Raw genomic sequence first — 56,311 nt, 5'->3', positions numbered from 1 at the left:
CGAGGCCGAGCGCCTCGGTGCGCTGCGGGACGAGGTGATCGCCGCCGTCGACGCGGTGGGGGGCGTGACGCTCACCGGGCCGCGCGATGTGGACCCGGCCACGGGGGAGCGGCTGCCCGCCGGGACACGGCGGCTGCCGGGGAACGTGCATGTCACCGTGCCGGGGAAGAGCGCGGATGCGCTGCTGTTCGGCTTCGACATGGCCGGGCTGGACACGTCCTCCGGCTCGGCGTGCACGGCCGGCGTCGCCGAGCCGTCCCACGTGGTGCTCGCGCTGCCGGGGCGGACCGAGGCGGATGCGCGGGCGACGCAGCGGTTCACGCTGGGGCACACGAGCACGGCGGAGGACGTGGCGGCGCTCGTGGGGGCGCTGGGGCGGCTGCGTCCTTCCGGACGGTGAGCAGTCGATGAAGCCCCTCGTCCTGGGGGCGCTGAGGTGATCGTCTGCCCTGGGGTCGCGTGAGCGCGCGGCAGATGGAGGGGACATGCCGACGGGGACGGCGTCGAGTGCAGAGGCGTGCCTGTCGTCACCGAGCGGCCGGGACGCTCTTCTGGTGGGGGTTGGGCCTCTCTGCGGTGCTGGCGGCTGCGCTCCTGATCCCCCCCCGCGCCTTCGCGGCAGGAGGACCCATCGGGCGGCGGCGACCATGCACGGTCTTGGGGCCGGCTCGGTAGACTGTCCAGCCCTGCTCCCCGTCGAAAGGCATCCCCATGAAGGTCCTCGCCGCCATGTCCGGGGGAGTGGACTCGGCCGTGGCCGCCGCGCGGGCGGTGGACGCCGGTCACGACGTCGTCGGGGTGCACCTGGCGCTGTCTCGCATGCCGGGCCTGCTGCGGACCGGCTCGCGGGGCTGCTGCACCATCGAGGACGCGCAGGACGCGTGGCGTGCGTGCGAGCGGCTCGGCATCCCCTTCTACACGTGGGACTTCTCCGAGCGGTTCCAGGAGGACGTGGTGGACGACTTCGTGGCCGAGTACGCCGCGGGCCGCACGCCCAACCCGTGCCTGCGCTGCAACGAGAAGATCAAGTTCGCGGCCCTGCTCGAGCGTGCCCTCGAGCTCGGCTTCGACGCCGTCTGCACGGGCCACTACGCCGCCGTGCGCCCCGGCGCGGACGGGGCGCTCGAGCTCCACCGCGCCGCCGACGACGCGAAGGACCAGTCGTATGTCCTCGGCGTGCTGACCGCGGACCAGGTGGCCCACTGCCTCTTCCCGCTGGCGGACACCCCGTCCAAGGCGCTCGTGCGCGCCGAGGCGGCCGAGCGCGGCCTCACGGTCGCCCAGAAGCCGGACTCCCACGACATCTGCTTCATCCCTGACGGGGACACGCGCGGCTGGCTCGCCGAGCGCATCGAGCTCGAGCCCGGCCCCATCGTCGGCCCCGACGGCGAGCGCCTCGGCACCCACGCCGGCGCCCAGGCCTACACCGTGGGCCAGCGCAAGGGGCTGGCCATCGGCCGCCCGGCCGCCGACGGCCGGCCCCGCTTCGTCCTGGAGGTGCGCCCGAAGGACAACACGGTGGTGGTCGGCGGCCGCGACCTGCTGGACGTGGACCGCATCACCGGCATCCGCCCGACGTGGGCGGGGTCGCCGCTGCCGGAGGCCGCCGCCGGGCACTGGTTCGACTGCGAGCTGCAGTTCCGCGCCCACGGCGAGATCGTCCCGGCCCGCGCCCGCCAGGCCGCCGGCGACGACGGCGCCCCCCGTTGGGAGATCGAGCCCGCCGCGGCACTGCGCGGGGTCGCCCCCGGACAGTCCGCCGTGCTCTACCGGGGCACGCGCGTGCTCGGCCAGGCCACCATCGACGCCGCGCGCAACGCCCGCCTCGCCGCTCCCGCGGGTGCGTAGTCTTCCCGTCATGAGCGCCGACTACGACCCGCATGCCAGCTCCCTCGACGCGTCCACCGACCCGGCCGTCCTCGACGAGCTCTTCGCGATCCGCGGAAGCATCGACAACATCGACGCCTCGCTCGTCTACCTCCTCGCCGAGCGCTTCAAGTTCACGCAGCGCGTCGGCCGGCTGAAGGCCGAGCACGACCTCCCTCCCTCGGATCCGGGACGAGAGGCCGCGCAGATCGAGCGCCTCCAGCGCCTCGCCCACGACGCCGAGCTCGAGCCCGCGTTCGCCCAGAAGTTCCTGAACTTCGTCATCGCCGAGGTCATCCGCCACCACCGCGCCATCGCGGCGGGCGAGGACGTCGGCCCCCGCACCGGAACGGTCCCCGTGGTCCGGCAGGACGCCGCCCGTGATGCTGACGGAGGGGCCCGTGCCTGAGCCGGTCGCCACTGAGCCACCGTCGGCGACGTCGGTGCGCGCCCTCGGCGGGTCCCCGTGGTCCGGGTCCGATGCCGCGGAGGCCCACCGCGCGACCCACGGGGAGCTCGAGGGCCAGCACTGGCCCGTGCTCCCCGAGCTGCCGGACCGCGGCCCCGGCGCGGACGACGTGGGACGCTCGGCCGCCCTCCTGCACGAGCTCCCCGTGGACCTGCAGCCCCACGGCTGGCGGGTGAGCCCGCCCGGTGTCGTCGGCTCCGGCATGGACCGGCGGCGGGCGGTGTCCTTCTGGCGCGAGGACGCCCACCGCTGGGCAGACACGGCCGGCGCCGAGGGGGTCTCCACCGAGCGCCTCGCGGTGCGCGTGCGCGGGCCGCTGAGTCTGCTCGGGGCGCTGTGGCTGCCCGGCGGTGAACGCGTGCTCATCGACGCCGGTGCACGCCGCGACGTCGCCGAGTCCTACCGGGAAGGGCTCATCGAGGCGCTCGGGCGCCTGCGGGAGACCACCGGGGCGCGCCGCCTCGGCGTCGTGCTGGACGAGCCGTGGGCCGCCGCGGTGCTCGCCGGAGCCCTGCCCACCGCGAGCGGATACCGCACCGTGCGCTCGATGCCCCGAGACGAGGCGCGGCACGTGTGGCGCGAGCTGCTCACCGGGCTCATGGCGCGCGGGGGGATCGAGGATGCGTGGCTCGCTCCGGGCCGGGCGGGCGTGGGGTCCGAGGACGGCGCGCCGGACCACGCCGCGCTGGCTGCGCTCGCGGCCGAGGCGCTCCCGGACGCGCCGCCCCCGTCGGAGTCGGGGACGACGCGGCAGCCGGTGTCCCTCGTGCTCCCCGTGGGCGCGCTCGAGGGGCCGGGCGCCACGCCTGAGGAGTGGGGCGTCGTCGCGGGCTGGGCCGACGCCGGCCGCCGCGTCACCCTGCGCACCGCCGAGCGGCCCGCGACGATCGTCCGGACGTGGGACCGGATGGGCATGGACCCCGCCCTGCTGCGCCGCGTGACGCTGACGGTCGGCGGGCGGCACGACGCAGCCGTGCTGCGCCGGCTGCGCACCGACGCCGAGGAGCTCGACGCGCGGGTCGGCGAGCTCCTCGGCTGAGACGACGGGTGTCCCGGGGTTCAGGGGAGGTGGGTGATGTCCTCCCCGTTCGGTCCCCTGTGGTCGTCGATGTGCACCTGGGCCCTCGGGGCCTCGTCGACGATCGAGAGCCGGGTGGTCGACTCCGAGACGACCTCCGTCGTCCCGAACTCCCCGACGCCGAATCCGACGAGATCGCGCTCGCCGATCACCTGCCCCGTGGTCGGGTCCAGCACCATCTGCTCGACGGCGCCCATCCGCAGGACTTCGGCGCGGCTCACGCCGACGCCCGTGCGCCCATCGGACAGCGTGACCGCCTCCTCCACCCGGACCCCGGGTGCCTGGGCCAGGGCCGCGACGAGGCCTCGACGCAGGTCGGCGGGGAGGCCGGGCTCGCGCAGCGTGTCGGTCAGCTGCACGAACAGGTTCTCGTCCCTCGAGGCGGAGCCGCCGTGATACCGGTCCCGGAAGAACCGGATCAGCTGGTCGGGATCCCGGGGCACCTCCTCGAGACTGTCGACCTCGAGCCTCTGCGGCAGGCTGCCCGGCCCCATCGCGTCCGCCCGGTAGGAGGTCGAGGGCTCCTGGGAGAGCACGCTGCCGTCCGCCGCGAGCGTCGGATCGGGCACGTCGACGGCGTCGCGGCCGTGTCGGCGAGGACCTGGCTCGCCTCCGCCTCCGCGACGTCACCCGGCACCACGCCGAGGCCCGTGACGACGACGGCGCCGACGGCGGCCGCGGCGAGCCACCGCTGAGCGCGGGGACGGCGCGAGGAGTCGGTCTCCGAGGCCGGGAGGACCGCCTCCGACGAGGCGTCCTCCAGGATGCGATCCCGCAGCGCCGCGACCCGATCGGGGGAGGGGGAGCGGTCTGCGCGGCCGAGCAGTGCGGAGTCGAGGGCGGGGCCGAGCGCGTCGGCAGGGGGCTGGTGACGGGTGCTCACGGACATGAGGCGGTCCTCTCGGTGAGGGTGGGCGACGCGGGGCGGGTGACGATGCGAGGCGTGTCGGAATGGCGGGCAGGGACGGGGCCGGCGGCCGGCACCGAGGGGAGGGCGGTGACGGGGGCGTCCGGTGCGGTGTCCTCGAGGGCCCGGCGCAGGCTGCGCCGGGCCCGGTTCAGCCGTGACTTCACGGTGCCGACGGGACAGCCGAGCACCTCGGCCGCAGCGGCCATCGGGTGGTCCTCCAGCACGCAGAGGGTCAGGACGTCCTGGGCGATCGGGTCGAGCCGCGCGAACGCCCGCCGGACGGTGTCGGCGCGCCGCTCGGCGTCGACGAGCTCGGCGACGTCGTCCGCGTGGTCGGGGGCCGACATCGCGCTGCGGCGGCGCAGCCGCTCCATGGCACGGCTGCCGCGCACGGCGGAGCGGGCACGATTGCGCTGGACGTTGTTGGCGGCGGCGAGGAGCCAGGGGAGGACGGATCCGTCCACGACGCTCACGTCCTCCCGGCGGCGCCATGCCTCCAGGACCACTGCGGCCACGAGGTCGTCGGCGTCGTGCGGCGTGACCGTCCAGCGCCGGGCGTGACGGTGCACTCGCGCCTGATGGCGATCGAAGACGGCGGCGAAGGCGCCGGCGTCGTCGCCCCGCACGCGGGCCCAGAGGGCGTCGTCGCCGAGGTCCGTCAGCGGCGGAGTCGAGGAGGTGTCCATGCCCCATCATGTCCGCGGGCGGCGCAGGGTTCCCACCGGGGTCGGCCGTCGTCACGAATCGGTGACGTTCCGGGCGGCGGTGACGGCCGAGGGCGCCCGGCGTCCGCCCGGGGCGCTACGATCCGAAGTGTCGGGGACGCCCGGACGTGAAGCGGACGAGGAGGAACGATGAGCAGGGCCAAGATCCTGGTGGTGGACGACGACGAGGCGCTCGCGGAGATGATCGGCATCGTCCTGACCAACGACGGCTTCGAGCCCGCGTTCGCCGCCGACGGCACGTCCGCTCTGCCGACGTTCCGCGCCGAGCGCCCGGACCTCGTGCTGCTGGACCTCATGCTGCCCGGCATCGACGGGATCGAGGTCTGCAAGCTGATCCGCGCCGAGTCGGACGTGCCGATCGTGATGCTCACGGCCAAGTCCGACACCGCGGACGTGGTCCGCGGGCTGGAGTCCGGCGCGGACGACTACGTGCCCAAGCCCTTCAAGCCGGCCGAGCTCGTGGCCCGGGTGCGCGCGCGCCTGCGCGAGGGCGAGACCCGCCCCGCGGAGCTGCTGCGCATCGGGGACGTGGAGATCGACGTGGCCGGCCACCAGGTCACCCGCGGCGGCACCGCCCTCTCGCTCACGCCCCTTGAGTTCGACCTCCTCGTGGCGCTGGCCCGCAAGCCGCGTCAGGCCTTCACGCGCGAGATGCTGCTCGAGGAGGTCTGGGGCTACCGTCATCAGGCGGACACCCGCCTCGTCAACGTCCACGTCCAGCGCCTGCGCTCGAAGGTGGAGCGTGACCCCGAGAACCCGTCCGTGGTGCTGACCGTCCGCGGCGTGGGGTACAAGGCGGGCCAGTCCTGACGCGCGCGTGGACGGCACTGCGCCACCGCTGGGCCCAGTCCCTCCGGCTGCGCAGCGCTGTGCTCGCCGCCCTGCTGACACTCGTGGCCGGCCTGGCCCTCTCCGGGCTCCTCACGCAGCAGATCACCCAGGCCCTCTTCCAGTCCCGGTACCAGCAGGTGGAGGCCGAGGCCCGGCGCGGTCTGAGCCGGGTGCACGAGACCTTCGCGGGCTCCACCGCCTCGGACGACCAGAGCACGGACGCGCTCGTGAGCCAGACGCTGCGTGCGCTCGAGGGGGACACCGGCACCACGATCCGCCGTCGCTTCCACCTGACGCCGCTGCCCGAGTCCGAGTCCGCCTATGTCGGCACCATCTCCTCCGCGCAGTTCGATCCGTCCGTGATCCCGGAGGACCTGCAACGGGCCGTGGCCCAGGGCCCCGGGGTGTACGACGCGAGCATCTCCCTGCCCGACGCCGCCGGCGTCCCGCGGCCCGCGCTCGCCTTCGGCACCCAGGTGGTGCTGCCCCCGGGGGCCGGCTACGCGCTGTACCTCGTCTACGACCTCTCCGACGTCCAGGAGTCCCTCGACTCCGTGCTGCGGGTCCTGCTCGTGTTCGGCGCGGGCTTCATCGTCCTCAACGTGGTGCTGTCCACGTGGGCGGCGGGCCGTCTCGTTCGCCCGGTCCAGGAGGCCGCCAGCGCCGCCGAGGCGATCTCCGGCGGGAACCTGGCCGTGCGGATGCCCGTGCGCGGCGAGGACGAGCTGGCGCGTCTGGGGACCTCGTTCAACCGGATGGCGGACAGCATCCAGGATCAGATCACCCAGCTGGCCCAGCTCTCCCAGACGCAGCAGCGGTTCGTCTCCGACGTCTCCCACGAGCTGCGCACCCCGCTCACCACGGTGCGGATGGCCGCCGACGTGCTCTACGGCTCCCGCGAGGACTTCGACCCCGTGAACCGACGCTCCACCGAGCTGCTGCACCACCAGGTGGACCGCTTCCAGGCCATGCTCGCGGACCTGCTGGAGATCACCCGCTTCGACGCCGGCGCGGCCTCGCTCGCGCTCGAGCGCACCGATCTGCTGGAGCTGGCGCGTGACGTGGTGCTCACCGCCCAGCCCCTCGCCGAGCAGGCGGAGGTGCCCGTCTACCTCGTGCCGCTCGGCCGGGCGGAGGGGCAGACCTTCGAGGCCCAGGTGGACCCTCGACGCATCGAGCGGATCCTGCGCAACCTCGTCAACAACGCGATCGAGCACGCGGACGGCGCGCCCGTCGACGTCGTGGTGGGCGCCGACGTCAAAGTGGTCACGGTGGCGGTCGTGGACCACGGCGTCGGGATGAGCCCCGAGCAGGTCCAGCGCGTGTTCGACCGCTTCTGGCGGGCCGACCCGTCGCGCAAGCGCACGACGGGCGGCTCCGGTCTGGGCCTCTCCATCGCGACGGAGGACACCCGGCTGCACGGCGGCCGCCTCGAGGCGTGGGGCGAGCTGGGCGTGGGATCATGCTTCATGCTCTCCCTGCCCCGCCGGCGGTCCGCCACCCCGGCCGGGATGGAGGCGCCCGAGCCGCTCGTGCGCGCCGCGATGAGCACCCCGCCCCAGTACTCCGAGTCCGGCCGGCGGCGCGCCGACGACCTGGACCGCCCGCTGCCCGAGACGCGCTGGAACGCCGTGATCGCCGCGGCGGCCGCGGACGGCCGGAGTCCGGGGGGCGACCCCTCGGGGGCCGGATCCCACCCGATCCCCGCCCCGCCCCTGTCCGAGGAGGAATCGTGAGCGATCCACATCGAGCCGAGCCGCGCCGCCGAGCCCCGCTCCGCCCGCCCACCTCCCGCGGGCGACACACGGCCGCCCTGTCCGCGACCCTCGCGGCCTGCCTGGTGCTGGCGGGCTGCACGCAGATCCCCCAGTCCTCCCCGGTGCGCACCGGAGAGCCCCTCGCGGACAACCGTGCCTCCGCCGACACCCCGCAGTTCCGTCCGCCCGGCCCCGCCGACGGGGCGGACGCCGAGGAGGTGATCCGCGGGTTCATCCTGGCGGGCACGAGCCCGCAGGACGACTACGAGATCGCCCGCGAGCACCTCACCGGTCCCGCCACGCGGCAGTGGAACCCGGCCCAGCGCACGGTCGTCTACTCGGCGCAGCCCACCATCACGCGGGTGGCCGAGGACTCCTACCAGATCCAGGTGGAGGTGGACTCCGAGGTGGACGAGTACGGGCTGCGCACCATGGCCCCGCCCGGCAGCACACGCGCCTGGGAGATCACCCTCGACGAGACCGAGCAGGGCCCGCGGATCTCGGCGGTCGACGACGGCACACTGCTCTCCCTCTCCCAGTTCACCCAGGTCTACGCTCCGCACGACCTGGTGTTCTTCGACCAGACCATGACCTACGCCGTCGCGGACGTGCGGTGGTTCGTCAATCGCGGGACCACGGTGACGGCCGCGACGCGCGCGCTGCTCCACGGCCCCGCGCCCTACCTCACGGGGGCCACGGTGTCCGCGTTCCCCGTGCGCTCCGGGACCGACCTGACCCACCCCGCGGTCCCCGTGGACGAAGCCGGCGTGGCCCGCGTGGACCTCGTGGACGCCGCCGTCGAGGGCGCGGACGCGGAGGCGCGCTACCGCATGGAGGAGCAGCTGCGGCTCACGCTCACGGGCCTGGCCTCCGTGAACCGGGTGGAGGTCTCGGTGGAGGGCGCCCCCCTGGCCTCGAGCGGCGGCGACGCCACCCCCGTCCCGGTCCAGGTCGACCCGCCCGCCGAGTCGGTGCAGGTGGGCGTCGCCCCCTCCACCGGCGGACTCGCGTTCTTCCAGGGTCTGAGCGTGACGCCCGTGGGCGGGGTCCCGAACGTCGCCGACCTGCACCCCGCGGTCCCCGCGATGAGCCGTGACCGCACCCGGTTCGCGTTCCTCACTCAGGACCGGACCTCCCTCTACCTCGCCACCGCGGAGGGCAGGCTGGAGCAGGCCGTGAGGGGCACCGGCCTGACCCCGCCGAGCATCGACGCGCTCGGCTGGGCCTGGACGGTCGACGCCGGCGGGTCCGCGCGGATCCAGGCGAGCCCCCTCGAGCCAGGAGGAGACGGCTCCGGGCGCGTGGTCACCGCCCCGTGGCTGGAGGACGGCGAGCGCATCGTCGCCCTGCGGATCTCCCGCGGCGGCGCCCGGGCCGCGCTCGTGGTGGACGACGGCGAGCGGCGCACCGTGCGGGTGGCCGGCGTCGTGCGAGGCTCCGACGGCGTGCCCGCCTCCCTGACCGAGCCGCTGCTGCTGCCGAGCCAGGAGGATCCGGACCTGGTGGAGTGGGTGGGGGACACCAGCCTGATCGCCAGCGCGACAGCCAGGGACGAGGACGACCGGGTGACCCCGGAGATCATCGACCTCGACGGCACGACGCGTCAGCTCAACCCGCTCTCCGGGCTCACCGGCGTCTCGGCCGGGGACCGCGGCACACTGTACGCCGAGACGCAGGACACCGTGTTCATGCTGGTCGGGTCCTCGTGGCGGGCACAGGAGCTCAGCCGGCCCGTGCGCGATCTGGCCTTCCCCGGCTGAGCCGCGAGGCCCCTGCACAGGAGTCACCGGGGGCGCCCTCGTCCCCAGCGGGGGCACGCGCGGGGGCGGGCCGTCCACGGCGGTGCTTGCCTGGTCCCATGCGGGGGAGTGAGAGCCGGCACGGGGGCGGTGCCGGAGGAGTCGGCGCGATCGTCGAGGGGCTGGTGGACCTGGTCCTGCCCGCGGAGTGCGTCGTGTGCGGGGAGCCGGCCACCCGGCTGTGCCCGGTGTGCCGCCGTGACCTGGAGGCGGCGCTCGCACGGCCGCGGCGCGTGGAGGAGGGGGCGCTGGCGCTCCCGCTCGGCCCCGGCGGCGCACCCCTGCCCGTGATGGCCGCCGGGGTGTACGAGCCGCCGTTGTCCACCGCGCTCCTGGCCTTCAAGGACCACCACGCCCTGCACCTGCGTGCGCCGCTGGGGGAGGCCCTCGCCCTGGCCGCGGCGGCCCTGCGGTGCGACCCCGGCGTGCCGGACGCCGCTGCCGCCCTCCTCCTCCCCGTGCCGGGCAGCGCGGCCGGATTCCGCCGGCGCGGCTACGACCCGGTGGCGGAGCTCGCCCGTGGTCTCCCGCCGGAGTGGGTGCGCTCCGACCTCGTGATGGCGCCCCGGGGCGCGCTCACGGCCCTGCCGAGCTGGGCGGGCGGTGCGCCGCAGCATGCGGGATCCGGCGCCACGCAGCGCCGCCGCCGTTCCCGCCGCTGGCGGCCGATGCCCGGTCGCGTGCCCGCGGGGACGCCGGTGCTCCTGGTGGACGACGTGGTCACCACCGGAGCCACCCTCAGGGCGCTCGCCGCGGCCGCGTGGGAGGCCGGCGCCCGGCCCGTGGGAGCGGTGGTGGTGGCCGGGGTGGAGCCGGGGCGGCGGGAGACCACGACGAGACCTGGACCGTGAGGCGCGTCACGAATCCACTGGAATGCGGGAGCCCCGCGGCGTAGGGTGGCGGGCAAGGAACCGGTTCCCCGGTTCCCGTCCCGCCGGCGGCTGGAAGGAGGTCTCCCCTCTGACCGGTCGCCGACCTGCAGGGTCGGGAGGCGGTCCGAGAGGTCGTCCACCCCTTCTGCGCGGCGGGGCGTCTGTGACCGTCGGACCAGGAGGACGCCATGACCATGGATGTCAGCTACATCGCCCACGACCTCAAGCTCACGGACGGGTTCCGCGAGCATGTGGCGGAGCGAGCGGCACGGCTGGAGCCGCTGGCCGGCGACGCCACCCAGCTCGAGGTGAAGGTCACCAAGTCCTCGCACCACCGACACTCCGAGGAGTCCGTGACCGTGGAGCTCACCGTGCGCGGGCCGCGGGACGTGATCCGGGCCGAGTCCTCGGCGGACGACAAGCTGGCCGCCTTTGACCTGGCCTGCGGGCGACTCGCCGAGCGCCTGCGCCGCCTGCGCGACCGTCGCAAGGACCGCCGGACGGGCCGCGGCGCGGCGTCCTCCCGCGGTGCCGGGGAGGTGGCCTTCGTCCCGCCGCTGCCCGCGACCGGAGCGGACCTTCCGGCCGCCGGCGCGGACGCCGCCGACGACGGCGAGCCCCAGCCCGGCACGCCCGTGCGGATCCGCGAGAAGGCGTTCCCCGCCACCCCGATGGGCGTGGACGAGGCGGTGGACGCCATGGAGCTGGTGGGCCACGACTTCTACCTCTTCCAGAACGCGGAGACCGGCGTCCCCTCCGTGGTCTACCGCCGCCGCGGGTGGAGCTACGGCGTCATCCGCCTCGACGAGTCCCTGCCGGCCGACCACGTGGCCGGCCAGAGGGTCCAGGAGCGGGAGTACCAGGCCTCCGCCGACTGAGCACGGGCACCCCGGCGGCAGGCACGTCGTCGCCGGGGTGCTCCGCGGACTGCCCCGTGCGCCGCGGCACTCGCGCCACCGAGCGGGCGCCGCGGCGCGTCCGGGCTCGGACCGTAGACTGTCGCAGAAGACCGCGCATCGGCCGGCCGAGGGGGCGCTCCCCGCGTGCTCGGCCACACCGCTAGGGAGCAGAGGAACCAGTGCCTTCGATCATCGACCGCGTCCTGAAGATCTCCGACAACCGTGTGCTCTCGCGCATGAGGGGGACGGTGGACGCCGTGAACCTGCTCGAGGAGGACTTCCGAGCGCTCAGCGATGCCGAGCTCCGCGCCGAGACGGACGCGCTCAAGGCCCGGCACGCGGACGGCGAGTCCCTGGACCTGCTGCTGCCGGAGGCGTTCGCCGCCGTCCGGGAGGCCTCGGGACGCACCCTCGGCCAGCGGCACTACGACGTGCAGCTCCTCGGCGGCGTCGCCCTGCACCGTGGCAACATCGCGGAGATGAAGACCGGCGAGGGCAAGACCCTCGTGGCCACCGCGCCGGCCTTCCTGAACGCCCTGACCGGCAAGGGCGTCCACGTCATCACCGTGAACGACTTCCTGGCGTCCTACCAGGCGGACCTCATGGGCCGCGTGTTCCGCTTCCTCGGCATGGAGACCGGCGTGATCCTCTCCGGCCAGGACCCGGCCACGCGCCGCGCGCAGTACAACGCAGACATCACGTACGGCACGAACAACGAGTTCGGGTTCGACTACCTGCGGGACAACATGGCCTGGTCCCTCGACGAGCTGGTCCAGCGCGGCCACCACTACGCGATCGTGGACGAGGTGGACTCGATCCTCATCGACGAGGCCCGCACGCCGCTGATCATCTCCGGGCCCGCCCAGGGCGAGGCCAACCGGTGGTACGCGGAGTTCGCCCGCGTGGTGCGGCGCCTCGAGGAGGGCACCCACTACGAGGTGGACCACAAGAAGAAGACGGTGGGCATCCTCGAGCCGGGCATCGAGGCCGTGGAAGACCACCTCGGCATCGCGAACCTCTACGAGTCCCAGAACACCACCCTCATCCAGTTCCTGAACAACGCCGTGAAGGCCAAGGAGCTGTTCAAGCGGGACAAGGACTACGTGGTGCTGGACGGCGAGGTCCAGATCGTGGACGAGCACACCGGCCGCGTGCTCGCGGGCCGACGCTACAACGAGGGCGTCCACCAGGCGATCGAGGCCAAGGAGGGCGTGGAGGTCAAGCCCGAGAACCAGACGCTGGCCACCGTGACGCTGCAGAACTACTTCCGCGGCTACGACAAGCTCTCCGGCATGACCGGCACCGCGGAGACCGAGGCCGCCGAGTTCACGTCCACCTACGGCCTGGGCGTCGTGGTGATCCCCCCGAACAGGCCGAAGCAGCGCGTTGACCGCAACGATCTCGTGTACAAGAACGAGAAGGTCAAGTTCGACGCCGTCGTCAAGGACATCGTCGACCGCCACGCCGCCCGGCAGCCCGTGCTCGTGGGCACCACGTCCGTGGAGAAGTCCGAGTACCTCTCCACGCTCCTGGCCAAGGAGGGCATCCGCCATGAGGTGCTCAACGCGAAGAACCACGCGCGCGAGGCCGCGATCGTCGCGCAGGCCGGCCGCCCGGGCGCGGTCACCGTGGCCACCAACATGGCCGGCCGCGGCACCGACATCATGCTCGGCGGCAACGCCGAGTTCGCGGCCGTGGCCCGCATGCAGGAGCTCGGCCTCGACGCCACCGAGCATCCGGAGGAGTACGAGGCCCGCTGGCCCGCCGTGCTCGAGGAGGCGACGGCGGCCGTCCGGGAGGACCACGACGCCGTGATCGAGGCCGGGGGCCTCTACGTGCTCGGCACCGAGCGCCACGACTCCCGCCGCATCGACAACCAGCTGCGCGGCCGCTCCGGCCGTCAGGGCGACCCGGGCGAGTCCCGCTTCTACCTGTCCCTGACGGACGAGCTGATGCGCAACTTCAACCCGGGCGCGGCGCAGCGGATCATGAACAGCTCCTCCATCCCGGACGACATGGCCCTCGAGTTCAAGATGGTCTCCGCGGCCATCCAGAACGCGCAGACCCAGGTGGAGGGCCGCAACGCGGAGCAGCGCAAGAACGTCCTCAAGTACGACGACGTGATGAACCGCCAGCGTGAGGCCATCTACGCGGACCGCCGCTCCATCCTCGAGGGCGAGGACCTCGCGGCGCGGGTGCGCCAGTTCGTGGAGGACGCCGTCGGCGGCATCGTGGACGCCGCCACCCAGCACGGCCACCCCACGGAGTGGGACCTGGACGCCCTGTGGGCGGACCTCGCCCAGCTCTACCCGGTGGGCATCAGCCAGGAGGACGTGCTCGCCGAGACCGGCGGACGGGGCCGCCTCAAGGCCACGACCCTGCGCCGCGAGCTGGTCTCCGACGCCCTGCTGGCCTACGAGGATCGCGAGGCGCAGGTGGGCTCCGAGGCGCTGCGCGAGGCCGAGCGGCGCGTCGTGCTCTCCGTGATCGGGCGCAAGTGGCAGGAGCACCTCTACGAGATGGACTACCTCAAGGAGGGCATCGGCCTGCGCGCGATGGCCCAGCGAGAGCCGCTGGTGGAGTACCAGCGCGAGGGCTACACCCTGTTCCAGGCGATGCTCGCCGCGATCCGCGAGGAGTCCGTCCGCACCCTCTTCCAGGCGCAGATCTCCGCCGCCCCGGCCCCGACGAGCCTGCCGGGGATCAAGGACGCCCGCGCGGCCACCATGACGCCGCAGATCAGCGTGGAGGGCGTGGACGCCCCGCGGCAGCCCGCGCAGCTGCGCCTGAGCGGTCCCTCGGAGGACGGCACGGCCACGGCCACCCAGGTGACCACGGAGTCCGGGGCCACTGTGGAGGCCGGCACGAACCGCCGGTCCCGCCGCGCCGCCCAGCGACGCCAACGCCGCGACTGACGGGGCGGGCCGGCGTCAGCCCATCTCGACCGTGGTCACCTTCCACCGGCTGAGACGGCGCTCGAGACGAAGGGCGAAGGCCCGGGCGCGCCCGTCGGTGAACACCGTGGCGCTGGCCTCGATCCGGCCGGGGGCGACCTCGCACACCCGTGCGCCCACCGGTCGGGGCGGCGGCGTGCCGGTGCCGCGCGTCGCCGGAGACGAGGCGAGCAGCTCCAGCCGCCGTGCGACCTTGTCGTAGACCTCCGGGGAGAGCCAGCCGGCGAGGTCGCGCAGCGGACGCCGACCCGCCTCCACCTCGACGCACGCGACGGCGACGACTGCGACGAGCGACCTGGCGCGACGCAGCTCCTCACGTCCCTGCTCCGCGGCGGCCCGCCGCACCAGCTCCTCCGTGCCAGGCAGTGCGGAGGGCCGGCGGGCGGGGCCGTGCAGCAGGCTCTCCTGGCCAGGGCGGCCCTGCCCTCGGACGGGTGGTGCGGACGACGGGCGGGACATGGCGACGGGCGGGTGGGCGGCGGCGAGAGCGGTCATGGGATCCTCCGGGAGGCTGAGGGCAGGGGGACGGCGGGCGGAATGGTCGAGGCGGGTGCCGGGGTCGGAGTGGACCGCGCGTGTCATCTGCGGGCTCCGCCGGCCTCGGGGACATGGGGGGAGAAGACCGGGGCCACCAGCACGGTGCCCGGCAGGATCAGGTGGGGGTCCTCGCCGATGACCGCCCGATTGGCCCGGTACCACTCGCGCCAGCGCAGGTCGACCTCGCGCAGCGTCGCGTCCGGGCCGAGCTCCTCCTCGGCGATGTCCCACAGGCAGTCCCCGGACCGCACGGTCATCGTGGGCCGATCCTGCGTCGGCCGGTCCGCGGAGCCGGGCGGGGCAGGGGTGGGGGAGCGCGGCATCCAGCCAGCGTCGGGCAGCGGTCCGGGGACCGTGCCGATTCGAGGTGTGGGGCTCGGTGCGGCTGTCCACGACGCATCGGCGAGCGCCGCCGCCGTGGCGGGGGCCGGCGCGGGTGCGGCCCAGGCGGCGGGGGCACCGATGAGGTGGAGCCCCAGGACGGCGCAGGCCGCCCGCCGCATCACGGCGGGGGCCATGCGGGAGCCGATCCGGGTGAGCCCGCGGTGGCCCGCGTGCTCACCGAACGCCATGAGGGCGACGCCGAGCGCGCCGAGACACCACCACAGGAGGAGGAGGGCACCGGCGCCCCCGGCCGCGAGGCCGAGGGCGTGCGTCAGCTGAGGGCCGGGGCCGCGCGGAGCGGCCGCCGTCAACGTGGCGGCCGAGAGGAGCAGGACGGGCCCCGAGAGGGTCAGCAGGACGGTCCCCGCCACGTCGGTGCGCGTCGCGGACCCCGCTGTGTGGGCGGCGTGATGGTCAAGGATGTGCGGCATGGTCCCCTCCAGGCCTGGTGCGGTGCCGGCCCCGTGGCCGGTGTCGCTTGACGATCCACAGTCAAGCCTGGTCCCGTTCGATTGTCAATGGTGTCCTTTGATGTCGTTTGCTGTCATTCGGTGACGTGGCGACGTCGGACGGACGGCGCACCTCATCCCGCCGCTGCCGCACCCCTAGGCTGGCGGCATGCGGTGGGACGGACTGTTCGAGGACATCGAGGCGCGCTGGGCAGACCTCGGGTGGCAGGGCACGGTGGCCGAGGCCGCCGAGCTCACGCGCGCGGAGTGGGCCGGGATCACGCTGGCGGACCGGCTCCGCGGCGCCCGCGGCGCGGACCTCCGCGTGCACCTCGTGGGGGGACAGGCCCTCCACGTCCGGGTGCGGACCGTGGGGCGGACGTGGTTCGGCGTCGACCTGACCGGAGGCGGCTCCGCCGTCGTGCGGACGGCCGCGGTGGCGGCCGTCGAGGGGTCGCTGGGCGCCGCGGTCCCCGAGCCTGCCGGCGTGGCCGGCGAGATCGGGCTGGCGGCGGTGCTGCGCGGCGTGGCGCGTTCGCGTGCCGCCGTCACGGTGGTCGGCCTGCGGGGCGATGTGATCGTGGAGGGGACGGTGGACCGGGTCGGCGCGGACCACTTGGACATCGCCCGCCACGCCCGCGACGAGGCGCGCCGCCGCGGAGCGGTGCGGGGCGTGCTCGTGGTGCCGTTCTCCGCGGTCGGGCTCGTGCGGGGCGCGGAGGGGCTGGAGTGAGGACGGGACCGACGGGCCGGCTCAGCGCACGTCCGCGTCCATGTCCGTCCCGGACTCCGCCCACTCCCGCACGCGGGCCTGCGTGCGCTCCATCTGGCGCTGGATGAACTCGTCCAGCCAGGACTGCTCGATCCGCCACTGGCCGCGGCCTCCGACCTGGATGGCCTGGAGCTCTCCGCTGCGCACGAGCGCGCGAGCCTGCCCGGCCGAGACGTTGAGGACCTCGGCCACGTCCGTCAGGGTCAGAAAGCGCTGCACGATGCTCCTCCACGGGTCGTCGCCCCGGAGCTCCGAGGCGGGCGGACGCGGTCGGGGTCGCGACCGCGTCGTCGTCCCCCATTGAATCGTGACCGGGACGGTTCCGGACACTTTTCCACACCCAGGCGCCAGGCATGGGATCCCGCGCCGTCGGTGGATACCCTGGTGCCAGCGCGGGGCGGGGGAGGCACCGACGGGGTGCTCAGGCCCGCGCGGCCCCTCGCCGGGCCCGTCCTGAAGGGGGACCCACCGTGTCCATGCACGTCAACGCGCCGGCCGAGGGCACGCGACTGCGTCGTCCGCGGTGGCGGGATCCGCGTCTGATCGTCGGGCTCGTGCTGGTGCTCGCCTCGGTCGCGGGGGTCGTCGCCCTGGTCTCCGCCTCCCAGCGCACCCACTCGTACTGGGCGGCCACGCGGGACATCGTCCCCGGAGCCCCCGTCGAGGCGGAGCAGTTCGCGCCCGCGGAGGCCAACCTCGGCGACGCCGGGCACCTCTACCTGCGCGCGGACGGGCCGCCGCCCGCGGGCCGCGTGGCGTCGGGGACCGTGCGGGCGGGCGAGCTGGTGCCGCTGCGCCTGCTCGGAGAGGTCGACCCCCAGCGTCGCCGGCCCGTCGGGGTGGAGCTCGACGAGCCGCTGCCGGACGGCGTCGGGGTCGGTGACCGGGTGGACGTGTGGGTCGCCGCGCCGGTGGAGGGCGGCCGCGGTCACGCGGACCCGCAGCGGCTCGCGGAGGGGATCGAGATCATCGAGCTCGCCGAGGACCAGGGCGCCCTGGGGGGAGGACCCGCCGCACGCGTGCAGCTCATGGTGGACGAGGACGTGCTGCCTCGCCTGCTTGACGCGAAGGTCACGGACGCCCGCATCACGGTGGTCCCTGCCCTCGGGGCGGCCTGACCGTGCGGATCTCCCTGGCCGTCACCGTGGCGCCCGGCACGGACCTCATCGGGGTCCTCGAACGCAGTCAGAGGGAGGTCACGGTCCTGCGTCGCGCCGCCGACCTCGCCGAGCTGATCGCGGCCGCACGCTCCGGCATGGTGGACGCCGTGCTGGTGGCCGGTGGATCGGACGAGCTGACCCGCGCGTTCCTGGACGAGCTCGAGGCGGCCCCGCGGCCCGTGGGCATCGTGGCCCTGAGTGACATCCGCTCCGAGCGGGTCCGCCTCCGCGGGCTCGGCGTGCCGTGCCTGCGCGCCGACGCCGCGCCCCTCGAGCTGGCCCGCGCGATCCAGGACGCGGCGCGCGCCGCCGCACTGGGGGTGCAGCCCACGGCCGGCCTGGCCGAGGAGGAGCCGGATGGAGTGGAGGCCCTTGTGGACTCCGTGGACTCCGTGGACGCCGTCCCCGGCACCGTGGAGGTCGACACCGGATCCCTCCCGGTGGGCGTCGATCCCACGGCGCGCTGGGATCTCGCAGGGCAGCCCGTGCCGGACTCCGCGTTCTCCGAGGTGTGGGGCGGCCCCGCGCCGGATATCGGCGAGGGTGCCGCCACGACGGACGGCGGTGCGGCCCCCACGGTGCTGACCGAGGACGTGGGGGACGATGCGCCGAAGGCGGCGACGGACGACGGCGGCCCGGGCGACGGTGCCTCGGGACGGGGGCCGAGTCGGGTCGTCGTGGTCTGGGGGCCCACGGGCGCCCCGGGCCGCACCACCGTCGCGGTGAACGTGGCGGCCGAGCTGGCGCTCACGGGGCTGGCCACCCTCCTGGTGGACCTGGACACCTACGGACCGGCCGTCGGCGCACATCTGGGCCTGGCCGACGAGACGGCGGGCGTGTCCCGGGCAGCACGACGGGCGGACCGTGAGCGCATCACGGCCGCCGACCTCGTGGAGGCCGCCGTGCGCGTCCGTGTGGCCGGCGCGGAGATGGACGTGCTCACGGGCCTGTCCCGGCCGGACCGCTGGCCGGAGGTGCGGGGCTCGGCCGTCGAGCGCATCCTGGCCGCGGCACGCGAGCACTGGGACCGCGTGGTCGTGGACGTGGGCTTCAGCCTCGAGGAGGACGAGGAGCTCTCCTTCGACGTCCCCGCCCCACAGCGCAACGCCGCCACGCTCGCCGCGCTCGGCGCCGCAGACCGGGTGCTGGCGGTGGGGACGGCGGACGCCGTGGGCCTCCCGCGCCTCATCCGAGGGGTCGAGGCGCTCGGCCGCACGGTGACCGCCGAGGGCATCGGCGTGGTGGTGAACCGCACGCGGGCCGGGGCATCCGGGGTGTCGCCGCGGGCCCAGGTGAGCTCGGTCTGGGCGCGCTACGGACCTCCCGTGCCCGTGGCCGCGTTCCTTCCGTGGGACCCGGGCGCCGCGGACCGTGCACTGCTGGGCGGGCAGGTGCTCGCCGAGGCGGCCCCGTCCAGCCCCCTGCGCCGGGCCGTCGCGTCCCTCGCGCGCAGGGAGGGGGCCGTGCCGCCGGGGGACGGGCGCCGTCGGCGGCGGGCGACGCGGTCGGGCACGGAGGACGACGCTGCCGCAGGGCGGCGGGGGAGCGGCCGTAGGCTGGTCCCATGGTCAGCACTCTCGCGTCGGACCCCCTGAACTCGCACCCCGACCTGGGGGAGCAGGAGCGCTCCTGGCTGCAGATGCTCGTGGGGGACTGGCAGCTCGTCGCCGACCTCGGCCTCGCCGACCTCGTCCTCTGGTACCCCGTGCCGCACACCGAGCCGGCCGGCGGCTACGTGGCCGTGGCCCAGGTGCGTCCCTTCACGGCCCCCACGCTGTTCCAGCGCGACATCGTCGGCTCTCGGGTCCGCGCCGACCTGCGTGCCCTCGTGGACCGGGTGTGGCGGGCCGACGCCCCGGGCGAGGGCGTGGAGCCCGTGGTCGCTCCTGGCGGCACCCTCCAGGTGCGGCTGTGGCCCGTGGTCCGCGAGGGGCGGGTGATCGGCGTGGTCAGCGCCCACGCGGACCCGAACAGCCGGCCCGCCCGCTCGGCGATCGAGGAGAACTACGGCGCTGCCGCGGACCAGCTGCTCGACATGATGCAGCATGGCCGCTGGCCCGACCCGGAGGATCCGCCGGCCTTCTGGATCGGGGGAACCCCGCGCGTCGGCGACGGGCTCGTGGTGCTGGGCGCGGACTCGCGGGCGCGCTTCACGAGCCCGAACGCGGTCTCGGCCCTGCGACGCCTCGGCGTGACCGCACCGCTGCTCGGGCGTGCGCTCACGGACATCCTGCTGAGCACCGCCGCGGCTCGGCGTCCCGTGGAGGAGGGCGCGTGGTCCATCCTCGGCGGCCGGCGGGCCGGGCGCACCGAGGTGCAGGCCGGCGGCGCCACCCTGACGGTGCGCAGTGTCCCCCTGCGTGGCGGTGACGGCTGGACGGGCGCGCTCCTCATGCTCCGCGACGTCACTGAGCTCCGCCGTCAGGAGCAGCGTCTCGTGAGCAAGGACGCCACGATCCGCGAGATCCACCACCGCGTGAAGAACAACCTGCAGACCGTGGGCTCGCTGCTGCGGATCCAGGCCAGGCGGATGGACTCCACTGAGGCCGGGCGTGCACTGCGTCAGGCGATGCAGCGCGTGGACACCATCGCGCTCGTGCATCAGACGCTCAGCGAGGAGATCGACGGCCACATCCCCGTGGACGGCCTCCTGCAGCGGCAGTTCCGGCTCGCGGTGGAGGTGGCGGGCGACGGCCGGCCGCTCGCCACGGAGGTGACGGGGGAGTTCGGCGAGCTCCCGACGCACGTGGCCACGCCGCTGGCCCTCGTGCTCAACGAGCTGGCCACGAACGCGGTGGAGCATGGGACCGGGCCGGGCGGGGGGCACGTCGCGCTGCGCGCGCGTCAGGAGGACACGCCCTCGGGCCGTGTCCTGGTGGTCACGGTGGAGGACGGCGGAACAGGGGCTCCCCTCGAGGGGGACGCGGGCGACTTCCAGCCGGCGCCGACGTCGTCGGGGCTCGGGCTGCGGATCGTGCAGACGCTGGTGGAGGGGGACCTGCAGGGCGCCATCCGCTGGGAGCGGCGCCCCGACGGCGGCACGCGCGTCAGCGTGCGGGTGCCAGCGTCCTGACGCCGCGTCGGCGGGTCAGGACGCGCGGCGCGCGCGGGCGGCCCGGCGCTTCATGGCCCGGCGCTCGTCCTCGCTCATGCCGCCCCAGACGCCGGAGTCCTGGCCGGACTCCATGGCCCACTTGAGGCACGTGTCGATCACGTCGCACGTGCGGCACACGGCCTTGGCCTCCTCGATCTGGAGGAGGGCCGGGCCGGTGTTGCCCACCGGGAAGAAGAGCTCCGGGTCCTTGTCGAGACACGCGGCCTTGCTGCGCCAATCCATGGGGATGCTCGCTTTCTGTCTAGTGTCCCGGGTCCGTCGTGGGTCCCCGGGGAGTCGTGGCCGCGGCCTGGAGTGGGCGCTCGGGGCTCCACGGACTCTGGGCCGGGCCCCGGGGCGTGCACGACCCGGTCATCAGAACGGGGACCGAGTCTTGGCGATTCGGCCCCCGTCGATTGCATTGGGAACAATCCTCGCACGGGGCCCCAGTGTGAACAAGAGGTGAATGACAACGATCACAGGCCGCGAGGGTGAGTCGTTCGTCACCTCGGCGACCGGCATCCGCGGCCGGGAGCGCGTAGCGTGGAGCCGGCCGCGCGCACCGCTGCCGACCGCCCATCGTCGTCTCGACCACCCGAAGGGGAGTCCGCCATGGCCCCGTCCCGTCGCCGCCCGCCCGCGGCCGTCCTGCTGGTGGCGGGCGTGCTCGCCGCCCAGTCGATCGCCCTGCTGTGGCTCGCCGTGGACGCCCTGGCCCACGTGGGCGGCGGCGTCCTGCCGTCCGGAGCCCAGGTGTTCCTCGCGGTGCTCTACCTGCTGCTCGGGGTGTGGGTCGGCGCCGCCGCCGTGGCCATGGTGCGCGGGCGTGCCTGGAGTCGGGGCGCCACCACCGCGGTGCAGCTGTTCGCCGTGCTGCTCTCGTGGTGGCTCATCAGCATGGGCGCCGCACCGCTGGGGGCGGGGCTGCTGGTGCTCTCCGGCGTCGCCCTCATCGCGTTGTTCACGGGTCCGGTCACCCGGCACCTCTCACCCGCCTCCGATGGGACGCCCGCCGGCGCGGACCGCCGCTGACGCGTCAGCCGGCACGGACCCGGGCTCCGGGACGACGACGGGCCGCCGCCTCCGAGGGAGGCGGCGGCCCGTCTGTGGCGGGCGCGGTCAGTTGACCGGGCCGGTGAGCTTCTCGCCCGGGCCCTTGCCCGGCGCGTCCGGGAAGGGGGAGGCCTCGCGGAAGGCGAGCTGCAGGGAGCGCAGGCCGTCGCGGAGCGGGCCGGCGTGCTGACTGCCGATCTCGGGGGCGGCGGACACCACGAGGCCGGCGAGGGCCGTGATGAGCTTGCGGGCCTCGTCGAGGTCGATGAGCTCTCGCGCGTCCGGGCTGTCGGCGAGTCCCACCTTCACGGCGGCGGCGGTCATGAGGTGCACGGCCGTGGTGGTGATGACCTCCACGGCGGGGACCTCGTGGATGTCGCGGATCTCGGCCGGCGCGCCGGCGTCCTGCGGGGCCTGGGGGTGACGTTCATCGGTCATGGTGGTAAGCTTCCCACAGACCACTCCCGGTCTGTGCACGCAGCAGTCTGGCCCACGGGCCCGGCGCCGCGGCGTCAGCCCCGGGAGGACAAGTGGAGGCCTCCTCCCACCCGCGTCAGCAGCATGTCCGGCACCACCGGGCCGAGTTGCCGGGTCACCGATCGGTCCGCCGGGTGCATCACGCCCGTCGCGTCCCGTTGTCGAGGGTCCCGTCCGTCGGGATCGCGTCGAGGCCTCCGTCTGCGTCACCGCAGGGGAGGCCTTCTCTCGTTTCAGAGGCCCGTCCTGTCGCGCCGCGCGGAGTCCACCCCGTCGTCTCAACACAGGAGTAGCGCCATCAGCGATCCCCGCATCAACGAGCGTATTCGCGTTCCGGAAGTCCGCCTCGTCGGCCCGAACGGCGAGCAGGCCGGCATCGTCCGCATCGAGGACGCACTGCGGCTCGCGGCCGAGGCCGACCTCGACCTCGTGGAGGTGGCCCCCACGGCCAAGCCTCCGGTGTGCAAGCTGATGGACTTCGGCAAGTACAAGTACGAGGCCGCCGTGAAGGCCCGTGAATCGCGCAAGAACCAGGTGAACACGGTCCTCAAGGAGGTCCGCTTCCGCCTGAAGATCGACACGCACGACTACGAGACGAAGACCGGCCACGCCAAGAAGTTCCTGGGCCAGGGTGACAAGGTGAAGGCCATCATCCAGTTCCGCGGCCGCGAGCAGCAGCGCCCGGAGCTCGGCATCAAGCTCCTGCACAAGTTCGCGGAGGACGTTGCGGACCTGGGCAGCGTCGAGTCGCAGCCGCGCCAGGACGGTCGCAACATGGTCATGGTCATCGGCCCGCACAAGACCAAGGCGGAGGCCCGCGCCGAGCAGCGCAAGGACTCCGGCGAGGGTCATCGCGAGCGTGCCGACGGCGGCTCGCGCCGTGACCAGGCCGCCCGTGAGGCGCGTGCCGCCGCGGAGAAGAAGGCCAAGGAGAACGCCGCGCCCGTCTCGAACTCGGTGGGCGACGCGTTCCCGGAGGAGCTGCGCCGTCTCGCGGCCGAGCCGCGCACCACCCCGTCGGCTCCTGCGGTGGAGGCCCCCGAGGCCCCGGCGTCGCAGGCGCCCTCCGAGTCCGTGAAGGCCCCCGCGCCGCAGGCGCGCCCGGCGGCCCAGGAGCGGCCCGCCCGCCCGCAGGCGGCTCCGCGTCCGCAGTCCGCGCCCCGCTCGGCCGAGCCGCGCCGCGGCGCCGCGCCGACGTCGGAGTCCGCTCCGCGCCCCGCGGCCCAGCCGAGCGCCCCGGCACCGGTCACCCAGCCGGCGTCGGCGCCGAAGCCCGCCGCCGCCCCCAAGCCCGTCGCGGCCCCGAAGCCCGGTGCCCCCAAGCCGGGCGCCGGTCGGCCGATGCCCACCCCGCCCAAGCCCGGCGTCCCGCGTGGCGGTGCGCCGAAGCCGGGCGCCAAGGGGGCCTGAGCGTCGACGTCGGCCCTCGGGCCGTCCCAGTCCAGCCCATCCCGCACGGGATGGGTGAGCACAGCACTGCCGCACCACCCGTGTCCGGCAGCTGAAGAACGAAGGAGAACGGCAGCCATGCCGAAGATGAAGACCCACAGCGGTGCCAAGAAGCGCTTCCGCGTGACCGGCTCCGGCAAGATCATGCGCCAGCAGGCCAACCGCCGCCACTACCTGGAGCACAAGTCCTCGCGCCTGACCCGCCGCCTCGCCGGCGACAAGGTCGTCTCCAAGGGCAGCATCAAGACCATCAAGCGGATGCTCGGCATCTGATCACCCCCGTCCGGCCCTGTGCCGGGCACCCTCCCGCCGACGTGCTCTCGGACGCACCGGCGGGGCATCACAGATAGGAGTCGCACGTGGCACGTGTGAAGCGGGCAGTGAACGCCCACAAGAAGCGTCGGACCATGCTGGACCGCGCGTCCGGCTACCGCGGTCAGCGGTCTCGCCTGTACCGCAAGGCGAAGGAGCAGCTGCTCCACTCGTTCACCTACAACTACCAGCACCGTCACAAGCGCAAGGGCGACTTCCGTCGCCTGTGGATCACCCGCATCAACGCGGCCGCCCGCGCCAACGGCATGACCTACAACCGCTTCATGCAGGGCCTGAAGTTGGCCGGCGTCGAGGTCGACCGCCGCATGCTGGCCGAGATCGCCGTCTCGGACGCCGCCACCTTCACCGCGCTGGTGAAGACCGCGCGCGCCGCGCTGCCCGCGGACGTGAACGCCCCGGCCGCCGGCCGCTGAGCCGACACGGAGCGCGCGTCGCGCGGTTCGCGCGCGAACGTGAGCACCACGCCGATGGGGGCGGGCCGATTCCGGCCCGCCCCCATCGGCGTCCCCGCCCCTGCCCCACCCCGAAGGAGCCCCCGCATGACCCCGGACGCCGCCCTGCTCGCCAATCCTCGGGCGGACCGCGTCCGTGCCGTGGCCGCACTGGCCACCCGTTCCGCCCGACGCCGCACGGGCACGTTCCTCGTGGAGGGCCCCCAGGGGTGCCGCGAAGCCCTGCGCGCGCACCTGGGCGAGGGGCCGGCGCCCGTCGAGCAGTGGCCCGCCGGCCACGTCCTGGTGCAGGTGTTCGTGGGGGAGGGGCTCGCCGAGCGTGACCCGGACCTTGCCGCACTGGTGGGGCGCCTGACCGACGTGCCCGTGCGCACGGCCACGGCCGAGGTGCTCGGCGCGATGGCGGATGCGGTGACGGCACAGGGGATCGTGGCGGTGGCCCGGATCCCCGAGGAGCGCTCGGCGTCGGCCGTGCTGGAGGGCGCCCGCCTGGCCGCGGTGCTCTGCCGGGTGCAGGACCCCGGCAACGCGGGGACCGTCCTGCGGGCCGCGGACGCCGCGGGCGCGGACGCCGTGGTCCTCACCCCGGGCTCCGTGGACCCCTTCAACCCGAAGGTGGTGCGGTCCACCGCGGGATCGCTCTTCCACGTGCCGTTGGCGGTCGGCGTTCCGGTGGGAGAGGCGGCGGAGCGGGCGCGGGCCGCGGGCCTGCAGGTGTGGGCGGCCGACGGCTATGCGCCGGACCGCCTGGACACGCTGCCCCGTGACATCACGGGCGGGCCCACGGCGTGGCTGTTCGGCAACGAGGCCCAGGGCCTGGACGACGAGGAGATGTCCCGGGCCGACCGTCGCGTGGCGGTGCCGCTGTACGGGGCGGCCGAGTCCCTGAACGTGGGCACGGCCGCCACGGTGTGCCTCTACGCCTCCGCGATGGCGGCTCCGCGCGACGGAGACGCCCGGGCCGACCGGGCCTGACCCCGGGACCCGGCGGACGCGGGAGGCCCGCGATGCGGGCATGCGAAAGGGGTGGGAGACCGGGTGTCCGGTCTCCCACCCCTTTCAGGCGGTGCGTGTCAGATCGCGAGGATCAGACGCGGGTGCCGCGGCCCATGCGGCGGGAAACGGCCTGCCAGATGGCGGCCACGATGACGCCGCCGAGGATGGCCCAGAACCAGGTGCCGAGGTCGAAGAACTTCTCGTTCACGTTGACGTGGAAGAGCGCAGAGGCGATCCAGCCGCCCAGCATGGCGCCGAGCACGCCGGTGATGAGCGCGCCGATCCAGCCCGACCCCTGCGAGCCGGGGAGGATCATGCGGGCGATGGCGCCGGCGATGAGGCCGAGGATAATCCAAGCAATGAAGCCCATGATGAAGACCTTTCGATGGTGGGACGTGCACTTGTGTGACGCCGTTACACCTGCGACTGTATCAACCCCTATGGGGGTACGTCACCCGCTGACAACAGATCAATGCGGTGACCCGACTCTCATTTTCCCGACGCGGAAATCCGTCTGCGGCTCACCAGAATCAGGGAAAGCGCCAGTCCGAGCGCCGCGATCCCCGCGCCGATCGTGGGCGGGACCTGCAGGGATGCCCCCGCGCCGATCGCCGTCGCCCCCACCCAGGCGCCCATCGCGTTGGCCATGTTCAGCGCGGAGTGATTGAGGGACCCGGCCAGCTGCGGGGCGGACGGCGCGGAGTCCACCAGCAGCACCTGGAGGGCCGGGGCGATGCCGGAGCCGGTCACCGCCACCAGGAAGAGGAACACGATCATGACGGGCAGCCACGAGGCGGTGAGGCCGACACCGAGCAGCGCCACCCCGCTCGCCGCGAAGCTCACGCGCAGGGTCAGCACGGGGTCGCGGTCGGTGAGGGCGCCGCCCACGAGCGTCCCGACCACCATGCCCACGCCGTAGAGCGCCAGGACGGCGGGGACCCACCGCGGATCCAGCCCCGCAACCCGGGTCAGGAGCGGCGTGATGTAGGTGTAGAGGGCGAACATCCCCGCGAACCCGATCACCCCGACGGCGACGGTCGCCCACAGCCGCGGGGAGGCCAGGCCACGGACCTCGTTCGCCACGGACGAGCCCGGCGGGGCGGGCACCGGAGGCACGAGGAACGCGGTCGCCGCGATGCAGCCGACGGCGCAGATCGCCACGATCACGAACATCCAGCGCCAGCCGGACGCCTGGCCCACGGCCGTGGCCAGGGGCACCCCGATCACGTTGGCCACCGAGAGCCCCGCCATGACCCACGCGATCGCCTGGCCGCGCCGGGCGGGGCCGGCGAGGTCCGCGGCCGCGAGGGCGGCGGCGGAGAAGAACGCACCATGGGGCAGGCCCGAGACGAAGCGCGCGAGCATCATGGTGGTGATGTCCGGGGCCAGCAGGGAGGCCGCGTGGCCGATCGCGAAGAGGGCCATGAGCAGCATGCTCGTGAGCCGGCGGTCCATGCGCGCGCACGCGGCGGCCAGGACGGGGGCGCCCACGACCACGCCGAGGGCGTACATGGAGATGAGCACGCCGCCGGTCTCCAATCCCACGCCGAGGTCGTCGACCGCCTGCGGCAGGAGCCCCATCATCGCGAACTCGGTGGTGCCGATCGCGAAGCTGCCGAGGGCGAGCGCCAGGATCGCGGGGAGCAGGCGGGCGGGGCGGCGCCGCACCAGGGCGTCGGGCCCGGAGGGGGTGGGGGAGTCGGGAGAGGGGGTCAGCACCGCTCAAGCCTACGGAGTGCACCGGGCGGGTCGCCGCCGCTGGCTAGGGTGGCCACATGACCTCCGACACATCGCACGCCACGCCCCCCGTGCCGCCCCCGCCGCCGAGGCGGACGGTGGTGGGTGTCGCCCTCCTCGACGACGCCGCGGCCCCGCGCGTCCTCCTGGCGGCCCGCCGCAGCGCCCCCGCGTCCCTGGCCGGGCTGTGGGAGTTCCCGGGCGGCAAGGTCGAGCCGGGGGAGTCGGACCGCGAGGCGCTGCTGCGCGAGGTCCGGGAGGAGCTCGGCGCGCGCGTGCGGCTGGGCGCGGAGGTGGCGGCCCCGGAGACGATCGGATGGAAGCTGGCCGACGGCGCCCGGATGCGCGTCTTCTACGGCGTCCTCGAGGAGGGATCGGCCGAACCGGCGGCCCTGCAGGACCATGACCGGCTCGCGTGGACGCCCCTGACCGCCGAGGACCTCCACGCCCACCCGTGGATCCCCGCCGACCGGCCGATCGTGGACGCCGTGCTGGCGCAGCTGGAGGACGCCTTCGCCTGACCGCGGCGGCCGCCGCGCTCAGAAGAGCGCGGGCTGCGCCTCCGCGAGGTCCGAGCGACCCGCCGTCGGCCCGGGACGCCCCGTCCGCCGCGGCGCGGGAGCGGGGGAGCCGTCCGGGCGCGGGCCGTCGTCGCGCCGCACGCCGTGCGCGCCGTGGCGGCCGAGCCCGTGCCGCCGGGCGGCCTCGGCCGCGGACCGCGCGAGCGTGCGGCGGTAGGCGGCCGGGGCATACGAGGACCGGGCGTACATCTGGCGGTACCCCTCCAGCAGATGGGGATGGTCCCGCTCGATCCACGCGAGGTACCACTCCCGGGCGCCGGGACGCAGGTGGAGGGCGCCGGCCAGCGCGTGGGCGGCGCCAGCTCCGGCGACCGCCCGCATGAGCGCGTCGATCTGCCCCTCCGAGTCCGTCAGCCACGGCAGCAGGGGCATGGCCATGACGGTGACCTCGGCCCCGGCGGAGGCGAGCTGCTCGATGAGGCGCAGCCGCGCGGCCGGGGACGGCGTCCCCGGCTCCACCGCCGCCGCCACGGCCGGGTCCAGGACCGCCAGGGAGAGGGAGACCTGCACGGGCACGGACCGGGAGGCGGCACGCAGCAGCGGGACGTCTCGAGCGAGCAGGGTGCCCTTGGTGAGCACGGAGAACGGGGTGCCCGAGTCCGCGAGGGCGGCGATGATCCCGGGCATGAGCCGGTACCGGCCCTCGGCGCGCTGGTAGGGGTCCGTGTTGGTGCCCAGCGCCACGCTCTGGCGGCCCCACGTGGGCCGCGCGAGCTCCCGGCGCAGCACCTCGGGGGCGTTCACCTTCACGACGATCTGCCGGTCGAAGTCCGCCCCGGCGTCCAGGTTCAGGAACGAGTGCGTGCTGCGGGCGTAGCAGTACCGGCACGCGTGGGTGCAGCCGCGGTACGGGTTCACGGTCCAGCGGAACGGCATCGCCGAGGACTCCGGGACGGAGTTCAGCACGCTCTTGGCCAGGACCTCGTGGAACGTGATGCCTGCAAACTCGGGCGTGGTGATGCTCCGCTGCAGGTCCGAGAGCGGGAGCAGAGCGGGGGCTCCGGCCGGTGTGCCGTCCTCCGCCTGCTCGGATCCGCCCTCGGACCGCAGGGTCTGCGCTTCCCATCGCATGACCTCAGTAGAACACATGTTCGAATGACATCGCAAGCATGTTCGATTCCTCTTCGCGCCTACCCTGGGCGCATGACCGTCCACGCCACCCCCGTCCGCGTCCTCCTCACGGGCTTCGAGCCCTTCGGCGGGGACGCCCACAACCCCTCGATCGCCGCCGCGCGCGCCGCCGTCGGCCTCCTTTCGGCGCAGGGGGTGAGCGCGCATGCCGTCGAGCTGCCGTGCGTGTTCGCCGCGGCCGGGCCCGCGCTGGCCGCCGCACTGGGGGAGATGCACCCGGAGGCCGTGGTCGCCGTCGGGTTGGCGGGCGGCACCGGGTCCGTGCGCGTGGAGCGCGTGGCCGTGAACCTGCAGGACGCCCGCATTCCGGACAACGCGGGGGACCAGCCGGTGGACCGGCCCGTGCGGCTCGGCGGCCCGGCCGCGCACTTCGCCACGCTGCCCGTCAAGCGCGCCGTCGCCCGCATCCGCGCGGCCGGCGTGCCCGCAGAGCCCTCGCTCTCGGCGGGCGCCTTCGTGTGCAACCACGTCATGTACGCGCTGCTCGACGCTCCGGTGACGGCGCGCGCCGCCGGGTTCGTGCACGTGCCGTGGGACCTCGAGCACCGGCCGACGGCGGACGCGCCCGGACTGCCGGCCGCCGACCTCGCACGCGCCGTGGCGGAGACCGCGTTGGCCGCGCTCGACGGCGGCGCGGACCTGACCGTCCCCGGCGGCACCCTGCACTGAGGGACGCTCCGCCCGCGCCCGCGCCCGCGCACCGTTCCGCCCGGCCCCGATCCGCCTGACCCGGCCGCCGCTCAGCCGCGTCGCCGGAGCGGCCGGAGCGTGAGCGTGCGGATCACGGGCCGCTCCACGTAGCCGCCGCGCACCAGCCCGGCGCCGCGCTCGAACGCGTTGCGGGAGGCCGGGTCGCCCGTGCGCCAGGAGGACCATGCCGCCGCGAGCGCGTAGGCCGGCAGGAACGGCAGCCCGAGGCACGCCGCGTACTGCGCCGCGTGGGCGCCCTCGTGCCGCCACAGCTCCGGCGTCATCCGCAGGCCGGGCCGGGTGAACACCACGTCGCCCACCGTGAACGCGGCCCCACCCGGGAAGGGGGCCGTCCACCCGCGCGCCTCGATGAGGCCCAGGGGGCCCGGCCGCAGCTCGCAGCGCGCGACGACGGCGCCCACGAGTCCCAGGGGCGTGGACAGGTTCACGAGGTTCCACAGGCCGCGGGCCCGGGCGGCCCTCATCGGTCGGACCCCTCGGCCGCGGCCCGGCCGGGCTCCGGCACCGCGAAGTACAGGTGCGCGTGGGCCGAGCAGCCGGGGTTGAAGCCCGCCCCGCACGAGGGGCACGCCGGCGAGGCGGGGGAGGTGCCGCCGTCGCCGTCCGGGGAGGCGGCCATGGCCGCGCGATACGCGTGGACGCTCAGCTCGGCGCGGCACACTCCGCACAGGACGTGCGGCCGGGCGAAGTCCGTGGCCGGCACGGGGACGGCCGGGTGGCCGGCGAGCTCGGCGTGGCACCGGTGGCAGGGCCAGTAGGCGTCGCAGCACGCGAAGCGCATCGCGACGACGTCGCGGGGGCTCGCGTAGTGGGCGCACCGGGTCTGCCCGTCCACGGCGACCCCGCGGACGGGCACGGACGGCGGGACGGGGGCGTCGGTCATGCCGCTCAGCGTAGAGGTGTCCGTCCCCACCCGGACACTAGACTGGGCCCGCCCCCATCAGCCAGCACGCGAAGGTCGTTGCCCCCATGACACCCAGCACCGAGCCCGGCGCGGAGTCCGCCGCGCCCGCTCCGGAGATCTCCCCCGTGGACGCCGAGGCGGTGGACGCGGCCGTGCAGGCCGCCCTCGCCGCCTTCGAGTCCGCGGACGACCTGGACGAGCTCAAGGCCGCCCGCCTGGCCCACACCGGCGACCGCGCCCCGCTCACCCTGGCCAACAAGGGGATCGGTGCCCTGCCCAAGGAGCGCAAGGCCGAGGCCGGCAAGGTCATGGGCGCCGCGCGCGGCCGCATGAACAAGGCGCTTGCGGCCCGCACCGCGGTGCTGGAGGCCGAGCACGCCGAGCGGATCCTGCGCGAGGAGACCGTGGACGTGACGGCCGCCGTCCGGCGCCGCCGCCCGGGCGCCCGCCATCCGCTGTCCCTGACCATGGACCGGGTCTCCGAGATCTTCGTCGGCATGGGCTGGGAGATCGCGGAGGGCCCCGAGCTGGAGTCCGAGTGGTTCAACTTCGACGCGCTCAACTTCGCCCCGGACCACCCGGCGCGCGAGATGCAGGACACCTTCTTCGTGGAGCCCGCCGAGGCCCATCTGCTCCTGCGCACCCACACCTCCCCCGTGCAGATGCGCTCCCTCCTGGAGCGCGGCGCGCCCACCTACGTGCTCTGCCCGGGCCGCACGTTCCGCACGGATGAGCTGGACGCCACCCACACCCCGGTGTTCCACCAGTTCGAGGGCCTGGCCGTGGACCGCGGCCTCACCATGGCCCACCTGCGCGGCACGCTCGAGTACTTCGCGAGGCAGATGTTCGGCGCGGAGGCGGCCATCCGCCTGCGTCCCAACTTCTTCCCCTTCACCGAGCCCTCCGCCGAGCTGGACATCTGGCATCCCGGCGCCAAGGGCGGCCCCCGCTGGATCGAGTGGGGCGGCTGCGGCATGGTCCACCCGAACGTGCTGCGCGCCGCCGGCCTGGACCCGGACGAGTTCTCCGGCTTCGCGTTCGGCATGGGCGTGGAGCGCACGCTCATGTTCCGCAACGAGGTCCCGGACATGCGGGACATGATCGAGGGCGACGTCCGCTTCTCCCAGCACTTCGGCATGGAGGTCTGATCCAATGCGCATCCCCCTGAACTGGCTCCGGGAGTTCGTCCCCGTCCCCGCCGACCACCGCGCGGAGGACGTCATGGCGGACCTCGTCCGCGTCGGCCTCGAGGAGGAGGACGTCCACCGTCCCGCCGCCGAGCTCGAGGGCCCCATCGTGGTGGGCCAGGTGCTCACCAAGGAGCCCGAGCCCCAGAAGAACGGCAAGATCATCAACTGGTGCTCCGTCCGCGTGGTGCCCGACGGCGCCGAGCAGACCCTCACGGGCGAGGGCGTCGACCCCTCCGGCGTGCAGGGCATCGTGTGCGGCGCGCAGAACTTCGAGGTCGGGGACAAGGTGGCCGTGTGCCTGCCCGGCGCCGTCCTGCCCGGCGACTTCCGCATCAGCCCCCGCCAGACCTACGGCCACGTCTCGGCCGGCATGATGGCCTCCGTCCGCGAGCTCGGCCTGGGCGAGGACCACGAGGGCATCCTGGTGCTCTCCACCCTCGGCCTGGACCCGGAGCTCGGCGCCGACGTGCGCGACGTCCTGGACCTGCGGGACGAGGCCGCCGAGATCAACGTGACGCCGGACCGTGGCTACGTGTTCTCGATGCGCGGTGTGGCCCGCGAGTACGCGCACGCCACGGGCAGGCCGTTCACGGACCCGGCGGAGGCCGTCACCCCGCCCGCGGCCGACGACGCCGGCGTGCCCGTCACGCTCGACGACGACGCGCCCATCTACGGGAACCCGGGCTGCACGCGCTTCGTGGCCCGCACCGTGACCGGCGTGGACGCCTCCCGTCCGACGCCGCCGTGGCTGGCCTCACGGCTGCGCCTGGCCGGGATCCGCTCCATCTCCCTGCCGGTGGACATCTCCAACTACGTCATGTGGGAGCTGGGCCAGCCGCTGCACTTCTACGACGCGGACAAGCTCCAGGGCGGCATCACCGTGCGCCGGGCGGCCCCGGGGGAGACCCTCACCACGCTCGACGGCAAGGAGCGCACCCTCGACGCCGAGGACCTGGTCATCGCGGACGAGGCCGGCGCCGTGGGCCTGGCAGGCGTCATGGGCGGGGAGCGCACCGAGGTCTCGGACGCCACCACGGCCGTCGTGATCGAGTCGGCCAACTTCGATCCGGTCTCCATCGCCCGCACCCGCCGCCGCCACCGCCTGCCCTCCGAGGCCTCGAAGCGCAACGAGCGCGGCGTGGACTGGGAGGTCGCGGACGAGGCCGCCGAGCGCGCCGTGCAGCTGCTCGTCGAGCTGGCCGGCGGCGTGGCCGCCGAGGGCGTCACGGACGTCGGCGAGCGCCCGGCCCCCGCCGTCGTCGAGATGGCGGCGGACTACCCGACTGCCCGCGTGGGCGTGGAGTACACCGCGGACGAGGTCGTGGAGACCCTGCGCTCCCTCGGCGCCGAGGTGGAGGTCGGCGAGACCGGCGACGGCGGTGCGCCGCTGCTGCGCGTCACCGCTCCGTCCTGGCGCACGGACCTGCAGATCCCCGAGGACCTGGTCGAGGAGGTCGCGCGCCTGCGCGGCTACGACCAGATCCCCTCCGTGGTCCCGGTCGCGCCCCCGGGCCGCGGCTTCACGCGCGCCCAGGCCCAGCGCCGCCGCGTCGCCGCCGCGCTCGCGGCCGGCGGGCACACCGAGGTCCTGACGTACCCGTTCGTCTCCGAGGAGCAGAACCGCCGGTTCGGCGCCGCGACGGATGCGGCCGCCGACGCGCTCGAGACGGTCTCGCTCGCCAACCCGATCTCCTCCCAGTTCCGGTTCCTGCGCACCTCGCTGCTGCCGGGCCTCGTGGAGACCGCGCGCCGCAACCTGGGCCGCGGCTTCCGTGACCTCGCGCTGGCCGAGGTGGGCCGCGTGTTCCTGCCCTCGGGCGCGCTCGGCTCGCCCGAGGTGCCGCCGCGCGGCGTGCACCCCTCCGCCGCGGTGCTCGAGGGACTGACCTCCGGCGTGCCCGCGCAGCCGTGGCACGTGGGCGGTGTCCTCGTCGGGCACGAGGCCCCCGTGGGCCCCGGCGCCGCCGGGCGCGCCGTGGACTGGCAGGACGCCGTGTCCGCCGCGCTGGACGTCGCGGACCTGCTCGGGGTCGAGCTCACGGTCCGGCAGGGCGCGCACCACGCATTCCACCCCGGGCGCGCCGCCGAGCTCGTCGTGGCCGTCGCGGACGGCGAGGCCGTCGTCGGCGTGGCCGGCGAGCTCCACCCCCAGTGGCTCGAGGCGGAGGACCTGCCCGCGCGCCTGAGCGCGTGGGAGCTGGACCTGGACGCGCTGTCCGCGGCGGCGCCCGAGGCCGTCGTCGCCGAGGCCATCTCCACGTACCCGCTCAGCACGCAGGACGTCGCCCTCGTCGTCGACGCCGCCGTGGTGGCCGGGGACGTGCGCGCGACCCTCGCCGAGGGGGCGGGCGAGCTGCTCGAGGACGTCGCGCTGTTCGACGTGTACGAGGGGCCGGGGGTGCCCGAGGGCACGAAGTCGCTGGCGTTCTCCCTGCGCTTCCGGGCCCCGGACCGCACGCTCACCGCGGACGAGGCCTCCGAGGCCCGCGCCGCGGCCACCGAGCTCGCGGCCCGGCGCCACGGCGCGGTGCAGCGCTGAACGGTCCTCCCGTGGGCGCGCGCCACGCTCCCGCCCCGGGTGGCCTTCCGGGCCGCTGGGGTCTGACGACGGCCGTCTCCGCACCCGCGGGGGCGGCCGTCGCCGCCTCCGCCGCCCTCCTGGAGGAGATCGCGTCGGCGCTCGCCGACGTGTGGGGGGAGCCGGTGGGCCCGCTGGGGCTGGGGCACGCGTGCCCGGCCTGCGGGGGGACGGACCACGGGGCGCCCTCCCTCACGGGTCTGCCGACCGGCCGCTGCGCGCTCGTCTCGTTCACGCACGTGGCGGTGCCCGGGGCGCCGGGCATGCGCGTCCGGCTCGGCGCGTGGTGGGCCGGGGCGGGGCGGGGGGCCGGCCTCGGGCTGGACCTGGAGCGGGGGGACGCGCCGGCCTTCACGACGGACGCCGCGCTCGGGGACGTCGCCTTCTCGCCTCGGGAGCGCGGCTGGCTCGCGGATCACGACGAGGTCGCCCGCCCGGCCGCCCGCGCGGTGCTGTGGACCCGCAAGGAGGCTGTCGTGAAGGCCGCCGGGACGGGCTTCACCGGTGATCCGACCGACGTCCCCGCCCTGCGGCCTCCCGCGGGCATGCGCGTGGTCGACCTCGACGACACGGTCGTCCCCGGCGCCGTCGGGGCGCTGGCCTTCCGGGTGCGACGCGGACGATGACCGCGCGCGGGCGCAACCGCCGCCGGCGTCAGTCCGGGAACGCCGGCAGCGGCGCCCTCGCGGTCCACGCCTCGAACAGCGCGTCGACGTCCGATCCCTCCACGCGCTCCGCCTCGGCCCACGCGTGGACGTGGTCGCGCAGCGCGGCGGTGTCCACCGTGCCGAAGCGGTGCTGCGCCACCCAGGCCCGGACCATGTCGCGGAAGGCGCGCGGGCCGAGGAGCTCGCGCAGCGCGAACACGGTGAGGGCGCCGCGCTTGTACACGCGGTCGTCGAACATGTCCCGCGGCCCGGGGTCCACGAGCACGAGGTCCTCCGGCTCCTCGCGCAGCCGGTGCCACGCGCGGCGGGCCATCGAGGCGATGCTGGAACGGCCCGACGCCTCGGCCCACAGCCACTCCGAGTAGCACGCGAAGCCCTCGTGCAGCCACAGGTCCGACCAGCGGCCCAGCGTCACGGCGTTGCCGAACCACTGGTGGGACATCTCGTGGGCGATCAGCCGCTCCGACTCCCACGAGCCGTCCAGGTGGTTGGTGCCGAACAGGGACATGCCGGCCGCCTCGAGCGGGATCTCGAGGACCTCGTCCGCCACGACGGCGGTGTACTCCTCGAACGGGTAGGCGCCGTAGGCGTCCACGAACGCGGACATCATCCGCGCCTGGGGCGCCAGCGCGGCGCGGGCCCGCTGCTCGGTCCGCGTCGAGACCACGAGGCGCAGTGGCGGGACGCCCTCGGCCGTCGGTGCGTCCACGCGGCGGTACCGCCCGATCTGCACGGTGAGCAGGTACGCGGGAACGGGCCGGTCCATGCGCCACTGCCACGTCACGCGGGAGCCGCGGGTGCGCACGGGCCGGCCGGTCCCGTTGGCCACGGGGAGGTAGCCGGCGTCGCAGGTCAGGGTGATCTGTGCCGTCGAGCGGACCGCGGGGGAGTCGATGCACGGCAGCCACGTGGACGCGCCGTGCGGCTGCCCGGCCACCAGGACGCCGTCGGTGAGCTCCTCCCAGCCGATGGTGCCCCACGGGCTGCGGCGCGGCGCGGGGGTGCCCGCGTACGTCACCGTCAGCTCCACGAGGGCGCCCTCGGGGAGGCTCTCGCCCAGCTGCACCACGAGGCGGTGCGGCGTGCGGCGCGGCTGGGAGTGCCGGACCTTCAGCGTGCGCCCGTCCACCGTTCCGGTCACGGACTGCGCCGCGAGGCGGTGCAGGTCCAGCTCGACGCTCGAGGTCTGGCGCCGCAGCCGCACGCGCAGCACGGCCACGCCGGCCACGCGGTTGGCGGCCAGCCGGACGTCGAGCGTCAGGTCGATGTGCTCGATGGTCGCCACGTCCGTGCCGACTCCGGGGATGTAGGGGTCCGTGCTCATGATTCCTCTGCGGTGGTGGCGGGGGCGGCGGTGCTTCCGTGCTCGACGAGGGCGACCGGTCCGTCCGGCATGCGCCACGGCGCGACGGGGTTGCCGAGCCACCAGGTGCCGGCGGGCAGGTCCTCGCCGCGCATGACGAGCGAGCCGGCGCCGACGGTGGTGCCCGCGCCCAGGCGCGCCGCGGGCAGGACCACGGAGTTGGGGCCCAGCGTGGCGCCGTCGCCCAGGGTGACCTCGTCGAGGGCCATGACGCGGTCGTGGAAGAGGTGCGTCTGCACCACGCATCCGCGGTTCACGGTGGCCCCGTCGCCGAGGGTGACGAGGTCGGCCTCGGGCAGCCAGTAGGACTCGACCCACGCGCCGTGCCCGATCCGCGCGCCCATCGCCCGCAGGAACCACACGAGTGCGGGGGTGCCGGCGGCGGCACGGGCGAACCACGGGGCGGCGAGGAACTCGGTGAACGTGTCGGCCACTTCGTTGCGCCAGATGAACGAGGACCACAGCGGGTGCTCCGAGGTGCGGATGCGCCCCACGAACAGCTTCTTCGCCAGCACGGTGATGCCGGCCGCCACCGCGCCCGCGGCCAGCAGCACGACCCCGCCCAGCACGGCGGCCAGGAGCCAGCCCCCGACGGCGGCCAGCGCGGCGAGTGCCGCACCGACGGCGATGGTGAGGGCGACGTGGAGCCACACGGGGATGGCGCGCAGCAGCTCCCACGCGGTGCGCGCGGCCTTGAGCCGGGCCGGCGGGTCGTAGGTCAGGGCCGCGTCCGCAGCGACCTCGGTGCGGCGCAGGCGCACGGGTGGAGAGCCCATCCAGGAGGAGCCGGCCTTCGTCTTGGCCGGCGTCGTGGAGAGCACGGCCACGAGGGAGTCCCGGCGCAGGGTGCGCCCGCCCGGGACCATGCCAGAGTTGCCCACGAAGGAGCGCTTGCCCACCTTCGCCGGGCCCACGTGCATCCATCCGCCCTGCAGGGTGTAGGAGGAGACCATGGTGTCGTCGGCGAGGAACGCGCCGTCGCCCACGCGGGTGAACTTCGGCAGCAGGACCACGGTGGAGGCCTCCACGTCGCGGCCGATCTCCGCGCCGAGCCAGCGCAGCCACACGGGCGTGAAGCGCGAGGCGTAGAGGGGGAAGAGCTGGTCTCGCGCGGCGTCGAGGACACGCTCGGTGGCCCAGATCTGCCAGCCCACCCGCGAGCGGACGGGGTGGTGGCCCTCCGTGATGCCCACGGAGAGCACGCGCACGGTCATCAGGACCAGCAGCATCTGCGTGCCGAACCACACCGCCGCCATGAGCGGCGAGGCGGCCAGCAGGCGCAGGGCGGTCTGCCCGACGGCGGCCAGCGGGGTGGCCGCGGCGGCTGACTCCGGCCACCACGCCAGGGACCACGCGCCCACGGCGAGCGCGGCGGCGGCCGCCACGAGCGGCAGCAGGGCCAGCACGGTGGAGCCCACGGTGGAGGCGATGCGCCAGCCCGTGGCCCGGGGCGGCGCCACGTTGGGCCCGTCCGCCTTGACCTTGCCCACCTTGGCGGCGGGCGATCCGGCGTGGCGCTGGCCGCCGCGCAGGCGGCCGGCCACGGTCGAGCCGGCCTCCACGTGCGCGCCGGCGCCCACGCGGGCCCCCGGCATCAGCGTCGTGCGGGCGCCGACCACGGCGCCGGCGCCCACGTGCATCCGGCCGATCCGGACGACGTCGCCGTCCACCCAGTAGCCCGAGAGGTCGACCTCCGGCTCGATGGACGCGCCCTCGCCGATCTCGAGCAGGCCGGTCACGGGGGGCACCGAGTGCAGGTCCACGTCCGGGCCGATCTTCGCGCCGAGCAGGCGGGCGTAGGCCGGGACCCACGCGGCGCCGGCGAGCGAGTACGGGTCCACGAGGTCCGTGACGTGCTGGGCCAGCCACAGGCGCAGGTGGACGCGGCCGCCGCGCGGATAGGAGCCGGGCTCCACGCCGCGCAGCAGCAGCCGCGCCGCGAGGCCGGCGATGAGCATGCGACCCGGCGCGGTGACGACGAGCAGGGCCGCCACGCCGAGCACCCACCACGACACGGTCGGCAGCCCGGGGGCCAGGCCGGTCAGGGCGAGGACGTTGAGCACGAGGCCCGTCCACACGCCCAGGCGGAGCGCGGGCAGCACGAACACGGGCAGGCCCACGAGGGTCTGCGCCCACTGCGTGCGGTGCCGGGTGCGGGCCACGTGGCGGTCGTGCACCTCGATGCCCGGGGCGTCGCCCTCCTCACCCACGACGGCGGCGACGAGCGCGCCGGCCTTGGAGTGGCGGTACACGTCCTGCACCGTGACCGCGGGGTGGCGCTGGCGCAGTCGTGCCACGAGCTGCGCCGCGGCGAGGGAGCCGCCGCCGGCGGCGAAGAAGTCGGTCTTCGGCCCGGCGGGGGCCTGGCCGAGGATGTCCGCCCACTGCCGCAGGACCCAGCCCGCTGGGGTGGACTCGTCGATCTCGGGGGCGTCCTCGTCCGCGGCCTCGGCGCCCGGCAGGGGCCAGGGCAGGGCGTGGCGGTCCACCTTGCCGGAGGTCTTGGTGGGCAGGGACTCCACGAGGGCGAGGCGCGGGACGAGGGCGGCCGGCAGCTCCTCGGTGAGGCGCTCGCGGGCGTCCGCGAGGTCGAAGTCCTCGAGCGGACCGCCGGGCTTGAGGTAGCCCACCAGGATCTGGTGCCCGGCGGGGGTGGAGCGCACCGCGGCCGCGCCGCCGTGCACCCCGGGCAGTGCCTGGAGGGCGGCGTCGACCTCGCCGAGCTCGATGCGACGGCCGCCGAGCTTCACCTGGTCGTCGGCGCGGCCCACGAACAGCAGGCCCGCGGGGTCGAAGACCACGAGGTCGCCCGAGCGGTAGGCGCGCTCCCAGCCCAGCGAGGGCAGGGGAGCGTACTTCTCGGCGTCCTTCGCGGGATCCAGGTAGCGGGCCAGCCCCACGCCGCCGATGATCAGCTCGCCCGTCTCGCCCGCGGCCACGGGGACCCCCGTGGCGGGATCGACGACGGCGAGGTCCCAGCCGTCCAGCGGCAGGCCGATGCGCACGGGCCCCTCACCCGTGAGCGGGGCAGCGCTGGCCACCACGGTCGCCTCGGTGGGGCCGTAGGTGTTCCACACCTCGCGGCCCTCCACCGCCAGGCGCGCGGCGAGCTCCGGCGGGCAGGCCTCGCCGCCGAAGATGAGCAGACGCACGTTGTCCATGGCCTCGGTCGGCCACATCGCGGCGAGGGTGGGCACCGTGGAGACGGCGGTGATCCGGCGCTCGGCCAGCCACGGGCCGAGGTCCATGCCCGAGCGCACGAGGGCGCGGGGGGCCGGCACGAGGCATGCGCCGTGGCGCCAGGCCAGCCACATCTCCTCGCAGGAGGCGTCGAAGGCCACGGAGAGCCCCGCCAGCACGCGGTCGCCGGGGCCGAGCGGGTCCTGGTGGAGGAAGATCCGCGCCTCAGCGTCCACGAACGCGGCGGCGGAGCGGTGCGAGACGGCCACGCCCTTCGGGGTGCCCGTGGAGCCGGAGGTGAAGATGATCCACGCGTCGTCGCCCAGGCCCGGGCGCACGGGCTCGCCCGTCCCGACGTCGGCGGCGGGCTCGCGGGAGGCGCTCAGCACGCGCTCGTCCGTGAGGATCCCGGCCACGCGGGCCTCGCCGAACACGAGGCGGGCGCGCTCCTCCGGGTCGTCCGCGTCCACGGGGACATAGGCGGCGCCGGCGGCCAGCACGGCGAGGATGGAGACGTAGAGGCCGACGGTGCCGGACGCGATCCGCACGCCGATCCGGTCCCCGGGCCGCACGCCGCGCTCCGCGAGGAAGCGGGAGGACTCCAGCACGCGCTCGTGCAGCTCTGCGTAGGTCAGCTGCTCGCGGCCGTCGTCGAGGGCGGGGGAGTCGGGATGCTCACGCACCGTGGCCTCGAAGAGGTCGAGGAGGGTCCGTGGGGGCGGGGTGCGGTCGGATCCGGGGAGCTGGGGCGGGTGGACGCGGGCGGTCGGCTCGGTCATGGGACCTCCGATGAAGGGTCAGTCGATGGGTGGGCGGCGCGGCGTCGGGAGATTCACGACGGGCCGCCGAACCAGCCCAGTGTAGTTCACCTGTTGTTAACCTGACGACTCGTGCGCGGTGTCCTCCCTCCCCGGGCGGCGGCGGAGGCTCTTCCGCGCCGCCCCGCGAGGACGTCGTGACACCGTCACGGCGGGGTCACGGCAGCGTCAGGAGCACCTTGCCGGTCGTCGCGCGGGACTCGAGCAGCTGGTGCGCGCGTCCGGCGTCGGAGAGCGGGATGCGGGCGCCGATCCGCACGTCGAGGGAGCCCTGAGTCCACGCGGAGAAGAGCTCTGCGCCGCGCTGCCGGGTCTCCTCGGCGGTGCGTGTGTAGGCCGCCAGGGACGGCCGGGTCACGTAGAGCGAGCCGCCGGAGTTCAGGCGCTGCAGGTCGAACGGGGGGACCTGGCCGGAGGCGCCCCCGAAGAGCACCAGCAGGCCGCGCACGCGCAGCATCGTCAGCGAGGCCTCGAAGGTGTCCCGGCCGACGCCGTCGTAGACGACGTGCGCCCCCTCTCCGCCGGTGGCCTCGAGGACCGCGTCCCTCAGCTCCGCATAGCCGACGGCGGCGTGTGCCCCGGCGGCCCGCGAGAGCTCGCGCTTCTCCTCGGTGGAGGCGGCGGCGATCACGCGCGCCCCGCGGGCCGACGCCAGCTGGGTCAGGAGCAGGCCCACGCCGCCCGCGCCGGCGGTGAGCGCCACCGTCTGCCCCTCGGACACCTCGAACGTCGAGCGGCACAGGTAGTGCGCCGTCATGCCCTGCAGGGGCAGGGCCGCCACGTCGGCCAGGTCCATGGCGTCCGGCACGTCGAGGAGCTGGTCGGCGGGGGCTGTGAAGTGCTCGGCGTACGTGGCGTGCCCGGCGGCCGTCGCCACGCGGCGCCCCACGAGGGAGCCGTCGACGCCGTCGCCCACGGCCACGACCTCGCCCGCACCCTCGGTGCCGGGGGTGAAGGGGACGTCCACGGCGTACACGCCGGAGCGCTGGTACGTCTCGATGAAGTTCAGGCCCGCCGCCGCCGTGCGCACGAGGACCTGCCCGGCGGCCGGCGTCGGCACGGGGACCTCGGTCCACGCCAGTGCCTCGGGTCCGCCCGCGGAGGCGACGACGACGGCGTGGTGGGTGGAGGGGTGGGCGGGGGAGGCGTGCTCGAGGCTCATGCCGTCCACTGTACGATCGCATACATATTCCGTATCTCGCATACACCAGGTAGGGTGGGCCCATGACTCACACCGTCGCCGTCTCCGGCGCCAGCGGCTATGCCGGGGGAGAGGCCCTGCGCCTGCTCGCGGCCCACCCCGAGGTCAGCATCGGCGCCATCACGGCGCACTCGAACGCGGGGGAGCGCCTCGGCGCCCTCCAGCCGCATCTGCACACCCTCGCGGACCGCATGCTGCAGGAGACCACCGCGGACGTACTCGCCGGGCACGACGTCGTCCTCCTCGCCCTGCCCCACGGCGCCTCGGGCGCGCTCGCCGCGCAGATCGCGGAGCGCTCCCCGGACACGCTCGTCATCGACGCCGGCGCGGACCACCGCCTCGAGTCCGCCGAGGACTGGGCGGCCTTCTACGGATCTGAGCACGCGGGCACGTGGCCCTACGGCCTGCCCGAGCTGCCGGGCCAGCGCGAGAGGCTGACCGGCGCCCGCCGCATCGCCGTCCCCGGGTGCTACCCCACGACGTCGATCCTGGCCCTGGCCCCCGGGTTCGCGGCGGGCCTGCTCGAGACCTCCGACGTCGTGATCGTGGCGGCGTCCGGCACCTCGGGCGCGGGCAAGGCCGCCAAGCCCCACCTGCTCGGCTCCGAGGTCATGGGAGGCATGAGCCCCTACGGCGTGGGCGGCGGGCACCGGCACACCCCCGAGATCGAGCAGGGCCTGTCCCAGGCGGCCGGGGAGCGCGTGCAGATCAGCTTCACGCCGACCCTCGCCCCCATGCCCCGCGGCATCCTCGCGACGGCGACCGCGCGCCTGCGCCCCGGGGTCGCGCCGGACGCGGTGCGCGCGGCGTGGGAGGCCGCCTACGCGGGCGAGCGCTTCGTCCACGTGCTTCCCCAGGGGCAGTGGCCGGCCACCAAGGCCGTGCTGGGCTCCAACCACGTGCAGCTGCAGCTGGCCGTGGACGGGCGCGCCGGGCGCGTGATCGTCACCGCCGCCCTCGACAACCTCACCAAGGGCACGGCCGGCGGCGCCGTGCAGTCCATGAACATCGCCCTGGGACTGCCGGAGCAGACCGGGCTCGAGCACCAGGGGGTCGCGCCGTGAGCGTCACCGCAGCACAGGGGTTCCGCGCGTCCGGCGTCACGGCCGGGCTCAAGCCGTCGGGGAGGCCGGACGTCGCCGTCGTCGTGAACGACGGGCCGCAGCACGCCGCCGCCGGCGTGTTCACGACGAACCGCGTGGCGGCCGCCCCCGTGCGCCTCTCCCGCGCGGCGCTCGCGGACGGGCGCGCCGCCGCCGTCGTGCTCAACTCGGGCGGGGCGAACGCGGCCACGGGCGCGGCCGGCCTCGAGGACGCCCGGCGCACGGTGGAGCACACGGCAGCGGCCCTGTCCGTGGACCCCGCCGACGTCGTGGTCTGCTCCACGGGTCTGATCGGCGAGCGCCTCGCGATGCCGCTCCTGCTCGAGGGCGTCTCTGCGGCGGCGGGCACGCTCTCCGCCGACGGCGGCGGGGACGCCGCCGTCGCGATCATGACGACGGACACCGTGCCCAAGCAGGCGCTGGCGACGGGCGAGGGCTACGTCATCGGCGGCATGGCCAAGGGCGCCGGCATGCTCGCGCCCGGACTGGCGACCATGCTGTGCGTCATCACCACGGATGCGCTGCTGCCCTCCGCCGTGCTCGACGCCGCGCTGCGGGAGGCCGTGCGCACCACGTTCGACCGCGCCGACTCCGACGGCTGCATGTCCACGAACGACACCGTGGTGCTGCTGTCCTCCGGCGCCTCGGGCGCCGCGCCGGATCCGGGCGAGTTCACCGAGCTGCTGCGCGGGGTGTGCGCGGACCTCGCCCGCCAGCTCATCGGCGACGCCGAGGGCGCGTCGCACGAGATCGCGATCCGCGTGGTGGGAGCGAGCACCGAGGCGGCCGCCGAGGCGGTGGCCCGCGCGGTCTCCCGGTCCAACCTCTTCAAGGCCGCCGTGTTCGGCCAGGACCCGAACTGGGGACGCGTCATCTCGGCCGTCGGCACCGTGCCGGAGGCCCTCGCGCCCTTCGACGCGGACGCCCTGGACGTCTCCTTCAACGGCGTGCAGGTGTGCCGCGCCTCCGGCGTGGGGGAGGACCGTTCCCTCGTGGACCTGGGCGCCCGGGAGGTGCGCGTGGAGATCGACCTGCACGCCGGCTCCGCGGAGGCCATCGTGTGGACCAATGACCTCACCCACGACTACGTGCACGAGAACTCCGCCTACTCCACGTGAGGAGACCCGACATGAGCGAGAACCCCACCGCCGCCCCGCCCGTGCTCTCCACGGCGGACCGCCTCGAGCGGGCCGCCTCGAAGGCCGAGGTCCTCGTGGAGGCGCTCCCGTGGATCCGCCGCTTCGCCGGCACCACCATGGTCATCAAGTCCGGCGGCAACGCCATGGTCTCGGAGGAGCTGCGGGCGGCGTTCGCCGAGGACGTGGTGTTCCTGCACCACGTGGGCGTGCACCCCGTGGTGGTGCACGGAGGCGGTCCGCAGATCAACGCGATGCTCGACCGCCTCGGGATCTCCTCCGAGTTCCGGGGCGGACTGCGCGTCACCACGCCGGAGGCCATGGAGGTGGTGCGCATGGTCCTCACCGGCCAGGTCGGCCGCGAGCTCGTGGGACTGATCAACTCGCACGGGCCGTACGCGGTGGGGTCCTCGGGGGAGGACGCCGGCCTGTTCCGCGCCCGCCGGACCGGGGCCGTCGTGGACGGCGTCGAGGTGGACCTCGGGCTGGTGGGCGAGGTGACGGGGGTGAACCCCGCCGCCATCCGGGACGTGATCGACGCCGGGCGCATCCCCGTCGTCTCCTCCGTCGCCCCCGAGATCGGGCCGGACGGCGACCCCACCGGCCACGTGCTCAACGTCAACGCCGACACGGCCGCCGCCGCGCTCGCGGCCGCCCTGGGGGCCACGAAGCTCGTCCTCCTCACGGACGTCGAGGGACTCTATGCGGACTGGCCCGACCGCGGATCCCTCATCAGCTCCCTCACCGCCGGCCAGCTGCGCGCACTGCTGCCCTCCCTGGCCTCGGGCATGATCCCGAAGATGGCCGCGTGCCTGGACGCCGTGGAGGCTGGCGTGCAGCGCGCCCACGTGGTGGACGGCCGCCGGCCCCACTCCATGCTGCTGGAGGTGTTCACGTCGGCGGGCGTGGGCACCCAGGTGGTCCCCGACGACGACGCACCGGCCCCGGGCCAGGAGGACGCATGAGCACCACCCAGTCCCAGCTGCTCCAGCGCTACGGCGCCTCCCTGACCGGCGTGTTCGGGCCCCCCTCGCGCGTCCTGGTGCGCGGGGAGGGCAGCCGCGTGTGGGACGCGGACGGGAAGGAGTACACGGACCTGCTGGCCGGGATCGCCGTGAACTCGCTCGGCCATGCCCACCCGGCGATCGTGCGCGCGGTGACCGAGCAGGTCGGCACGCTCGGGCACGTCTCCAACCTCTTCACCTCGGAGCCGCAGGTCCGGCTCGCGGAGGAGCTGCTCGCGGCGGCCGGCGCACCCGAGGGCTCCACCGTCTTCTTCGCCAACTCCGGCACCGAGGCCAACGAGGCCGCCTTCAAGCTGGCCCGCCGCCACGGCGGCGAGGACCCCTCGGGGCGGCGCACCCGGGTGATCGCCCTCGAGCGGGCCTTCCACGGCCGCACCATGGGCGCCCTCGCCCTCACCCACAAGCAGGCCTACCGCGCCCCCTTCGAGCCGCTGCCCGGCGGCGTCGAGCACGTCCCGGGCGGGGATCTTCCCGCGCTGCGCGCCGCGCTCGCCCCGGACGCGGACGGGGCCACCGTGGCGGCCGTGCTGCTGGAGCCCGTGCAGGGCGAGGCAGGCGTGCACGGCTGGCCCGCCGGCTACCTGTCCGGGGTGCGCGAGGCCACCCGTGAGGCCGGCGCCCTCATGATCCTCGACGAGGTGCAGTCCGGCATGGGCCGCACCGGGGCGTGGTTCGGCTTCCAGAGCCCGGAGGTCACCGGCTCGGACGTGCCCGTCCTCCCGGACGCGTTCACCCTTGCGAAGGGCCTGGGCGGCGGCGTGCCGATCGGCGCGCTCGTGTGCGTGGGCGAGCACGCCTCCGGCCTGCTCACCGCGGGCCAGCACGGCACCACATTCGGCGGCAATCCACTCGCAACGGCGGCCGGCCTGGCCGTCGTCGAGACGATCCGCGCCGAGGGGCTGCTGGAGCGTGTCCGCGCGGAGGGCGTGCGCCTGGCCGCCCGCCTGTCGGCGCTGCCGGAGGTGAGCGCCGTGCGCGCCTACGGCCTGTGGATCGGCGTGGACCTCGCCGAGAGGGCGGGCGCGGACCCGGAGGGCGGGCTCGCCCCCGGCGTCGTGCGGGCCGGCCTCGACGCCGGATGGATCCTCAACGCCACCGGTCCCGCCACCCTGCGCCTGGCCCCGCCCCTGACCATCGGGCGGGCCGACCTCGACCGCTTCACGGACTCGCTGCCGGCCCTCGTGGCCGCCGCCTGAGCGACCTCGCGCCACCGACCTGGCGGGCCCGCCCGCCCCACCCGTCCGCCCCACCCCTCCGGGAGGAGACCCCATGAGCACCGCCCCCCACCCCCCGACCCGCCACTTCCTGGTGGACACGGACCTGAGCCCCGCGGAGCAGGCCGAGGTCCTCGACCTGGCCCTGGAGATGAAGGAGGACCGCTTCCTGCACCGCCCGCTGGCGGGTCCCCGCACCGGCGTGGTCTTCTTCGACAAGACCTCCACGCGCACCCGCGTGTCCTTCTCCGCCGGGATCGCGGAGCTCGGCGGCAGCCCGCTGATCGTCAACCCGGGGGAGTCGCAGCTGGGCCACAAGGAGTCCGTCGCGGACACGGCCCGGGTCCTGGAGCGCATGGTCGGGATCATCGTGTGGCGCACGTTCGCGCAGGCCGGTCTCGAGGAGATGGCCGCCCACTCCCGGGTCCCCGTGGTCAACGCGCTCTCCGACGACTACCACCCGTGCCAGCTGCTCGCCGACCTCCTCACGGTGCGGGAGCACAAGGGCCGCACCGCGGGCCTGACCCTGGCGTACCTGGGGGACGCGGCCAACAACATGGCCAACTCCTACCTCCTGGCCGGCGTCACGGCGGGCATGCACGTGCGGATCGCCGGCCCCGCCGGCTTCCTCCCCGCCGACGACGTCGTGGCGGCCGCTCGGGAGCGTGCCCTCGAGACCGGCGGCTCGGTGCTCATCACCTCGGATCCGGGCGAGGCCCTGGACGGCGCCGACGTGGTCGTGACGGACACCTGGATCTCCATGGGCCAGGAGGACGAGAAGGAGGATCGGCACACCCTCTTCCGCGCCTACCAGGTGGACGGGGCCGCGATGGCCCGGGCCGCCGAGGACGCGATCTTCCTGCACTGCCTGCCGGCCTACCGCGGCTACGAGGTGAGCGCCGACGTCATTGACGGCCCGGCCTCGGTGGTCTTCGACGAGGCGGAGAACCGCCTGCACGCGCAGAAGGCCCTCATGGCCTGGCTCCTGTACCGCTCCGGGCTGGCGGAGGATCCGCGCGCGACGGCGGAGGGGGCGCGCTGATGGCCGTGCCGACCACCAAGACCGCCCGGCAGGCCGCGATCCGCGAGCTGCTGGCCACGCGCGAGGTCCGTTCGCAGGCCGAGCTCTCCGCTGCCCTGGGGGATCGCGGCCTCTCCGTCACCCAGGGCACCCTCTCCCGCGACCTCGTGGACCTGGGCGCCGTCCGGGTGCGCGGCGCCGCGGGGATGGTCTACGCGGTGCCGGCCGAGGGCGAGGAGTCCGCGGTCCCGCCGCGCAGCTCGGAGTCCCAGCAGGGCCGCCTGGCGAGCATGGCCCGCGAGCTGCTGATCTCCGCCGAGCCGAGCGAGAACCTGGTCGTGCTGCGCACCCCGCCGGGGGCCGCCCAGTTCCTGGCCAGCGTGATCGACCACGCCCGGGTGGAGCACGTGCTCGGCACGATCGCCGGCGACGACACCATCCTGCTGATCACGGCCTGCTCGGAGAACGCACCCGTCGTGGCCTCCCGGCTGCTGGGCCTCGCCGGCTGACCGGGACCGGCGTCCCGGGGCGTCCACCTGCCGGCCGCCGGCGTGGGCGCCACCGCTCCGGACACGCAAGAAGGCCCCCACCGGACGGCGGGGGCCTTCTCGTGGTGCGTGACGCTGATGGTCACGCGAGGCTCATCAGGCCTGGGGGAGGACGAACTCCTGGCCGATGAAGATGAGGTTCGGATCCTCGATGAGGTCCTTGTTGGCCTCGTAGATGGCCTTCCAGCCACCGTCGACACCGTGCTCGGCGGCCAGCTTGTTCAGGGTGTCGCCCTTGGCGACCACGACGGTCTGCTCGGCCTTGACGGCGGGAGCGGCCTTCGCAGCCTTGGCGGCGGGGGCGGCCTTGGCTGCGGGAGCCGCAGCCTTCACCGGAGCGGACTTCGCGGCAGCGGCCTGCTTGGCCTCGGCGCGCTCAGCAGTGGCCTGCTTGGCCTCGGCGCGCTCAGCAGTGGCCTGCTTGGCCTCGGCGCGCTCCGCAGCGGCCTTCTTGGCCTCGGCGCGCTCAGCAGCGGCACGCTTGGCCTCGGCGCGCTCGGCGGCTGCGGCACGCTGGGCCTCGGCGCGCTCGGCGGCTGCGGCACGCTGGGCCTCGGCGCGCTCGGCGGCTGCGGCACGCTGGGCCTCGGCACGCTCGGCGGCGGCACGCTCGGCGGCGGCGCGCTCAGCAGCGGCACGCTCGGCGGCAGCGGCATCCTGACGCTGCACGGTGGCGGTGCGCTCGACGGCAACGGACGGGGTGCCCGCGGCATCGGAGGCGGTCAGGCCCAGCTTCTTGGAGCAGGCGGGCCAGGCGCGCCAGCCCTGCATGTCGAGGAGCATCTCGCCGCGCTTGATCTGCTCGGCCTTCGAGGCCTGGTGCGGGTAGCCCGAGCCACCGACCATGCGCCAGGAGGAGTAGGTGAACTGGATGCCACCGTAGAAGCCGTTGCCGGTGTTGATGGACCAGTCGCCGCCGGACTCGCACTGGGCCAGGCGGTCCCAGGTGGCCACCGAGGCGGCCTGGGCGGGAACGGCGCCGCCGACAGCGGCAGCACCGGCCAGGGTCATGCCGGCGACGACGGTCGCGGTCGCACGGCGGGAGCGGGTGGCGGAAGAAGCGAAGAGAGTCATGATGTCCATGTGTCGAGTCCTCGCTGTTCGGCGGGCCGGGGCGCACCGGGGTCGTCTACTCCTTGGTCGGGTCAAAGACTCCGTCGGCTCGGGACGACCCCACAGCGGGCGACCGACGAAGCGTTTCGATCACGAGATCATCGCGTCATCCGCTCAGGCAGATAACGGTGAGATCACGAATCGGCTACGACCGAGTCAACGCCCTTCGGGGGCGGCCCGTCAAATCGGGCACCCGTGGCGGCGGCCGGGAGGGACCGAAGGGCTGTATGCGAGGACGATCCGCTCCGTATCGCCCATCCCGGTTGGACGATCCGGCATGAAGCGGCTCGTTGCCGCGCGATCCGTCCATCCAGGGGTGTGGACAACGGTGGAGGGGGCGTGCCCCCGGGGGATGTCCCCCCGTGCATCGAGGGGTCCGGACGCGCTCGATGTGTGGCAGACGTCATCCCTGCGCCGCGGGGGTTCCGTATGCGACGCATTGAATATTTATGCAAAGACTGGGTACGATCGATCAGCAGTGCGGGGCCGACCGGGCCCGCGCGCCCGCCCCGGACGCAGCACACAGGAGACAGAGGAGTTCATCGTGAAGGAACGCATCATCCTTGCCTACTCAGGAGGCCTGGACACCTCCGTGGCCATCGGCTGGATCGCGGAGGCCACGGGTGCCGAGGTCGTCGCCGTCGCCGTGGACGTGGGCCAGGGCGGCGAGTCCCTCGAGACCATCCGCCAGCGCGCCCTCGACTGCGGCGCGGTGGAGGCCTACGTCGCGGACGCGCGCGACGAGTTCGCGGAGCAGTACTGCATGCCCACCTTGAAGGCGAACGCCCTGTACATGGACGCGTACCCGCTGGTGTCCGCGATCTCGCGCCCCGTGATCTCCCGCCACCTCGTGGCGGCTGCCCGCCAGTTCGGCGCCTCGACCGTGGCCCACGGCTGCACGGGCAAGGGCAACGACCAGGTGCGCTTCGAGGTGTCCATCCAGACCCTCGGCCCGGACCTGAAGTGCATCGCCCCCGTGCGCGACCTCGCGCTTACCCGCGACAAGGCGATCGACTACGCGGAGCGCAACGGGCTGCCGATCGCCACCACGAAGAAGAACCCCTTCTCGATCGACCAGAACGTCTGGGGCCGCGCGGTCGAGACCGGCTTCCTCGAGGACATCTGGAACGGGCCCACGAAGGACGTCTACGACTACACCGACGACCCCGCCTTCCCGCCGGCGCCGGACGTGGTCACGATCGCGTTCGAGAAGGGCGTCCCCACCGCCCTCGACGGCCGCGCGCTCTCGCCGCTGCAGATCGTCGAGGAGCTCAATCGCCGCGCCGGCGCCCAGGGCGTGGGCCGGATCGACATCGTGGAGGACCGCCTCGTGGGCATCAAGTCCCGCGAGATCTACGAGGCCCCGGGCGCGATGGCGCTGATCGCCGCCCACCGCGAGCTCGAGCACGTCACCCTCGAGCGCGAGCAGGCCCGCTTCAAGCGCCAGGCGGAGCAGCGCTGGACCGAGCTGGTCTACGACGGCCAGTGGTTCTCCCCCCTGAAGCGCAACCTCGACACCTTCATCGACGCGACTCAGGAGCACGTGAACGGCGAGATCCGCCTCGAGCTCCACGGCGGCCGCGCCACGGTGCAGGGCCGCCGCTCCGAGACGGGCCTCTACGACTTCAACCTCGCCACCTACGACGAGGGCGACGCGTTCGACCAGTCCTCGGCCCGCGGCTTCATCGACATCTTCGGGCTCTCGGCCAAGACCGCGTCCGAGCGCGAGCAGCGCCTGGCCGGCACCGCCGACCTCGCCGACGTCGCCCGCCTGAGCAACGACTGATCGCGAGGGGAGACACGTGACGGAGCAGTCCACGCCGCGGCACGGCACGAATGAGGGCGCCCTGTGGGGCGGCCGCTTCGCCGGGGGACCCTCGGAGGCCCTCGCCGCGCTCAGCAAGTCCACGCACTTCGACTGGCGGCTCGCGCCCTACGACATCGCGGGCTCGCGGGCCCACGCCCGCGTCCTCCACGCGGCCGGCCTGCTCACGGCGGATCAGCTGGGGGACATGCTCGCGGCACTGGACCGCCTGGAGGAGGACGTGCGCTCGGGCGCGTACGCGCCCTCGGCCTCGGACGAGGACGTGCACGGCTCCCTCGAACGCGGTCTCATCGAGCGCGCCGGGCCGGAGCTGGGCGGGCGCCTGCGCGCGGGCCGCTCGCGCAACGACCAGGTGGCCACGCTCGGGCGCATGTTCCTCCGGGACCACGCCCGGATCGTGGCGCGGGGGGTCCTCGACACGATCGACGCCCTCCTGGCCCAGGCCGAGGCCCACCCCTACGCGCCCATGCCGGGGCGCACCCACCTCCAGCACGCCCAGCCGGTGCTGCTGTCCCACCACCTGCTGGCCCACGCGTGGGCCTTCGCCCGGGACCTGCAGCGCCTCGCGGACTGGGACGCCCGCGCCGCGGTCTCTCCGTACGGCTCGGGGGCCCTGGCCGGATCCTCCCTCGGCCTGGACCCGAACGCGGTGGCCGCGGAGCTCGGCTTCGACTCGGCCGTGTGGAACTCCATCGACGGCACGGCCTCCCGCGACGTCTACGCCGAGTTCGCCTGGGTGGCGGCCATGATCGGCGTGGACCTCTCGCGCATCTCCGAGGAGGTCATCTTCTGGGCCACGAAGGAGGCCGGGTTCGTGGCCCTGCACGACTCCTTCTCCACGGGGTCCTCGATCATGCCGCAGAAGAAGAATCCGGACGTGGCGGAGCTGGCGCGCGGCAAGTCCGGACGTCTGATCGGCGACCTCACGGGCCTGCTGGCCACGCTCAAGGCGATGCCCCTGGCCTACAACCGGGACCTCCAGGAGGACAAGGAGCCCGTGTTCGACGCCGCGGACACCCTCGAGCTGCTGCTCCCCGCGGTCTCCGGGATGATCGCGACGCTGACCTTCCGCACCGAGCGGATGGCGGAGCTGGCCCCCCAGGGCTTCGCGCTCGCCACGGACGTCGCCGAGTGGCTCGTCCGTCAGGGCGTGCCCTTCCGCGAGGCGCACGAGCTCTCGGGGGAGGCCGTCCAGGCGGCCGAGGCCCGCGGCGTCGAGCTGTGGGACCTCCCCGACGAGGAGTACGCGCGGATCTCCCCGCACCTGACGCCGGCGGTGCGCGAGGTGCTCAGCACCGAGGGCTCCCTGGCCTCGCGCAGCGGGCAGGGCGGCACGGCCCCCTCGGCCGTCGCCGCGCAGATCGAGGCGTTGGCCGCAGCCCTGGAGCCCCTCCGGGCGTTCGCGGCCAGCCGGGGCTCGGTGGTCGACGCGCGGTGAGGCGCGCCGGTGCCCTCGCGGGGGCGCCGAGGCCCGGATGGGACGGGGATGGCCGTGCGGGGAGGTCCACCGCGCGGCCATCTGTCGTTCATCTGTGTCGCTGTAGCATGGGTGGTCACTTTTCCACCGGGTGCGCGGCGCGCCGAGCCCGCCCACCCCCGACCGCCCCTGTGAAGGACCACCGCGATGACCGACGTCGTGTCCGCCCGCCAGACGGAGCTCGAACTCGAACAGGGGCGGGTGGCCGAGCGCTACGCCCGGCTGGACGCCCTGCGCGTCGAGAAGGAGGAGCAGCTCGCCCGCGTGCGCCGCACCGGGCTCGAGGGATCGCTCCAGAACCACTCCGAGCGGGACGCCTTCGCCACGCTCTACGAGGACCGCCTCGCCCAGCTCTACGCCGTCGATGAGCGGCTCGTGTTCGGCCGCCTCGACCTGGACCCGGACGAGGACGGCGTGTCGGAGCAGCGCTACATCGGGCGCATCGGCCTCACCGACCCCCAGCAGGAGCGGCTCCTCGTGGACTGGCGCGCCGCCGAGGCCGGTGCCTTCTACCAGGCGACGGCGGCCCGTCGCCAGCACGTGCGCCGCCGGCGTCACCTCATGCTGCGCGGCCGCGAGGTGCGGGACCTGGACGACGAGATCCTGGACCCGGGCCTGCTCGCGGACGACGACCACATCAGCCCGGACTCCCAGGGCGCCCTGCTGGCCGCCGTCACGGCGCGCCGCACGGGCCGCATGGGGGACATCGTCGCCACGATCCAGGCGGAGCAGGACGAGATCATCCGCGCCGGTGTCTCGGGCGCGCTGGTCGTCCAGGGCGGGCCGGGCACGGGCAAGACCGCCGTCGCCCTCCACCGCGCCGCGTACCTTCTGTACACGCACCGCGACCGGCTGGCCCGCTCCGGCGTGCTCGTGGTGGGTCCCTCGACCGCCTTCATGCGGTACATCGAGCGGGTGCTGCCCTCGCTCGGCGAGACGGGCGTCGTGATGGCCTCGCTCGGCACGCTCATGCCGGGGTTCCAGGCCGGACCGGAGCCGCGGGCGGCCGCCGCGGCGGTGAAGGGCCGCCTCGAGATGGCAGAGGTGGTGGCGAACGCCGTCGCGCAGCGCCAGCGCCTCCTCGTGGAGCCCCGCCGGCTGAACATCGACGGCACGGTGGTCAAGCTCAAGCCGGCCATGGTGCGGCGCGCTCGCGAACGCGCCCGTGCCACGGGCAAGCCGCACAACGAGGCGCGCGCGACCTTCGTGAAGATCCTCGTGAAGGACCTCGCGGAGAAGCTGCGCAAGAAGCTGGAGAAATCCTCCGGCGCCCCCGTGCAGCGGGACCTCCTCCTGGAGGACGTGCGCACCGCCCGCGACGTGCGGGTGGCGCTCAACCTGTGCTGGATGCCGATGACGCCGGAGTGGCTCATCGGGGACCTCCTCTCCCGCGAGCCCCTGCTGCGCGCGGCTGCCCCGTGGCTCTCCGACGAGGACGTCGCCGCGCTGCTGCGGCCCGCCGGCTCCCCGTGGACCGAGGCGGACGTGCCGCTCCTGGACGAGGCCGCGGAGCTGCTCGGCGCCGTGGAGGCCCCGCCGACCGGCCGGGAGTCCGAGGCGCAGCACCGCCGCAACGTGGACAACGCGCGCGCCTCGCTGGAGAACATGCACCAGAGCCTCGAGGACATGGGGATCGACGGCGTGGTGGACGCCGAGCAGCTCGCCGCGGCCAACGAGCCCGGCGGCGTCCGCAGGACGACGGCCGACCAGGCCGCCCACGACCGCTCGTGGACGTACGGCCACGTGGTGGTGGACGAGGCACAGGAGCTCTCCCCGATGCAGTGGCGGCTGCTCGCGCGCCGCTGCCCCATGAAGTCCTTCACGGTGGTGGGGGACATCGCGCAGTCCTCGCGGCTCGACGCGGCCGGCTCGTGGGACGCGGCGCTCACGCCGTTCTTCGGGGACCGCTGGCGGCTGGAGGAGCTGACGGTGAACTACCGCTCGCCGGCCCGGGTGATGCGCTGGGCGGCGCAGGTGGCACAGGCGGCCGGTCTCGCCGTCTCGCAGCCCGAGGCGGTGCGCGAGGGCGACCACGCCCCCGAGCTCGTCGCGGAGCCGGGCGGCACGCTCACCGGGCTGGTCGGCGACGCCGTCGCCCGCCAGCGCGACCTGGTCCCGGATGCACTCACCGCGGTGATCGTGCCCGAGGCCGAGGTGCCCGCCCAGGTGGCCGCCCTGCGGGAGCGCTGGGGAACGGCGCGCGTGGACCGGGCGCCGCTGCCCGGGGTGGAGGTCGTCGTGGTGAGCCCCCGCGAGACCAAGGGACTGGAGTTCGACACCGTGGTCCTCGCGGCCCCCGAGCGGATCGTGGAGGACGCGCACGGCGTCGTCGGCGACCTCTACGTGGCCATGACGCGGTGCACGCAGGCCCTGACGATCGTCTCCACGGCGGAGGAGGCGCGGCTGCCCGCCGGCCTCAGCGCCGTGCCCCGCTGAGGCCGGCGTCGGCGTGGTCCCCCACGACGGCGGCGCGTCGCCGCCGCGGGGGAGTGGGACGTCGGTAGGGTGGCGGCGTGGCTGAATCGACCGTGAACCGTGCCCAGCGCCTGCGGGAGCAGGCCAACGATCCCTCCTTCGAGAACGTGTGGCAGGAGCTGCGCTGGCGCGGGCTCGTCCACGTCTCCACAGACGAGGCCGCCCTCGAGGAGGCGCTGGCCGGGGAGCCGATCTCGTACTACTGCGGGTTCGACCCCACGGCGGCGTCCCTGCACCTGGGCCACCTGGTCCAGCTGCTGCTCATGCGCCGCCTGCAGCTGGCCGGCCACCGCCCCGTCGCCCTGGTCGGCGGTGCCACCGGCCTCATCGGCGATCCCCGGCAGACCTCCGAGCGCGTGCTGAACACGCGCGAGACCGTGGCCGCGTGGGTGGACTCGCTGCGGGCGCAGATCGAGCCCTACCTGTCCTTCGAGGAGGACAACGCCGCCACGATGGTCAACAACCTCGAGTGGACCTCCCAGCTGAGCGCGCTCGACTTCCTGCGCGAGGTGGGCAAGAACTTCCGCGTGGGCACCATGGTCAAGAAGGAGATCGTGGCCAAGCGCCTCCACTCGGAGGAGGGGATCTCCTACACCGAGTTCTCCTACCAGGTGCTCCAGGGCAACGACTTCCTCGAGCTGTACCGCCGCCACGGGGTGCGCCTGCAGTCGGGAGGCTCGGACCAGTGGGGCAACCTCACCTCGGGCACGGAGCTGATCCGCAAGGTGGAGGGTGCGCACGTGCACGCCCTCGGCACTCCGCTGATCACGAACGCGGACGGCACGAAGTTCGGCAAGTCCGAGGGGAACGCCGTGTGGCTGAACCCGGAGATGTGCTCGCCCTACGCGTTCTATCAGTTCTGGCTCAACACCGCAGACGCCGACGTGGTCTCCCGGCTGAAGGTGTTCACCTTCCTCACCCGTGCCGAGATCGAGGAGTACGAGCGGAAGGTGTCCGAGGAGCCGTTCCGCCGGGAGGCGCAGAAGCGGCTCGCGTGGGAGGTCACCGCCCTGGCCCACGGGGAGGACGCGACCCAGAAGGTCATCGACGCGTCCGCGGCCGTGTTCGGGGGAGGGGACCTCTCCACCGTGGACGGGGAGACGCTGGCCGCGGTCCTCTCCGAGCTGCCCCAGGCGGATCCCGCGCAGTGGCAGGGCGAGGCCGGCACGGCGACGGCGGTCGAGCTGCTCGTCTCCACCGGCCTCGCCTCCTCGACGTCCGAGGCACGGCGCACCATCAAGGAGGGCGGCGCGTCCGTGAACAACGTGCGGATGACGGACGCGGAGCAGAGGTTCGGCGCGGCCGACGCCCTCGCGGGTCGCTACCTCCTGGTGCGACGGGGCAAGAAGAACATGGCCGGCGCGGATCTGACCGCGCGGTGAGTGAGGGCGGCGTCACAGCCGCTGCCTCTGCCGCAAGCGTCCCGCCGGCAGAGACCCGAGGCCCCGTCCTCCGCAGGATCCTGCGGAAGACGGGGCCTCTCGCATGCCGATCGCACCCCGATTTCGCGTGGGGGTCGTGGTGTGTGTAGAGTTCCATCTCGTGCTGAGGCGCGGTTCGAGGAATCGGACGGCCGGGTGAAGAACATGGAATCCGCGGATTCTTGCCGAGAATGGCAGGTCCAGGGCGGATGTGCTCACACAGTGTGCAGTGTTCCTGTGAGGGGATGCTGGTATTCCTGAAGAGATGATCTGGTTTGACTGCTGGTGATCGTGTGGTAAGCTTTCGTAGCCTTCTGCATGGATTTTCACTGGGTGACGACGTCGGATGACGGAGTTGACAGGAACTGATCGTGTGGTAAGGTTGCGAAACCGGATCACGTGAACAGCTGCTGAAGACTTCGGAAACGGGGTTGACAGGGTCTGATCGGATGGTCTAAGATGGAGAAGTTGCTCCAGAGCGAAACGTTCCGCGAGGCGGGATGGTGAGTCTGGAAGCGCCTGTTGTTTGAGAACTCAATAGTGTGCCAAGTTTGTTGATGCCAATTGTTTTAACA

At 74.4% G+C, this 56,311-nt stretch carries 50 protein-coding genes (1 of these 50 cut by a window edge); 34 read left to right on the top strand and 16 right to left on the bottom strand.

Features of this window, described 5'->3' with window-relative positions:
- From KZX60_RS07930 to KZX60_RS07915, 4 genes are all read left to right on the top strand, one after another.
- Positions 1-400, top strand: the end of a protein-coding gene (locus tag KZX60_RS07930) for a cysteine desulfurase family protein (RefSeq protein ID WP_248117203.1). The gene continues 821 nt to the left of window position 1, outside the view; only the last 400 of its 1,221 coding nucleotides appear in the window; its start codon lies beyond the left edge, outside the window; its stop codon occupies positions 398-400.
- A gap of 311 nt (positions 401-711) precedes the next feature.
- Positions 712-1,848 carry a tRNA 2-thiouridine(34) synthase MnmA gene (mnmA, locus tag KZX60_RS07925; RefSeq protein WP_248117201.1) on the top strand — a complete coding sequence of 379 codons (1,137 nt, stop codon included), beginning with the start codon at positions 712-714 and terminating at the stop codon, positions 1,846-1,848.
- A 10-nt stretch (positions 1,849-1,858) separates the two neighbouring features.
- Positions 1,859-2,275: a chorismate mutase gene (locus tag KZX60_RS07920; RefSeq protein ID WP_248117199.1), complete on the top strand. Its 417-nt coding sequence runs from the start codon at positions 1,859-1,861 to the stop codon at positions 2,273-2,275.
- Positions 2,268-3,374 carry a hypothetical protein gene (locus KZX60_RS07915; RefSeq protein ID WP_248117197.1) on the top strand — a complete coding sequence of 369 codons (1,107 nt, stop codon included), beginning with the start codon at positions 2,268-2,270 and terminating at the stop codon, positions 3,372-3,374. The genes KZX60_RS07920 and KZX60_RS07915 overlap by 8 nt, the downstream gene beginning before the upstream one ends.
- 20 nt (positions 3,375-3,394) lie before the next feature.
- Here the strand turns inward: KZX60_RS07915 and KZX60_RS07910 are convergent, their stop codons facing one another.
- Together KZX60_RS07910 and KZX60_RS07905 are read right to left on the bottom strand one after the other, a co-directional pair.
- Entirely contained in the window at positions 3,395-3,982 is a 588-nt protein-coding gene (locus tag KZX60_RS07910) for a hypothetical protein (protein WP_248117195.1), read from the bottom strand.
- Between the two features lie 310 nt (positions 3,983-4,292).
- A complete protein-coding gene (locus KZX60_RS07905; RefSeq protein ID WP_248117193.1) occupies positions 4,293-5,009 on the bottom strand; it encodes an RNA polymerase sigma factor in 717 nt (238 codons plus the stop codon).
- A gap of 168 nt (positions 5,010-5,177) precedes the next feature.
- Between KZX60_RS07905 and mtrA the strand changes: the two genes are divergently transcribed.
- The 6 genes from mtrA to secA all read left to right on the top strand — a co-directional run bounded on the left by mtrA (position 5,178) and on the right by secA (position 14,121).
- Positions 5,178-5,858 (top strand): MtrAB system response regulator MtrA, encoded by a 681-nt coding sequence (mtrA, locus tag KZX60_RS07900; protein ID WP_248117191.1) that lies wholly within the window; start codon positions 5,178-5,180, stop codon positions 5,856-5,858.
- The gene (gene mtrB / locus KZX60_RS07895) at positions 5,855-7,615 is read left to right on the top strand and encodes an MtrAB system histidine kinase MtrB (protein WP_343282422.1); all 1,761 of its coding nucleotides are present in this window, start codon (positions 5,855-5,857) and stop codon (positions 7,613-7,615) included. The genes mtrA and mtrB overlap by 4 nt, the downstream gene beginning before the upstream one ends.
- Positions 7,612-9,396 (top strand): LpqB family beta-propeller domain-containing protein, encoded by a 1,785-nt coding sequence (locus KZX60_RS07890; protein WP_248117175.1) that lies wholly within the window; start codon positions 7,612-7,614, stop codon positions 9,394-9,396. Before mtrB ends, KZX60_RS07890 begins: the two co-directional genes overlap by 4 nt.
- A 98-nt stretch (positions 9,397-9,494) precedes the next feature.
- A complete protein-coding gene (locus KZX60_RS07885; RefSeq protein ID WP_248117173.1) occupies positions 9,495-10,286 on the top strand; it encodes a ComF family protein in 792 nt (263 codons plus the stop codon).
- Positions 10,287-10,495: 209 nt separating this feature from the next.
- The gene (raiA, locus tag KZX60_RS07880) at positions 10,496-11,185 is read left to right on the top strand and encodes a ribosome-associated translation inhibitor RaiA (protein WP_248117171.1); all 690 of its coding nucleotides are present in this window, start codon (positions 10,496-10,498) and stop codon (positions 11,183-11,185) included.
- 200 nt (positions 11,186-11,385) lie between these two features.
- Positions 11,386-14,121, top strand: coding sequence for a preprotein translocase subunit SecA (secA, locus tag KZX60_RS07875; protein ID WP_248117169.1), 2,736 nt, complete (start codon positions 11,386-11,388; stop codon positions 14,119-14,121).
- 15 nt (positions 14,122-14,136) lie between these two features.
- On the opposite strand, the gene KZX60_RS07870 is transcribed toward secA, so the two are convergent.
- Both KZX60_RS07870 and KZX60_RS07865 read right to left on the bottom strand, forming a co-directional pair.
- Positions 14,137-14,655: an Rv3235 family protein gene (locus KZX60_RS07870; protein ID WP_248117166.1), complete on the bottom strand. Its 519-nt coding sequence runs from the start codon at positions 14,653-14,655 to the stop codon at positions 14,137-14,139.
- 83 nt (positions 14,656-14,738) lie between these two features.
- Positions 14,739-15,512, bottom strand: a complete 774-nt coding sequence (locus tag KZX60_RS07865) for a hypothetical protein (protein ID WP_248117164.1) — start codon at positions 15,510-15,512, stop codon at positions 14,739-14,741.
- 187 nt (positions 15,513-15,699) lie between these two features.
- Here KZX60_RS07865 and KZX60_RS07860 point away from each other — a divergent pair, with 187 nt between their 5' ends.
- Entirely contained in the window at positions 15,700-16,263 is a 564-nt protein-coding gene (locus tag KZX60_RS07860) for a hypothetical protein (protein WP_248117162.1), read from the top strand.
- Positions 16,264-16,284: 21 nt separating this feature from the next.
- On the opposite strand, the gene KZX60_RS07855 is transcribed toward KZX60_RS07860, so the two are convergent.
- Positions 16,285-16,521: a helix-turn-helix domain-containing protein gene (locus KZX60_RS07855; protein ID WP_248117160.1), complete on the bottom strand. Its 237-nt coding sequence runs from the start codon at positions 16,519-16,521 to the stop codon at positions 16,285-16,287.
- 257 nt (positions 16,522-16,778) lie between these two features.
- Here KZX60_RS07855 and KZX60_RS07850 point away from each other — a divergent pair, with 257 nt between their 5' ends.
- Genes KZX60_RS07850 through KZX60_RS07840 form a run of 3 tightly spaced genes read left to right on the top strand, consistent with a single transcriptional unit; the run spans position 16,779 to position 20,535 of the window.
- Complete coding sequence (locus tag KZX60_RS07850; RefSeq protein WP_248117267.1) at positions 16,779-17,420, top strand: flagellar biosynthesis protein FlgA; 642 nt, start codon at positions 16,779-16,781, stop codon at positions 17,418-17,420.
- A gap of 2 nt (positions 17,421-17,422) precedes the next feature.
- Positions 17,423-19,057, top strand: a complete 1,635-nt coding sequence (locus KZX60_RS07845; RefSeq protein ID WP_248117158.1) for an ATPase — start codon at positions 17,423-17,425, stop codon at positions 19,055-19,057.
- A complete protein-coding gene (locus KZX60_RS07840) occupies positions 19,027-20,535 on the top strand; it encodes a sensor histidine kinase (RefSeq protein WP_248117156.1) in 1,509 nt (502 codons plus the stop codon). Before KZX60_RS07845 ends, KZX60_RS07840 begins: the two co-directional genes overlap by 31 nt.
- A 15-nt stretch (positions 20,536-20,550) precedes the next feature.
- Here the strand turns inward: KZX60_RS07840 and KZX60_RS07835 are convergent, their stop codons facing one another.
- Positions 20,551-20,799 carry a WhiB family transcriptional regulator gene (locus KZX60_RS07835; protein WP_248117155.1) on the bottom strand — a complete coding sequence of 83 codons (249 nt, stop codon included), beginning with the start codon at positions 20,797-20,799 and terminating at the stop codon, positions 20,551-20,553.
- A gap of 369 nt (positions 20,800-21,168) precedes the next feature.
- Between KZX60_RS07835 and KZX60_RS07830 the strand changes: the two genes are divergently transcribed.
- On the top strand, positions 21,169-21,588 hold the full coding sequence (locus KZX60_RS07830) for a hypothetical protein (RefSeq protein WP_248117153.1): 420 nt from the start codon (positions 21,169-21,171) through the stop codon (positions 21,586-21,588).
- Between the two features lie 87 nt (positions 21,589-21,675).
- On the opposite strand, the gene KZX60_RS07825 is transcribed toward KZX60_RS07830, so the two are convergent.
- Positions 21,676-22,047, bottom strand: a complete 372-nt coding sequence (locus KZX60_RS07825) for a DUF1844 domain-containing protein (protein ID WP_248117151.1) — start codon at positions 22,045-22,047, stop codon at positions 21,676-21,678.
- A 123-nt stretch (positions 22,048-22,170) separates the two neighbouring features.
- Here KZX60_RS07825 and infC point away from each other — a divergent pair, with 123 nt between their 5' ends.
- The 4 genes from infC to KZX60_RS07805 all read left to right on the top strand — a co-directional run bounded on the left by infC (position 22,171) and on the right by KZX60_RS07805 (position 25,295).
- Positions 22,171-23,496: a translation initiation factor IF-3 gene (infC, locus tag KZX60_RS07820; RefSeq protein WP_248117149.1), complete on the top strand. Its 1,326-nt coding sequence runs from the start codon at positions 22,171-22,173 to the stop codon at positions 23,494-23,496.
- Positions 23,497-23,613: 117 nt separating this feature from the next.
- Positions 23,614-23,808: a 50S ribosomal protein L35 gene (gene rpmI / locus KZX60_RS07815; RefSeq protein WP_248117147.1), complete on the top strand. Its 195-nt coding sequence runs from the start codon at positions 23,614-23,616 to the stop codon at positions 23,806-23,808.
- An 86-nt stretch (positions 23,809-23,894) separates the two neighbouring features.
- Positions 23,895-24,281 carry a 50S ribosomal protein L20 gene (rplT, locus tag KZX60_RS07810; RefSeq protein ID WP_248117145.1) on the top strand — a complete coding sequence of 129 codons (387 nt, stop codon included), beginning with the start codon at positions 23,895-23,897 and terminating at the stop codon, positions 24,279-24,281.
- 126 nt (positions 24,282-24,407) lie between these two features.
- On the top strand, positions 24,408-25,295 hold the full coding sequence (locus KZX60_RS07805; RefSeq protein ID WP_248117143.1) for an RNA methyltransferase: 888 nt from the start codon (positions 24,408-24,410) through the stop codon (positions 25,293-25,295).
- A 112-nt stretch (positions 25,296-25,407) separates the two neighbouring features.
- Here the strand turns inward: KZX60_RS07805 and KZX60_RS07800 are convergent, their stop codons facing one another.
- Both KZX60_RS07800 and KZX60_RS07795 read right to left on the bottom strand, forming a co-directional pair.
- Positions 25,408-25,686, bottom strand: coding sequence for a GlsB/YeaQ/YmgE family stress response membrane protein (locus KZX60_RS07800; RefSeq protein WP_248117141.1), 279 nt, complete (start codon positions 25,684-25,686; stop codon positions 25,408-25,410).
- A gap of 119 nt (positions 25,687-25,805) precedes the next feature.
- Entirely contained in the window at positions 25,806-27,035 is a 1,230-nt protein-coding gene (locus tag KZX60_RS07795; RefSeq protein ID WP_248117139.1) for an MFS transporter, read from the bottom strand.
- Positions 27,036-27,091: 56 nt separating this feature from the next.
- Between KZX60_RS07795 and KZX60_RS07790 the strand changes: the two genes are divergently transcribed.
- On the top strand, positions 27,092-27,574 hold the full coding sequence (locus KZX60_RS07790) for an NUDIX domain-containing protein (RefSeq protein WP_248117137.1): 483 nt from the start codon (positions 27,092-27,094) through the stop codon (positions 27,572-27,574).
- Positions 27,575-27,592: 18 nt separating this feature from the next.
- Here the strand turns inward: KZX60_RS07790 and KZX60_RS07785 are convergent, their stop codons facing one another.
- On the bottom strand, positions 27,593-28,705 hold the full coding sequence (locus KZX60_RS07785; RefSeq protein ID WP_248117135.1) for an Rv2578c family radical SAM protein: 1,113 nt from the start codon (positions 28,703-28,705) through the stop codon (positions 27,593-27,595).
- Between the two features lie 72 nt (positions 28,706-28,777).
- Between KZX60_RS07785 and KZX60_RS07780 the strand changes: the two genes are divergently transcribed.
- Complete coding sequence (locus tag KZX60_RS07780; RefSeq protein WP_248117133.1) at positions 28,778-29,434, top strand: pyroglutamyl-peptidase I; 657 nt, start codon at positions 28,778-28,780, stop codon at positions 29,432-29,434.
- Positions 29,435-29,505: 71 nt separating this feature from the next.
- On the opposite strand, the gene KZX60_RS07775 is transcribed toward KZX60_RS07780, so the two are convergent.
- A complete protein-coding gene (locus tag KZX60_RS07775; RefSeq protein WP_248117131.1) occupies positions 29,506-29,940 on the bottom strand; it encodes a hypothetical protein in 435 nt (144 codons plus the stop codon).
- Positions 29,937-30,359 (bottom strand): CHY zinc finger protein, encoded by a 423-nt coding sequence (locus KZX60_RS07770; protein ID WP_248117129.1) that lies wholly within the window; start codon positions 30,357-30,359, stop codon positions 29,937-29,939. The genes KZX60_RS07775 and KZX60_RS07770 overlap by 4 nt, the downstream gene beginning before the upstream one ends.
- Positions 30,360-30,445: 86 nt before the next feature.
- Here KZX60_RS07770 and pheS point away from each other — a divergent pair, with 86 nt between their 5' ends.
- Genes pheS through KZX60_RS07755 form a run of 3 tightly spaced genes read left to right on the top strand, consistent with a single transcriptional unit; the run spans position 30,446 to position 34,774 of the window.
- The gene (pheS, locus tag KZX60_RS07765) at positions 30,446-31,528 is read left to right on the top strand and encodes a phenylalanine--tRNA ligase subunit alpha (RefSeq protein ID WP_248117127.1); all 1,083 of its coding nucleotides are present in this window, start codon (positions 30,446-30,448) and stop codon (positions 31,526-31,528) included.
- A gap of 4 nt (positions 31,529-31,532) precedes the next feature.
- Complete coding sequence (gene pheT, locus KZX60_RS07760; protein WP_248117125.1) at positions 31,533-34,109, top strand: phenylalanine--tRNA ligase subunit beta; 2,577 nt, start codon at positions 31,533-31,535, stop codon at positions 34,107-34,109.
- An 11-nt stretch (positions 34,110-34,120) separates the two neighbouring features.
- Positions 34,121-34,774: a 4'-phosphopantetheinyl transferase superfamily protein gene (locus KZX60_RS07755; RefSeq protein ID WP_248117123.1), complete on the top strand. Its 654-nt coding sequence runs from the start codon at positions 34,121-34,123 to the stop codon at positions 34,772-34,774.
- Positions 34,775-34,802: 28 nt separating this feature from the next.
- Here the strand turns inward: KZX60_RS07755 and KZX60_RS07750 are convergent, their stop codons facing one another.
- The 3 genes from KZX60_RS07750 to KZX60_RS07740 all read right to left on the bottom strand — a co-directional run bounded on the left by KZX60_RS07750 (position 34,803) and on the right by KZX60_RS07740 (position 41,339).
- Entirely contained in the window at positions 34,803-36,140 is a 1,338-nt protein-coding gene (locus KZX60_RS07750; protein WP_248117121.1) for a M1 family metallopeptidase, read from the bottom strand.
- On the bottom strand, positions 36,137-40,138 hold the full coding sequence (locus tag KZX60_RS07745) for a Pls/PosA family non-ribosomal peptide synthetase (RefSeq protein ID WP_248117119.1): 4,002 nt from the start codon (positions 40,136-40,138) through the stop codon (positions 36,137-36,139). Before KZX60_RS07745 ends, KZX60_RS07750 begins: the two co-directional genes overlap by 4 nt.
- 196 nt (positions 40,139-40,334) lie before the next feature.
- Entirely contained in the window at positions 40,335-41,339 is a 1,005-nt protein-coding gene (locus tag KZX60_RS07740; protein WP_248117117.1) for a quinone oxidoreductase, read from the bottom strand.
- A gap of 62 nt (positions 41,340-41,401) precedes the next feature.
- Between KZX60_RS07740 and argC the strand changes: the two genes are divergently transcribed.
- From argC to argR, 6 genes are all read left to right on the top strand, one after another.
- Positions 41,402-42,442 carry an N-acetyl-gamma-glutamyl-phosphate reductase gene (gene argC, locus KZX60_RS07735; RefSeq protein ID WP_248117115.1) on the top strand — a complete coding sequence of 347 codons (1,041 nt, stop codon included), beginning with the start codon at positions 41,402-41,404 and terminating at the stop codon, positions 42,440-42,442.
- Positions 42,439-43,599 carry a bifunctional glutamate N-acetyltransferase/amino-acid acetyltransferase ArgJ gene (argJ, locus tag KZX60_RS07730; protein ID WP_248117113.1) on the top strand — a complete coding sequence of 387 codons (1,161 nt, stop codon included), beginning with the start codon at positions 42,439-42,441 and terminating at the stop codon, positions 43,597-43,599. The genes argC and argJ overlap by 4 nt, the downstream gene beginning before the upstream one ends.
- Before the next feature lie 11 nt (positions 43,600-43,610).
- The gene (gene argB, locus KZX60_RS07725; RefSeq protein ID WP_248117111.1) at positions 43,611-44,582 is read left to right on the top strand and encodes an acetylglutamate kinase; all 972 of its coding nucleotides are present in this window, start codon (positions 43,611-43,613) and stop codon (positions 44,580-44,582) included.
- On the top strand, positions 44,579-45,838 hold the full coding sequence (locus tag KZX60_RS07720; RefSeq protein WP_248117109.1) for an acetylornithine transaminase: 1,260 nt from the start codon (positions 44,579-44,581) through the stop codon (positions 45,836-45,838). Before argB ends, KZX60_RS07720 begins: the two co-directional genes overlap by 4 nt.
- Before the next feature lie 73 nt (positions 45,839-45,911).
- The gene (gene argF, locus KZX60_RS07715) at positions 45,912-46,898 is read left to right on the top strand and encodes an ornithine carbamoyltransferase (protein ID WP_248117107.1); all 987 of its coding nucleotides are present in this window, start codon (positions 45,912-45,914) and stop codon (positions 46,896-46,898) included.
- Complete coding sequence (argR, locus tag KZX60_RS07710) at positions 46,898-47,386, top strand: arginine repressor (protein ID WP_248117105.1); 489 nt, start codon at positions 46,898-46,900, stop codon at positions 47,384-47,386. The genes argF and argR overlap by 1 nt, the downstream gene beginning before the upstream one ends.
- A gap of 135 nt (positions 47,387-47,521) precedes the next feature.
- On the opposite strand, the gene KZX60_RS07705 is transcribed toward argR, so the two are convergent.
- Positions 47,522-48,508: a transglycosylase family protein gene (locus KZX60_RS07705; RefSeq protein ID WP_248117103.1), complete on the bottom strand. Its 987-nt coding sequence runs from the start codon at positions 48,506-48,508 to the stop codon at positions 47,522-47,524.
- Positions 48,509-49,082: 574 nt separating this feature from the next.
- Between KZX60_RS07705 and KZX60_RS07700 the strand changes: the two genes are divergently transcribed.
- From KZX60_RS07700 to tyrS, 4 genes are all read left to right on the top strand, one after another.
- Complete coding sequence (locus KZX60_RS07700) at positions 49,083-50,324, top strand: argininosuccinate synthase (RefSeq protein ID WP_248117101.1); 1,242 nt, start codon at positions 49,083-49,085, stop codon at positions 50,322-50,324.
- 16 nt (positions 50,325-50,340) lie between these two features.
- The gene (gene argH / locus KZX60_RS07695; protein WP_248117098.1) at positions 50,341-51,801 is read left to right on the top strand and encodes an argininosuccinate lyase; all 1,461 of its coding nucleotides are present in this window, start codon (positions 50,341-50,343) and stop codon (positions 51,799-51,801) included.
- Positions 51,802-51,987: 186 nt separating this feature from the next.
- Positions 51,988-54,276, top strand: a complete 2,289-nt coding sequence (locus tag KZX60_RS07690) for a UvrD-helicase domain-containing protein (protein ID WP_248117096.1) — start codon at positions 51,988-51,990, stop codon at positions 54,274-54,276.
- 77 nt (positions 54,277-54,353) lie between these two features.
- Positions 54,354-55,697 (top strand): tyrosine--tRNA ligase, encoded by a 1,344-nt coding sequence (gene tyrS, locus KZX60_RS07685; protein WP_248117094.1) that lies wholly within the window; start codon positions 54,354-54,356, stop codon positions 55,695-55,697.
- Positions 55,698-56,311: the final 614 nt, after the last annotated feature.

Source organism: Micrococcus sp. EYE_212 (genome assembly GCF_023147585.1).
GTDB lineage: Bacteria > Actinomycetota > Actinomycetes > Actinomycetales > Micrococcaceae > Micrococcus.
Note: the sequence above shows the minus strand (reverse complement) of the source record. Positions and strands in the feature narration are given on the sequence as shown.

Excerpts from the sequence above, each read along its gene's own strand:
- mnmA (WP_248117201.1), top strand. The coding sequence starts at position 712 with ATGAAGGTCCTCGCCGCCATGTCCGGGGGAGTGGACTCGGCCGTGGCC.
- KZX60_RS07920 (WP_248117199.1), top strand. The coding sequence starts at position 1,859 with ATGAGCGCCGACTACGACCCGCATGCCAGCTCCCTCGACGCGTCCACC.
- KZX60_RS07905 (WP_248117193.1), bottom strand. The coding sequence starts at position 5,009 with ATGGACACCTCCTCGACTCCGCCGCTGACGGACCTCGGCGACGACGCC.
- mtrA (WP_248117191.1), top strand. The coding sequence starts at position 5,178 with ATGAGCAGGGCCAAGATCCTGGTGGTGGACGACGACGAGGCGCTCGCG.
- KZX60_RS07885 (WP_248117173.1), top strand. The coding sequence starts at position 9,495 with ATGCGGGGGAGTGAGAGCCGGCACGGGGGCGGTGCCGGAGGAGTCGGC.
- raiA (WP_248117171.1), top strand. The coding sequence starts at position 10,496 with ATGACCATGGATGTCAGCTACATCGCCCACGACCTCAAGCTCACGGAC.
- KZX60_RS07870 (WP_248117166.1), bottom strand. The coding sequence starts at position 14,655 with ATGACCGCTCTCGCCGCCGCCCACCCGCCCGTCGCCATGTCCCGCCCG.
- KZX60_RS07865 (WP_248117164.1), bottom strand. The coding sequence starts at position 15,512 with ATGCCGCACATCCTTGACCATCACGCCGCCCACACAGCGGGGTCCGCG.
- KZX60_RS07860 (WP_248117162.1), top strand. The coding sequence starts at position 15,700 with ATGCGGTGGGACGGACTGTTCGAGGACATCGAGGCGCGCTGGGCAGAC.
- KZX60_RS07850 (WP_248117267.1), top strand. The coding sequence starts at position 16,779 with ATGCACGTCAACGCGCCGGCCGAGGGCACGCGACTGCGTCGTCCGCGG.
- KZX60_RS07840 (WP_248117156.1), top strand. The coding sequence starts at position 19,027 with ATGGTCAGCACTCTCGCGTCGGACCCCCTGAACTCGCACCCCGACCTG.
- KZX60_RS07835 (WP_248117155.1), bottom strand. The coding sequence starts at position 20,799 with ATGGATTGGCGCAGCAAGGCCGCGTGTCTCGACAAGGACCCGGAGCTC.
- KZX60_RS07830 (WP_248117153.1), top strand. The coding sequence starts at position 21,169 with ATGGCCCCGTCCCGTCGCCGCCCGCCCGCGGCCGTCCTGCTGGTGGCG.
- KZX60_RS07825 (WP_248117151.1), bottom strand. The coding sequence starts at position 22,047 with ATGACCGATGAACGTCACCCCCAGGCCCCGCAGGACGCCGGCGCGCCG.
- infC (WP_248117149.1), top strand. The coding sequence starts at position 22,171 with ATGTCCGGCACCACCGGGCCGAGTTGCCGGGTCACCGATCGGTCCGCC.
- rpmI (WP_248117147.1), top strand. The coding sequence starts at position 23,614 with ATGCCGAAGATGAAGACCCACAGCGGTGCCAAGAAGCGCTTCCGCGTG.
- KZX60_RS07805 (WP_248117143.1), top strand. The coding sequence starts at position 24,408 with ATGACCCCGGACGCCGCCCTGCTCGCCAATCCTCGGGCGGACCGCGTC.
- KZX60_RS07800 (WP_248117141.1), bottom strand. The coding sequence starts at position 25,686 with ATGGGCTTCATTGCTTGGATTATCCTCGGCCTCATCGCCGGCGCCATC.
- KZX60_RS07790 (WP_248117137.1), top strand. The coding sequence starts at position 27,092 with ATGACCTCCGACACATCGCACGCCACGCCCCCCGTGCCGCCCCCGCCG.
- KZX60_RS07785 (WP_248117135.1), bottom strand. The coding sequence starts at position 28,705 with ATGCGATGGGAAGCGCAGACCCTGCGGTCCGAGGGCGGATCCGAGCAG.
- KZX60_RS07780 (WP_248117133.1), top strand. The coding sequence starts at position 28,778 with ATGACCGTCCACGCCACCCCCGTCCGCGTCCTCCTCACGGGCTTCGAG.
- KZX60_RS07775 (WP_248117131.1), bottom strand. The coding sequence starts at position 29,940 with ATGAGGGCCGCCCGGGCCCGCGGCCTGTGGAACCTCGTGAACCTGTCC.
- KZX60_RS07770 (WP_248117129.1), bottom strand. The coding sequence starts at position 30,359 with ATGACCGACGCCCCCGTCCCGCCGTCCGTGCCCGTCCGCGGGGTCGCC.
- pheS (WP_248117127.1), top strand. The coding sequence starts at position 30,446 with ATGACACCCAGCACCGAGCCCGGCGCGGAGTCCGCCGCGCCCGCTCCG.
- pheT (WP_248117125.1), top strand. The coding sequence starts at position 31,533 with ATGCGCATCCCCCTGAACTGGCTCCGGGAGTTCGTCCCCGTCCCCGCC.
- KZX60_RS07750 (WP_248117121.1), bottom strand. The coding sequence starts at position 36,140 with ATGAGCACGGACCCCTACATCCCCGGAGTCGGCACGGACGTGGCGACC.
- KZX60_RS07745 (WP_248117119.1), bottom strand. The coding sequence starts at position 40,138 with ATGACCGAGCCGACCGCCCGCGTCCACCCGCCCCAGCTCCCCGGATCC.
- KZX60_RS07740 (WP_248117117.1), bottom strand. The coding sequence starts at position 41,339 with ATGAGCCTCGAGCACGCCTCCCCCGCCCACCCCTCCACCCACCACGCC.
- argC (WP_248117115.1), top strand. The coding sequence starts at position 41,402 with ATGACTCACACCGTCGCCGTCTCCGGCGCCAGCGGCTATGCCGGGGGA.
- argB (WP_248117111.1), top strand. The coding sequence starts at position 43,611 with ATGAGCGAGAACCCCACCGCCGCCCCGCCCGTGCTCTCCACGGCGGAC.
- KZX60_RS07720 (WP_248117109.1), top strand. The coding sequence starts at position 44,579 with ATGAGCACCACCCAGTCCCAGCTGCTCCAGCGCTACGGCGCCTCCCTG.
- argF (WP_248117107.1), top strand. The coding sequence starts at position 45,912 with ATGAGCACCGCCCCCCACCCCCCGACCCGCCACTTCCTGGTGGACACG.
- argR (WP_248117105.1), top strand. The coding sequence starts at position 46,898 with ATGGCCGTGCCGACCACCAAGACCGCCCGGCAGGCCGCGATCCGCGAG.
- KZX60_RS07705 (WP_248117103.1), bottom strand. The coding sequence starts at position 48,508 with ATGGACATCATGACTCTCTTCGCTTCTTCCGCCACCCGCTCCCGCCGT.
- KZX60_RS07690 (WP_248117096.1), top strand. The coding sequence starts at position 51,988 with ATGACCGACGTCGTGTCCGCCCGCCAGACGGAGCTCGAACTCGAACAG.